Origin of the sequence: Pseudomonas sp. TJI-51, from assembly GCF_000190455.2 — a bacterium.
Taxonomy (GTDB): Bacteria; Pseudomonadota; Gammaproteobacteria; order Pseudomonadales; family Pseudomonadaceae; genus Aquipseudomonas; species Aquipseudomonas juntendi.
In genome coordinates this window covers 1-42754 of sequence record NZ_AEWE02000034.1, presented here as the reverse complement: position 1 = coordinate 42754, position 42754 = coordinate 1, and the positions used below count along the sequence as shown (strand labels likewise).

Here is a 42754-nt window from a genome sequence, read left to right as displayed (position 1 = left end):
CAAACACCTGTCAGCCCTAAGGCGATCCCTGTGGGAGCTGGCTTGCCAGCGATAGGGCCGGCGAGGAACAAAAAAGCCCCGGCATTTCTGCCAGGGCTTCTTCTTGTGGCTTGCAGCTTACAACTTGCCGCTCAGCTTACGCCTGTACCACCGGGATCTTGGCGTTGGCAGCCGCTTCGCGGAACTCGGCGATCTGGTCGAAGCTCAGGTAGCGGTAGACGTCGGCAGCCATGCTGTCGATGTCTTTGGCGTACTGCATGTACTCTTCGACGGTCGGCAGCTTGCCGATGATCGAAGCCACGGCAGCCAGCTCGGCCGACGCCAGGTACACGTTGGTGGCGTCGCCCAGGCGGTTCGGGAAGTTACGGGTCGAGGTGGAGACCACGGTCGAACCGGTCTGCACACGTGCCTGGTTACCCATGCACAGCGAGCAGCCTGGCATTTCCATGCGTGCACCGGCCTTGCCGTAGATGCCGTAGTAGCCTTCTTCGGTCAGCTGGTGTGCGTCCATCTTGGTTGGCGGGGCCAGCCACAGACGGGTCGGAATACCGCCCTTGACCTTCTCCAGCAGCTTGCCGGCAGCGCGGAAGTGGCCGATGTTGGTCATGCACGAACCGATGAACACTTCGTCGATTTTCTCGCCCTGAACCGAGGACAGCAGGCGCGCGTCGTCTGGGTCGTTCGGCGCGCAGAGCACAGGCTCTTTGACGTCGGCCAGGTCGATCTCGATGATTTCGGCGTACTCGGCATCGGCGTCGGCCGACAGCAGCTCAGGCTTGGCCAGCCAGGCTTCCATGGCCTGGGCGCGGCGCTCGAGGGTACGGGCGTCGCCGTAACCTTCGCCGATCATCCAGCGCAGCAGGGTGATGTTGGACTTCAGGTACTCGGCGATGGCCTTTTCTGGCAGCTTGATGGTGCAGCCGGCAGCAGAGCGCTCGGCCGAAGCGTCGGACAGCTCGAAGGCTTGTTCGACAGTCAGTTCGTCCAGGCCTTCGATTTCCAGGATGCGGCCGGAGAAGGCGTTTTTCTTGCCTTTTTTCTCGACGGTCAGCAGGCCTTGCTTGATGGCGTAGTAAGGGATGGCATGGACCAGGTCACGCAGGGTGATGCCAGGCTGCAGCTTGCCCTTGAAGCGCACCAGGATCGACTCTGGCATGTCCAGCGGCATGACGCCGGTGGCCGCAGCGAACGCAACCAGGCCGGAACCGGCCGGGAACGAGATGCCGATCGGGAAGCGGGTGTGCGAGTCGCCGCCAGTACCCACGGTGTCGGGCATCAGCATGCGGTTCAGCCAGCTGTGGATGATGCCGTCGCCTGGGCGCAGCGACACGCCGCCACGGGTGCGGATGAAGTCTGGCAGGGTGTGGTGGGTGGTGACGTCGATCGGCTTCGGATAAGCCGCGGTGTGGCAGAACGACTGCATCACCAGGTCAGCGGAGAAGCCCAGGCAAGCCAGGTCTTTCAGCTCGTCACGGGTCATCGGGCCGGTGGTGTCCTGGGAGCCGACGGTGGTCATCTTCGGTTCGCAGTAGGCACCTGGGCGCACGCCCTGGCCTTCAGGCAGGCCACACGCACGGCCGACCATTTTCTGCGCCAGGGTGAAGCCCTTGCCGCTGTCGGCTGGCTGCTCCGGCTTCTTGAACAGCCCGGATGGGCCTTGGCCCAGTTCGGCACGGGCTTTTTCGGTTAGGCCACGGCCGACGATCAGCGGGATACGGCCGCCAGCGCGCACTTCATCCAGCAGCACTTCGGTTTTCAGGGCGAAGGTGGTGACCAGCTCGTCGCTGCCATGGCGGCGCACTTCACCTTTGAACGGGTAGACGTCGATGACGTCGCCCATGGCCAGGTTGGTGCAGTCGAACTCGATCGGCAGGGCGCCGGCGTCTTCCATGGTGTTGTAGAAGATCGGGGCGATCTTGGTGCCGAAGCAGAAACCACCGGCGCGCTTGTTCGGCACGTACGGGATGTCGTCGCCGAAGAACCACAGCACCGAGTTGGTGGCGGATTTACGCGAGGAACCGGTACCGACCACGTCACCGACATAGGCAACCGGGTAGCCTTGGGCCTTGACCGCTTCGATCTGGGCCAGTGGGCCTACCGAGCCCGGCTGCTGCGGCTCGATGCCGTCACGGGCCATTTTCAGCATGGCCAGGGCGTGCAGCGGGATGTCAGGGCGCGACCAGGCATCGGGTGCAGGGGACAGGTCGTCGGTGTTGGTCTCGCCAGGCACCTTGAACACGCTCAGGGTGTACTTGTCGGCGATGGCCGGGCGCGAGGTGAACCACTCGCCGGCAGCCCAGGATTCCAGCACGGCCTTGGCATTGGCGTTGCCAGCCTTGGCTTTTTCGGCCACATCGTGGAAGGCATCGAACATCAGCAAGGTGTGCTTGAGCTGTTCGGCCGCGACGGCGCCCAGTTCGGCGTCGTCCAGCAGCGCGACCAGCGTTTCGATGTTGTAGCCGCCCTGCATGGTGCCCAGCAGTTCGGTGGCGTGCTTGCGGTCGATCAGTGGCGATTGGGTTTCGCCCTTGGCGACGGCAGAGAGGAAAGCAGCCTTGACATAGGCAGCTTCGTCGACCCCTGGCGGTACACGGTGGGTGATCAGTTCTACGAGGAAGGCTTCTTCGCCGGCCGGCGGGTTTTTCAGCAGCTCGACCAGGCCTGCGGTTTGTTCGGCGTTCAGCGGCTGGGGCACGATGCCCAGGGCGGCGCGCTCTTCGATGTGTTTGCGGTAGGCTTCAAGCACAGTTATTTCCCTCATCAGTGGTCCCTAAAGGGGGTCCGGGACGCTCATCCAGCATTCAATGCACCCATGCGCCGCCACGGCTTTTTGAGCCGCCCGGCCAGGGTCGCAAAGAATCCTTACGGAAGCTGCTTTCAAAGTTTTACGCCTGCAGAACGGGGTGCTGATGAGGGCTGGCGCGGGCATGCGAGGGATGCATGGCCCGGGCCAACGCCGTTCTACCGGATCAACTGTGCTCGTGACGCTTTGAAAACAGCTTCCTACGGACATTGTTGCCTGTGAAAAGGCCGGATGATTCTACGGCAAAAAAAGCCCGAAGGTAAGGCGCAGAACATCACTTTAACGAGTGACCCTGATTAGACAAAGGGCTAACATGGGCGCGTGTTCCACCGCCATGCTGTTGTTTTTCATGTCCAACAACTCCATCAAGACCCCTTGCGTCGGCCTGTGCTCCACGGTGTATGGGGACACGGTTTGCCGCGGCTGCAAGCGCTTCCACCACGAAGTGATCCACTGGAACGGCTACGATGACGCGCAAAAGCGCGCCGTGTGGCTGCGCCTTGAGCAGTTGCTGGTGCAGGTCATGATGGCCAAGCTCGAGGTGTTCGACAAAAGCCTGTTGCGCCAGCAACTGGAGCAGCGCTCCATCCGCTTCGTCGACCAGCAGTCGGAATATTGCTGGGCGTACCAGCTGATCGCCCGCGGTGCGCGGATGATCCGTGATCTGGAAGCCTACGGCATGGTACTGCTGCCGGAATTCCGCGATTGGGAACTGCCGCAGTTGCGCGATGCCATCGACCGCGAATTCTTCCTTTTGTCCGAAGCGCACTACCAGCGTTACATCGCTCCTGCGTTTCTCGACAGCTCGCTGGGCTAAGCGCTGGCATCAGCGCCTTCGCCGCGTTCACGCCTTGTTTGCATGGCCTGGGAGCGGGTTCCGGCTGCAAGCGGGCAACAGCACTCACTACTGTCTTCCTTTTCCGCCAGTGAAGAGGGCTCGACGGCATGTCCCACTACCAATTCCAACCTCAGAAAAGCTTCATTGCCAGGCTGTACTGGCAGCCACGCCTGAGTACGCAAGGGCAGGTTCAAGGCGTGCCCATCGGTGACACAGGTAATGGCGATTCGCCCTTTACCAGTGGTGGCTGGCTGCACGCCGGCGAAGACCATTACACCGACACGGTGGCACCGGCGTATGTGATCTCACGGCGCAAATTTCGCACGCTGTTCTGGTTCGGCTGCTACGAGACCGATGGTGAGTACGACTTCGAGATCCGCGCCGTGGGGGACGAAGACAGCCATCCGCACTGGCGGCGGCGCGGTCACCGCCTGGATGTCAGCCGCAACGGCTATCTGGCCCTGTACTCGGCCGCGCAGGCCGTTGGCCATGACGCCCTGGCCGCCGGTACCATGCTCTGGCGCCTCGATGGCCTGGCGCCAGAGCAGCTTGCCGAAGGCGATGCGGTCAGCGACGTGAGCCTGGTCAGCCTGCATGGCAAGACGGTCAGGCGGCTGGTCGAGGATGGCTTTCCCTACCTCAGCGAGGTGCAAGGTGAAGCAGGCTACCTGCACCTGCAGGTGCTGAGCATAGGGGCCGCCTGACCTTGGCGGTGTTTCAGTCGCCGTAGTATTCGCACCCGCTGGTGCAGGTCTCGTGGATGCGGACTTTGGACAGCTCCGGCAGCAGCGGCTTGACCTGATCCCAGATCCACTTGGCGATTACCTCGCTGGTGGGGTTTTCCAGGCCGGGAATGTCGTTCAGGTAATTGTGGTCGAGCTGCTCGTAGATCGGCTTGAAAATGGCCTTCACCTCGGCGAAGTCACGGATCCAGCCGGTGTGCGGGTCCAGCGGGCCGGTCAGGTGCAGGCCGACCTTGAACGAGTGGCCGTGCAGGCGGCCGCATTTGTGCCCGGCAGGCACGTGGGGCAGCCGGTGGGCCGATTCGAATGTAAATTCCTTGAAGATTTCCACGCTGTCAGAACTCTGAGTGAATCAATAATGCGCGCAGTTTAACAGCATGACCGCTACAAGGCTTGCAGGCGTTCATGCAGCCGCCCGGTGGCGACCAGTTCCAGCAATTCGTCGCCCAGCCGCTGGCTTTCGGCAATGGCCTTGTACCAATAGCGTTTGCGCCCCGCGGCATCGCCCATGAAACGCTTGAAGTCGTTGCGGTCTGGCAACTTGCCGAAGGGCAGGGCGGCCAGATAGTGCGGCGAGGGCGTCATCAGCAACACGTTCTGCAGCCGCCTGGCATCGCCCTTGCGCCAGGGCAGCGCCTTGTCGAACCAGCCGGGTATGACCTTGTCGGTGAAGTGCGGGTACAGCACCAGGTCGTCGCCGTGGTAAGGCAGGTCGAGGTGGTAATCGAGCAAGCCGCCGTCGCGGTAAGTACCGGCGCCCGCCCCAGGAATATCCTTCACTCCCTGCATGACCATCGGGATCGAGCCCGAGGCGAGCAGGGCCTGGCGCAGGTTGGCCAGGTCCAGCGGCAGGCAGCGCGAAGGGAAGTCGGTCAAGGCATCGAGCGGCGGCGCGCTACGCCCGTCATGCAGGATGATGCGCTCGAAGTGGCGCGCCAGGCGTGCCCGGCCCAATAGATTGCTGGCGACCACCGAGCCCAGGCCGAGGCCCAGGCGGGCACGCTGGTCGTGGGCGAGCTGACCATGGCTTTTCACCACCAGGATGTTCAGGCGATAGTGCGGGTTGGCCAGCAACTGGGCGTCGCGGCCCTGCAGCAGGTCATCGAGCATTGTTGCGCAACTGCGGCTGATTTCTGCCGGTGTAACCCCTTTGGCGAAGTCTTGCTCGGTATACAGTTCGCCAAGCCGGCGGATGCCGGCCACCGGGTCTTGCATGCAGGCACTGGCGAAGCGCCAGGCGCCGATCGAGGCGCCGATCAGTGCGCGTTGGCGGGGTGCCGACGGTAGCCACTCACCGAACAGGGCCAGGTCCAGGCCTTGGATGCCGAGTGGCTTCGGCCCGCCCGCTGCGCCTGGCAGCACACCTACATCGGCCGCCTGTAGCCCGCGCTCGCGGATGTGCTGCAGGGCACGTTGGCCCGCCTTGAACGTGAGCGCAGGGTATTTGATGTGGATGGCGCTCATGACGGATCTCCTGGGTATCGAGCCGGTGATTATAAGGTTCGGTGAAGCGAATACTGCGTGCTGATGCAACGGCTCGGTGGAACATCACACGGCCCCGCAGGCTGCGCTATCATGCCGCCCGTTGCTTTCAGGTTGAATTAAGGACCGCCGGGTAATCTTAACCCCGTAGACAACTTGTACAGCTCTCAGGAGAGAAGCACGATGAAAACCTTGACTGCCCTGTTCACCGCCGCCGCCCTTGCCCTGGGCGCCAATGCCGCTTTCGCCAAGGATGTGCAGCCCGACGAAGTGGTCAAACTGGTAAACGCCAAGACCATCAAGTCGCTGGATGAACTCAAGGCCACTGCCGTCGCCAAGCACCCCGGCGCCACCGTTACCGATTCCGAGCTGGAAGACGAGTACGGCCGTTACATCTACAAAGTCGAGCTGCGCGATACCCAGAACGTGGAATGGGACGTGGCACTGGACGCCAAGACCGGTGAAGTGGTGAAGGACGAGCGAGACAACTGATGCGTCGCTTACCACGGCCAGCGCGCTACCTGGCGCTGGCGCTGCTGGCCGTGTGCTCGCTGGCAGCCGCCCGCGACCTCGATCAGGATGAAGCCCTTAAGCTGCGGCAAAAGGGCGTCATCCTGCCACTCGAACAGTTGCTGGAAACCGCCCTGGGGCGTTACCCCGGGGCGCGTTTGCTGGAAGCCGAACTGGAAGAGGACGATGATCGCTACGAATATGAGGTCGAGCTGCTGACACCTGCTGGCGTGGTTCGCGAAATCAAGCTTGACGCCAGCACCGGCGCCCTGCTCAAAGATGAGGAAGACGACTGAATGCGCCTGTTGCTTGTCGAGGACAACGTACCGCTGGCCGATGAGCTGATTGCCGGCTTGCAACGCCAGGGCTATGCCGTGGACTGGCTGGCCGATGGCCGTGACGCGGTGTACCAGGGCCAGAGCGAGCCTTATGACCTGATCATCCTCGACCTCGGCTTGCCGGGCATGCCGGGCCTGGAGGTACTCGCCCAGTGGCGTGCCGCTGCGTTGGCCACGCCGGTGCTGATCCTGACCGCGCGCGGCTCCTGGGCCGAGCGTATCGAAGGGTTGAAGGCAGGGGCCGATGACTACCTGAGCAAGCCGTTTCACCCCGAGGAGTTGCAGTTGCGCATACAGGCGCTGTTGCGCCGTGCCCGCGGCCTGGCCAACCAGCCCAGGCTGGAAGCGGCCGGCTTGCACCTGGATGAAGGCCGCCAATGCGTGAGCCGCGACGGTGTAGATATCCAGCTGACCGCTGCCGAGTTTCGCTTGCTGCGCTACTTCATGCTGCACCCGCAGCAGATCCTGTCCAAAAGCCACTTGGCCGAACACCTGTACGACGGTGAAACAGAGCGTGACTCCAATGTATTGGAGGTGCACGTCAATCACTTGCGCCGCAAGCTGGGGCGCAGCGTGATCGAAACCCGCCGTGGGCAAGGTTACATCTACGCCGGGAGCGCCGAGTGAAGTCGATCCAGGCGCGCTTGAGCCTGGGCCTGGTCGCTGTGCTGGTGGTGGTGGGCGTGGTGCTGGCACAACTGACCCTGTGGTTGTTCGAAGCCGGCCTGCAACGCTACCTGGAAAACGGCCTGCGCAAGGAAAGCGAGAACCTGCTGGTGGCCCTGGTGCGGGGGCCGTCCGGCCTGCAGCTGGACGAGCGGCGTATCTCGGCGGCTTATCAGCGGCCGTTTTCCGGCTACTACTTCCGCATCGACTTCGACCAGGGCACCTGGCGTTCTCGCTCGTTGTGGGACCTGGATATGCCCAAACCGGCGGCCCCAGGGCTTTCCGACAGCCATGAGCTGCGGCCGGAAGGGCAGCACCTGTTGGCACTGCGTGCCGACTACCGGCGCCTGGGGCAGGATATTTCCATCAGCGTGGCCCAGGACTATTCCCCGGTACGCCAGGGGTTCCGGCGCCTGCAACAGATCGGCCTGGGCATGGGCCTGGTGGCGTTGATCCTGGTGCTGGTGCTGCAGCGCATCACCGTCACCCGCTCGTTGCGGCCGCTGGAGCGGGCACGCCAGCAGATCGCCCAGCTGCAGCAGGGGCAGCGTTCGCAACTGGATGCCGAAGTCCCCAGCGAGCTGGCCCCGTTGGTGGGGCAGATCAACCATTTGCTCAGCCACACCGAAGACAGCCTGCGCCGTTCACGCAATGCCCTGGGCAACCTTGGCCATGCGCTGAAAACACCGCTGGCGGTGCTGCTCAGCCTGGCGTCGAGCGAGCGCCTCAAGGATTTGCCGCAAGTCAGCGCGCAGATGCGTGAGCAACTGGAGCAGATCCAGCAACGCCTGGCCCGTGAGTTGAACCGGGCGCGCCTGGCCGGCGACGCCCTGCCAGGCGCGCAGTTCGATTGCGATGCCGAGTTGCCCGGCCTGCTCGAAACCCTGGGCATGATCCATGGCGAAGGTTTGCTGCTGGCCAGTGATGTGCCGCCTGGGCTGTCACTGCCATGGGACCGTGAAGACGTTCTGGAGCTGCTGGGCAACCTGCTGGACAACGCCTGCAAATGGGCTGACAGCGAAGTGCGCCTGGGGGCCGAGGCGGATGCCGAAGGGTATCGGCTGTGGGTCGATGATGATGGGCCAGGCATCCCCGAGGGGCAGCGCCAGCAGGTGCTGGGGCGCGGGTCGCGGCTGGACGAGCAGGTGGACGGGCACGGCCTGGGCTTGGGCATCGTGCGTGACATCGTGGAGGCCTGGGGAGGGCAGCTGGCGTTGCAGCAAAGCCCGTTGGGCGGGCTGCGGGTGAGCCTGAACCTGCCGCGCAAGGCCTAGTGGTCCCGAGGCGCGCCTGCGGCTGCGGCGGCCTGCTTTGCCGATAGGCACTGCAAAAAAATTGCAGTACAGGCGCATTTTTTTGAATTGGCCCATTCGCGCCGCGCTCGGCACAATGCCTTCACGAAACCGCGTGGTTTCCATCTCTCCACGGACGGAGCCCCTTGTGATATTGCCTGCGCAATACCAGGCCCAGGCAGCTGCCCTGGGCTTTCTTTTCAAACCGAAAAAAACACGACCCCGATAGTTCAAATGCCTGCCTCGCGTTCCGAAAGTCGTCTGCTGCGGCTATTGCCGCCCGCCCTGAATATCCCCCCCAAAGAATGGTTGCGTGCCGGTATTGGCGCACTGCTTGGCTTGTTCCTCGCCGGCTGGCTGACCAGCATGGCCTACGGCCCGGGCATTGCTCTGCACTTGCTCGGCCCGTTGGCCGCGTCGGCGGTGCTGGTGTTCGCGGTGCACTCCGGCCCGTTGGCTCAGCCTTGGCCAGTGCTGGGCAGTTACGCCCTGGCAGGCGCTGTTGGCCTGGCCATGCGCCAGGGCTTCGGCCCCGAGTTGTGGGTCGCCGCCGTGGCGCTGGGGATCTCGATCCTGGTCATGTGCCTGCTGCGCTGCCTGCACCCGCCGGGTGGCGGGGTGGCCGTGAGTGCGGTACTGGCCGACCCGGGCCTGACCGCCCTGGGCGACCACCTGTTGCAACCGGTGTTGCTCAATGCACTGATCCTGGTAACGGTGGCAGTGCTCTGCAACCGCCTGACGGGTGTGCGCTACCCCAAAGGCGCGGTAATCCGCAAGGACCTGCACCATACCCATGACCCGCTGCCTACCGAGCGCGTTGGCGTGCGCAGCGAAGACCTGGATCATGCCCTCGAAGAGCTGGGCGAGTTCGTGGACGTCACCCGGGACGAACTGGAGCGCATTATCCTGGCCACCGAGCAGCATGCCTTGCAGCGCAGCCTGGGCGGCATCACCGCGGCGTCAGTGATGTCTCGCGATGTGCAATTCGCCAGCCCCGACACGACGTTGGAGCAGGCCTGGGCCATGCTGGCCAGCCATCATCTGAAAACACTGCCGGTGCTGCAGCACGGCAAACTGGTGGGCATTGTCAGCCTCAGCGATCTGGTTGGCCCGGCCATGCAACGTGGCCGCTTCACCTGGCGCGGACTGTTCGGCCGCCCGCCCGTGCGCCTGGCCCAGGTGATGATGCAGCCAGTGGTCAGCGTCAGCAGCCAGCACCCGCTGGAGCGCCTGCTGCCGCTGCTGTGCGAACAAGGCCTGCATTGCCTGCCGGTGCTCGACGATGGGCGCCTGGTGGGGGTGATCACCCAGACCGACCTGATTGCCGGCCTCAAGCGACAGTTGCTCAGCAAGGCCCAACAGGTTTCAGAGAACAGGGTCCCAGCGTTGTGACCAGTCGCTTGCGCCGGCGGCCACCAGCCGGCGCAGCACGCTGAACGCCTGCTGCAGGGCTTCGCTGTCGCGTTTGCGCGGGTAGACCAGATAGGTTGGGTAGGTGAATTCAGGCGCGTGCGGGACTCGCTCGAAAACCCCGCTGTCGAGGTAGGCTTGAACCACCCGTGTGCGGAAGTAGCCGCTACCGCCTTGGTCGAGAATGAACTGCAGCGCCAGTGGTCCGAGGTTGAAGCTCAGCGCCGGGCGCGCGCAGTCGGGCAAGGCGGCGTCATGCTGGCGGCGGAAGGCCTGGCCCCAGTCGATGTAGATATACGGCTCGGGCCGATCGACCCGGCGCACGCGGATCAGCTTTTCTTCCATCAACTGCTCGACCTGCAAACCCGGGCCATAGGTTGGCTGGTAGACCAGCGCAGCGTCCAGCAGGCCCATCTCGACCTTGCGCAGCAGCGCCTCGCCGTCGCTGACCTCGCTGCGGATCGCGTGGCTGGGCAGTTCGCGATGCAGGGCGCTGACCCAATCGAGCATCATCGGGTTGCCCAGGCTCACTTCACCGCCTACATGCAGCACCTGCTGGCAGCCCTCGGGCAGCGGCAGGTCACGGCGCGCCGCCTCCCAGGTCTGCACCAACTGGTTGGCATAACTGACGAAAGCTTCGCCATCGCAGGTCAAGCTGGCGCCACTGCGGCTGCGCACGAACAACTGGCAACCCAGCTGCTGTTCAAGGCGCTGCACCCGGGCGGTGATCGCCGTTTGCGAAACGAACAGGCGCTCGGCGGCAGCGACCAGGCTGCCGCAACGCACGATCTCCAGAAAGGTACGGGCCTGTTCGATATCCATGGGCTGCTCGGTGGCTTGAGGGGGGCCTATTCTAGGGGTTTTGCACCGAAATAGGGCGCATTGGCGCGTTATGCAAATTTGCAGGTCGGTTGTGACTTTAGTCGCCTGGCGAGGCGGGCGGTGCAGGCCATACTTCAGGTTCGCCCTTCAATAACAACAAAATCGGGTTCCTTTCGATATGAGCTACCAGCACAGCTACGCCCAGTCCATCTCCGACCCTGCCGCTTTCTGGGCGGAACAGGCCGCTCACCTGGCCTGGTATCAAAAACCTGCCCAGGTCTTGCAAGAGAACGCCGATGGCACCCACCACTGGTTCGCCGATGGCCGGCTCAATAGCTGCTACCTGGCCCTCGATCACCAGATCGAGCAGGGCCGCGGCGAGCAATTGGCGCTGATCTACGATTCGCCGGTGACTGGCGTGCAGCAAACCTACACCTACCTGCAGTTACGCGACGAGGTGGCGCGCCTGGCCGGCTTGCTGCGCGAGCTGGGCGTTAACAAAGGCGACGGCGTGATCATCTACATGCCCATGGTGCCGCAGGCGGCCATGGCCATGCTGGCCTGTGCGCGGATTGGTGCGGTGCACTCGGTGGTGTTCGGTGGCTTCGCCGCCAACGAGCTGGCCCTGCGCATCGATGACGCGCGGCCGGCGCTGCTGCTGACGGCTTCCTGCGGGCTGGAGTTTGACAAGGTGATCCCCTACAAGCCACTGGTCGACCGTGCGCTGCAACTGGCCAGGCACCAGCCGCGCTCAGTGCTGGTGCTGCAGCGGCCGCAGGTGAAGGCCGATCTGCTGCCAGGGCGCGACCTGGATTGGCAGGTGGCGGTGCAGACTGCCAAGCCGGTTGAGCCGGTAGCGCTGGATGCCGGTGACCCGCTGTACATCATGTACACCTCGGGCACCACAGGCAAACCCAAGGGCATCGTCCGCGAAAACGGCGGCAACGCAGTGGCACTGTGTTACGCCATGCGCCATATCTACGGCATGCAAGCCGGTGATGTGTGGTGGGGCATTTCCGATGTGGGCTGGGTGGTGGGGCACTCGCTGATCGTCTACGGGCCGTTGATGAGCGGCTGCACCACGATATTCTACGAGGGCAAGCCGATTCGCACGCCAGACGCCGCTGCCTACTGGCGGGTGGTCGAGCAGTATCGGGTCAATGCGCTGTTCTGTGCGCCCACGGCCATGCGTGCCATTCGCAAGGAGGACCCGCAGGGCGAGCGGGTGCGCAACCATGACCTCAGCTCGCTGCGCCATGTGTTCCTGGCGGGTGAAAAGCTCGACTCGAGCACCCATCAATGGCTGGAGCAGGTGAGTGGCAAGCCTGTGCACGATCATTGGTGGCAGACCGAGACCGGCTGGCCAGTCACTGCGCCCTGCGTGGGGCTGGAGGGCAGCGCGGCACGGCCGGGTTCGAGCAACCGCGCCGTGCCCGGCTATCACGTGCGTGTGCTGGACGACGAAGGGCGCCTGCTGGGCCCCCACCAGCAGGGCTCGATCGTGATCGCCCTGCCATTGCCGCCCGGTTGCAGCCAGACGCTGTGGGGCGACCACGCACGTTACCTGCAGGCCTATCTGCACAGCTACCCTGGCTACTACCACACGGGCGATGGCGGCTACCTGGACGATGATGGCTTCGTTTACATCATGGGGCGCACCGATGATGTGATCAACGTATCCGGGCATCGGCTTTCCACGGGGGAAATGGAAGACCTGGTGGCGCGCCACCCGGCAGTGGCCGAGTGCGCGGTGATTGGCGTGCATGACGAAATAAAGGGCCAGGTGCCGTTGGCGCTGGTGGTGCTCAAGGACGGCGAGGGCATTACCGAGGCGCAGTTGCTGGTCGACCTGGTGCGCTGCGTGCGCGAGGAAATAGGCCCGTTGGCGTGCTTCAACCGAGTGCGACTGGTGAAGCGCCTGCCCAAGACCCGGTCCGGGAAGATCCTGCGGGCGGTGTTGCGCAAGATTGCAGATGGGCAGGACTACGTCCCGCCTTCGACCTTGGACGACCCGGCAGTGCTGGGAGAGATCGAGGCGCTGCTGGCTGACTTGCCCAGGGCGGTTTAGCCCTGCGGCCCGACCACCTGCAGCTGCCCCAGGCGGCTGCGGGTGCGCATCAGGTCGGCAAGCGGCCCACCCAGGCTTTCTTCCAGTGGTCGTTTGCCGATCACCGTCACCTGTCTGTCCTGGTCGTACAGCACATCCACCAGGTTGACGAAACGTTGTTGCGCCGCCAGTGAGCAGTCCGCCAGGTCATCCAGCCCATCGATGACCCATTCGTCGAACTGCTCGGCCAGCACCAGGTAGTCGATCACCGCCGTGGCTTTTTCGCACAGGTCGTCGAAGCCGAGCACCACGCGCCGGCCATCCACCGCCAGGGCCCGCAGTGGGCGCTTGTTCACGTTCAGCTGCACTGGCCGTGGCGCGGGTACCTGCAACGCCTGGCGCTGTGCCGCAGTGCCGGGCCATACATAATGCCCCTGGGTGAACCGCTGCTGCTCGCGGTTGGCCGGCAGGCTGCGAAAGTCGGTATCGCCACCGACTTCCAGGACCTCCATCGAGCTGTTGATCAGGCGGATCACCGGCAGGAAACGCTCATGGTACAGGGGGTTGGGCAGCAGCCCCTCAGGCGCGTAGTTGGACGTCACCAGCAAAAACACCCCGCGGCTGAACAAGGCATTGAACAGCCGGGTGAGCAGCATGGCATCGCCAATGTCATGTACATGGAATTCATCGAAACACAGCACCCGGCAATCGCCTATCAGCTCGTCCAGGGTCGCGCCCAGTGCGTCGTCCAGCGCCCGGTGGCGATGCATGCCTTGGTGCAGGCGGGCAAAAAAATCATGAAAGTGCAGGCGCTTCTTGGCTTCGACCGGTACGGCCTGATAGAAGCCGTCGAGCAGCCAGCTTTTGCCCCGGCCGACCGAGCCGTACAGGTACAGGCTACGCGGCTGGCCTTGCTCCAATTGTGCCAATTGCCTGGCCATGCAGTGGATCACCCGGCGCTGGCCATCGCTGAGCTGATAACCACGGCTGTGCGCCTTGTCTTCGAACCAGGCGAGCAGTTCGCTCTGATGCGCGGCAGCGCCGCGCAGGCGTTGGCCAAGTTGGCGCAGCGGGGTAGGGATCCAGGCAGGCAAAAGCACAGCTCCTTGGGCATTGACGGGGCAGTGTGCAGCTTGCCCGAGGGCGGCGATTTTGACCAATAGAGAAATTGCGCGGCAATCATCACTTCTCGCGATAGGTGTCGCCGCCACGGCTGCCCGCTGGGCTATGCCTTGCGTTCCAGCTGGCGCTCGATCATGTACTTCACCGCCAGGCGGCGCTCTTTCAGGTGGCGCAGGTCCTCGTCGACGAAATTGCCTGCCGAGATGGCCTCGGCGGCCAGTACCTGGTTGTCGATATCGACGTACTCATCCAGCAAGCGATCCAGTGCCTTGTCGGCCTGGCGACGTTGTTGAACGATCTCGCGTGGGTAGTGCAGGTCCTGGTAAAGGTCGTGAGAGACAGGCATGGGTTCCTCCTTGGTCAATGCAGATGGGTTATCTGATTTGAAGGGAGGAACGCGAATGTGTTGAAGCGAAGCGAGAAGAAAACGACGGATGGTAGGCGGCGGCGGCAGAAATGACTAAGCCGCTGTTTTTTGGCAATTTTTTTTCATCAGGGGGTTCACAGACCGAAACTTTGTTGTTAAAGTGCCGCGCATTCCAAGACAACACGCAGTTGTCACTCACTTGGAATTGTCAGAGCAGCTCACGCTGCATCCGATACAGGGGCGTCGCCAAGCGGTAAGGCAGCAGGTTTTGATCCTGCCATGCGTTGGTTCGAATCCAGCCGCCCCTGCCATTTCCCAGTTCCAAACGTAACTTGTCCGGTGCTTATTCTGATGAGCGTCGGGTTTTGTCGTTTCTGCGCGTGCGAAATGCCACACCCACTGTGGCCGCAGCGTTGCGTTGGCCCAGGGCCGCAAAGCGGCCCAGCCATTGGTCAGCCCTGGCGCACTGCCAGGCCGCCCAGCATCTCGTTGAGCACCCGCGCCAGTTCATCGGCTTGCACCGGTTTCTGCATCACCAGGCTGCCCGGCAATTCCAACCCTTGCAACTCCGCATAGCCAGTAAGAAACACCACCGGCAGGTGCGGGCGCCGCTCGCGGGCCGCCAATGCCAGTTGCCCACCGTTGAATTCCGGCATGGCGAAATCGGTCAGCAGCAAGTCGATCTCGTCATCCAGCAACGCCAGTGCCTGTTCGCCGCTGTGCGCCTGGCGCACCTGGTAGCCGTACTGGCGCAGTACATCGCCGAGCATGTCACGTACCAGGTGGTCATCGTCCACCAGCAGTACGGTCCGGTTACGGCCGCTATCGTTGATCGAAAGGCTGAGCACGGCAGCTGCCGGTTCACTGACCGCGCGGTCTTTCACTGCTGGCAGGTATACCGCCACCTCGGTACCACGCCCTGGCTTGGTGTCGATGCGCACACCACCACCGGACTGTTTGGCGAAACCAAAGACCTGGGCCAGCCCAAGCCCTGAACCCTTGCCGATATCCTTGGTGGTAAAGAACGGCTCGAACACCTTGGCCACCACCTCTTCGCTCATGCCGCACCCGGTGTCGCGAATGCTCAGCATCACGTATTCGCCCCGCTCTGGGTCTTCCGGGCGCTGTGGGGCGGTGTCGATGCAGGTGTTGTGGGTCGCCAGGATCAACTGGCCGCCATCGGGCATGGCATCGCGGGCATTGATGGCCAGGTTGAGGATGATCATTTCAGTCTGGGTCGGATCGGTCAGCGCCTGCCACAAGCTTGGGTCCAGGTCCAGGCGCACCGAGATGTTGCCGCCCAAGGTGCGGCGTAACAGTTCCTCAAGGCCCGCCAGGGTGCGGTTGAGGTTCAGCGGTACCGGTTCCAGGCGCTGGCGACGGGAGAAGGCGAGCAATTGCGAGGTCAACTTGGCACCGCGCTCACCCGCTTCGCGAACATGCTTGAGGCGCGACCGGGCTTTGTCCAGGTCGCCCCGGGTCAGGTCGCGCTCAAGGAAACTGGCACCGGTGAGGATCACGGTCAGCAGGTTGTTGAAGTCGTGCGCCACGCCGGCAGTCAGCTGGCCGACCGCTTCCAGGCGCTGCATCTGCTGCAAGGCGGCCTCGATGCGCTCGCGCTCATCGATCTGCTCGCGCAGGCGAGCATTGGCTTCGGCCAGGCCCAACGCGGTTTCGCGCTCGCTGGTGATGTCCCGGGCGACCACGTAAAGCAGGGTGTCTTCGGGCACCACGACCCACGACAGCCAGCGTTGCTGGCCACTGGCGTGAAGGATGCGGCCAACGAAACGCACGCTGGTACGGCCGTGCGCGAGCGCGGCCAGTTCGGTCAACAGCAGTTCCTGATCGCTGTCGGGCAACAGGTGCAACAGCGACGACTGGCTCAGGCGCTCGCGGGAAAAGCCCAGGCTGGCTTCCCAGGCGGGGTTCAGCGCCACCGGGGTCAGGTCCTTGTTCAGCACTGCCAGCAGATCCTGTGACAGCTCCCAGGCGCGGTCGCGTTCACGGGTGCGGCGCTCGACCCGCTCGCCCAGCATTTCGTTGAGCTGGCGCAGTGCCTGGGTGGCCAAGCGCTGGGTGTTGATGTCTTGCAGCACGCCGGAAAAGCGCACGCACTGACCGTTCACGAACTGGCTCTGGCCACTGCTGAGCAACCAGCGCGGCTCCTGGCCACTGGGTTGGGCAGTGCGAAATTCCACCCGGTACTGGCCACCACTTTCGGGCAGCATGGCGTATTCGACGGCATCGCGAACCAGCGCCAGGTCGTCTGGGTAGATGCCGTCGTAGAATACCTGCATGGTCATGTCGGCGCTGGCGGGCAGACCGAACAGGGTCTTGCAGCGCTCGTCGCATATCAACAGGCCATCTTGCGGGCGCAGGTCCCAGGTGCCCATGCCCGCGGCGTCGATGGCGATGCGCGCCCGCGCCTCGACATCGACCAGCGCCTCCTCGGCGCGGCGCCGGCGCTGGCGCTCCTGCACTTCGGTCATTGCCCGGCGTACCGCCTTGGGCAGTAGCTGCAGGTTCTTCTTCAGCACATAGTCGGTAGCACCCAGGCGGATCATTTCCACGGCGTGCTCTTCGCCGTAGATCCCGGATAGAAATATGAACGGGGTGTCGGCAGCCAGGCGCTGGGCGATGGCCAGCACCTCGGTGCCGGACGAGCCCGGCAGCACGCAGTCGCAAAGGATCAGGTCGTAGTGGTCCTGCTTCAGGGCATGCTCGACCCCCGTATGGTCGAATACCAGATGCGATTGCACATGCAGCCCGCTGCGCTCCAGGCGCATCAAGGTCAGCTCGGCGTCCATCGAGCTGTCTTCGACCATCAGTAGTTTCAACGGCGTTTGCGGCATCGTTGCGGCGGCCTCAATTGCTACCGCGACGGTTCAGCCGCAGCGAGCCAGGTGGTGGTTCATTCAGTACGGCCCAGAAGATTCCCAGGTCGGAAATGGCGGCGACGAATTCCTTGAATTCCACGGGTTTGACCACATACGCGTTGACCCCTAGCTCGTAGGCGCGCAGCAGGTCGGGCTCTTCGCGGGACGAGGTCAGCATGACCGTGGGGATGCTACGTAGCTCGGCAGTGGCGCGCACTTCCTTGAGCACCTCCAGGCCGTCGACTTTGGGTAGCTTCAGGTCCAGCAGCATTACAGCAGGGTTGCCGTCATCACGATCGGCATAGGCGTTGCGGCGCAACAGGTAGTCCAGCGCCTCGGCACCGTCGCGCAGGACGATGACCTCGTTGGCCAACTGGCTACGCTCCAGAGCCAAAAGCGTCAGCTCCAGGTCTCGTGGATTGTCTTCGACCAGCAGGATGGGTTTGAGCATGATTGTTCAGGTGCCTCGGGTAGTCGCGGGTTGGCGCGGTAGAGAAAAGTGGAAACTGGCGCCATGGTCGATCTGGCCCTCGGCCCAGACACGGCCATCATGGCGCTCGATGATACGGCGCACGCTTGCCAGGCCAATCCCTGTGCCTTCGAACTCTTCCATGCGGTGCAGGCGCTGGAATACCCCGAAAAGCTTGTTGGCGTAGGCCATGTCGAAGCCCACGCCGTTATCGCGGATACAGATTTCGGTTTCTTCCGGGTGTTGCTCGGCGCTGATCGAAATGCGCGCGGGCTCACGACCGCGGGTGTACTTGATGGCATTGGCGATCAGGTTGTGCAATGCCAGGTTGATGAATGCCGGGTCCCCGATCACCTTCGGCAGTGGCGCAATGTCCCAGATGATCTCGCGGCCTTGGTAATCGGGCGCCAGTTCGCTGCGGATAGCCTCGACCAGGGCGTTCAGGTCGACATCGGACATGCGCAGGGCAGAGCGGCCCATTTGCGAGAAGTTGAGCAAGTTGTCCACCAGGCTGCCGGCGAAATTGGCGGCTTCACCGATGTGCTGCAGGAAGCGCTGGCCACGCTCGCTCAACCCTGCGCCCTCGATTTCGCCGAGCAGCTCGGTATAGCCGGCAATGTGCCGCAGCGGCGCGCGCAGATCGTGGGAAACGCTGTACGAAAACGCCTCGAGTTCCTTGTTCGAGCGGCGCAGTTCACCGGCCAGCTGTGCCAACTCCTCGGCCTTGCGCAGCACAATGCCCAGCACCGCCGTGCGCAGATCCTGCACGCCCTCGACCACCAGTGGCTCCCAAGGTGCGCAGTAGCCATGCAGTCGCTCCTGCCAGCGCTCGAAACTGTGCCGCGGGTCGAGGTTGCCCTGTGGCCCCACCTGCTTGGTCGGCTGGCCTGCCCAATTCACCGTGCGTACCTGTTCGGGGCGGAACCACAGTAGGTAGTGCGAATGGATCTGCGAAATCGCAACGGCCAGCACGCCACCGGCATGGTCTGCCAGCTCGGGCAACTCGTCGATGTCGCGGCGCACGTTGTCGGTGCAAAATACATGTTCGTCGCCACGCTGGCTCAGCCAGTGCACCAGCGCCGTGACCTGGGCGGTGGGTGGCGTCTGGCCGAACAGGTCGCAGCGCTCTGCCGAGATCACCGCGGCGCCCTGGGCGTCGGCAAAGGTCAACAGGACGTCGGGCACGTCGCGCAGGCCATCGCTGACGCTGTCATGGTCGGCCATGGACGAAATCATGCGGACAATGTGCTGGCGCAACTCCAGTACCTTGCTGGTGCTGGCGTGCGACTCGCGGGACTCGACCTGCAACGACAGCACGCTGGCCAGCAGCTCGCAGGCGGTGCGCGTACGCAGGTCTACAGGCCTGGGCTGCTGATGGTGGCAAGAGATCAGCCCCCACAACTTGCCATCGGCCACGATCGACAATGACATCGACGCCAGGGTGCCCATGTTGCGCATGTACTGCAGGTGCACCGGTGAAACGCTGCGCAGTGTCGCAAAGCTCATGTCCAGCGCCTTGCCGGTACGCGGGTTGGCTGCCGGCAGCAGCGGCGAAGGCTGGTAGTTGGCGTCCTCGATCACGCGGATACGGTTGACCCGGTAGAGTTCGCGCGCCTGGCGCGGGATGTCCGAGGCCGGAAAGCACAACCCCAGGTAGCTGGGGTAGCCCGGGTAGGCGACCTCTGCCAGAACCTGGCCATTGCCTTCTGCATCGAAGCGGTAAGCCTTGACCCGGCCAAAACCGGTGATGCGCTTGAGTTGAGCCACCGTTTGCTGCAGCAGCTCTTCAAGGCTGCCGGCCAGGTGCAGGGTGCTGACGAAGTTGCGCACCAGCGGGTAGTAATCGCCTTGCCCGATGAGGTCGGACGGCAGCCGCGGTGGTTCGAATTCGGCGATCAGCACCTGATCGTGACGGTGGGCCAGCAGGTGCAAGGCGGCGGTGTGCGGTGCCCCTTCGCACAGGTGCACATCACCAATGTGAAAGGGGAATACTTCGTCTTCGGGTAACCGCGAAAGGTGCATGCGCAAGTCGAACCCGCCACTGACCAGCTCGGCGAAATGGCAACCGATAAGCTCCCTGGCCGGCTTGCCCAGCCACTGTTCGACGTTTTCACTGGCCTGGAGTACCCGCAAGTCGGCTTCGTCGACGACCACCAGGAAACCGTGGGGCTGGACGCTGCCGGGCACCTGGATCGGTTCCTGAGCGCAACGCTCCACGGCTTGGGCGAGCGTGCTATCTGCAGTCATCAATTGAAAGCTCCTGTCTTGTCGGTCCATGCTTGCCGCACGAGTTTGAGGCAGGATGATGGAGGTACACCTTATCAGAATATCGGCCCATTCGCCGGCTTCTGGCCATTTGAGGTCTGTGAGTCACGATGGGTTCTGCCCCTTGCAGGTTTTTTTTCATCGAACGCTATCGCTTTGTTGCTAATACCAAAAAACGGTCGGTTGCAGCTTTTGGCGCCGTGCCTCGCTGCTAGGCTCAACTGAGCATAGAGCGATAAGGACAACAAGGTGAAGGAGCGCTTACTGGCCGGGTTGTTTGGCCTGTTACTGAGCAACGCTGGGGCAGCGGCAGAATTCCTGGTGGAGGTGCGGGTGCTGGTGCAGCGCGGCTGCATGCTGGTTACCCAGGCCCGCGACGCGGGCGCGCAGGCTGCTGGGCGAATCGACCTGGGTGCTGCGCCGCGGCTGGATGGCCCGGCGGCACCGCTGGCCGGGGTGTTGCTGAGCCAGCGCCCGCCGCGCCTAGAGTGCAACCCCGACACGCCTTATCAAGTACAGGTCGACGGCGGCCAGCACGGCGGCACTGGCGACGTGCGTTTCCTGGCCAGCGACGACGCCCCGGGCCGGCCTATTCCTTATCGGCTCTATCGCGACGCGGCCTGGCGCGAGCCACTGCCAGTGAACGTTGCGCAGGCGGCCCGGGTGCCCGATAGCGGCTCGGCCGAATTGCCGCTGTATGCGCGAATCGACACGCTGGCCTGGGTGCCGAAAGCCGGCCTGTACGCCGACCTGTTGAAAGTCACGGTCACTTGGTGAGGATGCTGCCATGCACAAGGACGCGCAGCCATGAACCGCACCTCGATCCTGCTGTTGACCCTGGGGCCTTTACTGGTACCAGGCGGTGCAGCGCATGGCAGCGCCACTGGCTTCATTCAGGCGCGGCTGGTGATCAGCGCCGCCTGCCAGATCAGCAGCAACAAAGCGCAACCGGCGACCCTGGCCAACCCGGGCTTGCTGGACTTCGGCGAGCGGGGCCCGAACTGGGACCAGCCGCTGCGTAGCCGGGTGGATGAAGCGGGCGGCGAGGGCAGCCTGCAAATCAGTTGCACCCCCGAAGTGCGTGCATTCAACGTGCGCATCAATGGTGGCATGCATGGCGACGACGGCATTCGTCGCCTCAGCAACGGCAGCCAGCTGATTCCCTATCAGCTGGCAGTGGACCCGGGCGGTAACAGCCGTTACGGCATCGGCCAGGCACGGGCCTTCGTCATCAGCAGCACGCAACAGATACCGATCCCCATCTACGGCGTGGTGGTGGCGCAACCGCGTGCGCTGCCAGCCGGGCTGTACCGCGACACCCTCCGGGTGACCCTGGACTGGTAACCACGCAAGGAGACTCCGATGCGAACGAACCTTTCATGCTGCATCCTCGCCGGCCTGGGTTTGGCCCTGGCCACGCAGGCCCAGGCCGCCACGGTGACCGGGACCATCAACTCGACGCTGACCTTGACGGCGGCCTGCCAGGTGAATGGCAGTTCAGGCACCTCGGGGTTGAACTTCGGCTCGCTGGATTTCGGCACCCAGGATGCCTTGTTCACCACGGCCAACGCACAGGTGCTGGGTAGCGGTGGCGCGCTGAGCATTCTGTGCTCAGCGGGCACGGTGCCGGCGATTCGCGTGCGTGCAGGGTCGCATGATGGTCAATCGACCGGCGGCACCCGTGCACTGGCTGATGGCGCGGGGAATTTCGTGCCCTACGACTTCTATACCGACTCCGGGCGCACCACCGTGTTGGCCATCGATGGCACCATCACCCTGCCAACCAGTACCGGTGTGGCGCAAACCGTCAACCTGTACGGCCAGGCGCGTGGCAAGGCCGGGTTGCCAGCTGGGGTGTACACCGACACGGTAGCCGTCGAGTTGTCGTTCTGAGCCATGCGCCATTGGCTGACGGTGGGCCTGGCTGGCCTTGGTGCGCTACTGGCGGCGCCACTGGATGCGGCCACTACCAGCACCTTCACGGTCGCGGCGCAGGTCGCTGCCGGTTGCCTGGTGGTGGGCGGTGTCAGCCAGTATGGGGTGCTGAACTATGGCACCCAGTCGGCGTTGTCCACCAGCGTGCTCAGTACCTCGCTGGGCGGCACCACGGTGACCTTCCAGTGCACCCCGGGTGTGGCGGTGAGCATGAGCCTGGGCGGTGGCCAGAACAGTACCAGCGGCACGCGCTATCTGAAGAACACCAGCGGCAGCCAGGTCCTGGCCTACCAGTTGTACCGGGATGCCGCCTACAGCCAGCCGTTGGGCATAGGGCAGAGCGCCACCGTGAGCTACAGCGACGCCACGGCGATCAAGCTGCCGGTGTATGGGCGGGTTCAGCTGACCGGCAAGCTGCCGGCAGGGACTTATACCGATGTTGTGCAAGTGATGGTGACCTGGTGAACGCCAGCGGCGCCAATGACCAGTGCTAAGGAGAGCTTGATGGCAGTAGGCGCGAAGTGGGCGCAAGGGCTGATCGGGTTGTGGTGGTTGGCAAGCCTGCCGGCTGGTGCAGCCACCTCGGTGTTGATCTGGCCGATCGACCCGGTGCTGGAGGCCGACCAGAAGGCCGGCGCACTGTGGCTGGAGAACCGCGGTACCGAGGCTGCCAACTTGCAGGTGCGGGTGTTTGCCTGGCACCAAGGGCGTTACCAGGAGCAGTTCCAGGCCCAGCGCGAGATCATCGGCAGCCCCCCGGTGGCCAATATTCCTCCTGGGCAGAAGCAATTGATCCGCCTGACCCGCACAGGCCCTTCACCTGCCGGCCAGGAAAAGGCCTATCGCATCATCATCGACGAAATTCCGCCGGCCATCCCGCTCGACAAGGCCGGCCCCGGCACCACGGCCGCCATTCGGCTGCAGATGCGCTATTCCGTACCGCTGTTCGTCTACGGCGAAGGGCTGTGGGGCAAGGCGGACCCCGAGGGCGGGCGCACCGGCGCCAGCGTGGGCAAGCCCCAGTTGAGCTGGCGGCCTGTCACGGTGCAGGGCAAGCCTTATGTGGAACTGCGCAATACCGGCCCGGTGCATGCACGGCTGACCGACGTGGTGCTGCAGCAGGGCGGCCAGCGCAAGGCGCTGGCCGAAGGTTTGCTGGGCTATGTGCTGCCGGGCGCGAGTATGCGTTGGCCGGCACCCGTGGCGCTCAATACAGGCAGTGTGCTGCAAGGCCGGGTCAACGGCCAGGCCACGGCCGGCACCCTACCCCAGGGGCAGTGAACCAGCACCAGAATGCAGCGCAGGGGCCAAGGAGGACCCGGCAATGGTTGGATACCGTGTGTGAAATGGCTAGCGCTGAGGTTGCGCCGCGGGTGCCTGCAGTTGGCCGTGCTTGGCCCAGCGCTGGCGCTGGCCGACGACCTGCCGCCGCCGCCCTCGGAGCTGTCCGCCATTGCCGACGCCACGCTGTTCCTCGACCTGATGGTGAACCGCATGCCCAAGGCTGAGCTGGTGCCGGTGCAGCAGCGGGCCGGCCAGTTGTACCTGGACAGCGCCGTGTTGCGTGCGGCGGGTGTGACACTGCCCGGCGACCCCCAGGGCGAGGTCGCCCTCGACGCGGTGAGCGGGCTGCACGCCGATTACGACAGCCGGAACCTGCGGCTGTTGCTGCAAGTGCCGCCGGCCTGGTTGCCCGAGCAGCAGGTCGGCGATCGTAACCTGTACCCGCCCAGCGATGCGCGGAGCAGCTTCGGCGCGTTGTTCAACTACGACCTGTACCTGAACGACACCGATGACGGCGGCACCTACCTGGCGGCCTGGAACGAACTGCGCGTGTTCGACGGCTGGGGCACCTTCGCCAGCACCGGGCAATGGCGCCAATCGTTCAATGGCGCGCAGGCCGACCCGGCAAGGCGGGGCTTTCTGCGCTACGACACCACCTGGCGCTTCACCGACGAGCAGCGCCTGTTGACCTACGAGGCCGGCGATTTCGTTACCGGGGCACTGCCCTGGACCCGTTCGGTACGGGTGGGCGGCGTGCAACTGTCGCGCGACTTCGCCGCGCGGCCGGACCTGGTCACTTACCCCTTGCCGGCGTTTGCCGGCGAAGCCGCGGTACCGACCTCGCTCGACCTGTTCATCAACGGCTACAAGGCCAGTTCCAACGAATTGCAGCCAGGCCCCTACACGCTGACCAATGTGCCGTTCATCAACGGTGCCGGCGAAGCGGTGGTGGTCACCACCGACGCCCTGGGCCGGCAGGTTTCCACCACCTTGCCGTTCTACGTCACCAGCAGCCTGTTGCAAAAAGGCCTGTCAGACTATTCGATAGCGGCCGGGAGCCTGAGGCGTGACTACGGTGTGCGGGACTTTGCCTACGGCGCGGGGGCGGCCAGCGCCAGCCTGCGCCATGGGGTAAGCGACACGTTCACCGTGGAAACCCACCTTGAAACCGCTGCCTCGCTGATGCTGGGTGGCCTGGGTGGCAACCTGCGGCTGGGCAACTTCGGTGTGCTCAATGCCGCGCTCGCGCAGAGCCGTTTCGACGGCGATCAGGGGCAGCAGGTCGCGCTGGGTTACCAATACAACAGCCAGCGCTTCGGTTTCAGCTACCAGCGCCTGCAACGCCGTGCCGACTATGCCGACCTGAGCCGGGTCGACACCCCGGACATACAGGCAAGCACACGCAGCGAGCAGGTCAGCCTCAGCCTCAGCCTTGACAGGTACGGCAACGTCGGTGCCGGCTACTTCGACGTGCGCGCTGCAGACGGCACGCGTACCCGGCTGATCAACCTGAGCTACAGCAGGCCGTTGTCAGGCAGCAGCAGTGTGTACCTGTCGGCCAACCGCGAAATCGCTGGCGGGCAGTGGGCCGTGCAGGCGCAACTGGTGATTCCGTTCGACACCCATGGCACGCTGGCGCTAGGCCTGGAACGCAGCAACACCGGTGAAACCCTGCAGCGGGTCAATTACGGGCGCGCCGTGCCGGTAGGCAGCGGCGTGGGCTATAACCTCGGCTATGCCCAGGGTAGCGACCGCGATGCCTATCGCCAGGCCGATGTGACCTGGCGCTTGCAGTCGGTACAGCTACAGGCCGGCGTATATGGCAGCAGCGGCGCAACGACCCGCTGGGCCGATGCCAGTGGTTCGCTGGTATGGATGGATGGGCTGTTCGCCGCCAACCGGATCGACGACGCTTTCGTCGTGGTCAGTACCGACGGCTATGCCGATGTACCGGTGCGCTATGAAAACCAGGAGGTCGGCCGTACCGACGCCGGCGGCCACCTGCTGGTGCCGTACAGCAGTGGTTACTACCGCGGCAAGTACGAGATCGACCCCATGGACCTGCCGCCCGATGTGCTGGCGCCGAATGTGGAGCAGCGTGTGGCCGTGCGCCGCGGCAGTGGCTACCTGCTGGAGTTCCCGCTGAAACGGGTACTGGCGGCGAGCATCGAGCTGGTTGATGCCAGCCAGCAGCCGCTGAAACTGGGCAGCCGGGTGACCCACGAGCAATCGGGCAGCCAGGCTGTGGTCGGTTGGGACGGGCTGGTGTACCTGGAGAACCTGTCGCCACGCAACCGCCTGCAGGTCGCGCTGGAGGGGGGCGGGCGCTGCCAGGTCGAGTTCGACTTCCCCGAAGCGCGAGGTTCGATCCCGTTGCTTGGGCCGTTGGTGTGCCGATGACGGCCTGGCAGCGGGGCCTGCTGGCAAGCTTGCTGTGGTTGCCCATGGGGGCCGCCTGGGGGTTGTGCTCATCGGTGGCGACCCTGCCGGCCGCGTTCGGCAGCCTCAATTCCACGCAGGTGCGCACCACGGCACAGAACGCCTCGACCCTGAACTCGGGGTTGCAGTGCACAGGGTCGCTGCTGAGCGTGCTGAGCAACAGCGACCATTTCTATCTCACTATCACGTCGCCCAGCAGCGGCCTGGTAGGCCCGACGGGGGATGTGATTCCTTACACGGTGTACGGCGACAACACCACCAATTACCCGATTGCCCGCGGCGTGGCCTATGACTTCGCCCGTACCGGCATTCTCGACCTGTTGGGTTTGCTCGGCGGCACCACCCCCAAATCGGTGCCGCTGTACATGCGCACCCAGGTGGGCAGCAATGTCGCCGCTGGCCTGTACCAGGAAACCCTGACCATTGCCTGGAGCTGGGACTACTGTTCGGGCATTGGCTTGCTCGGCGCCTGCCTTGGGCGCGACATCGGTTCAGGCAGCAAAACCCTGACCGTGAGCCTGACAGTGACCAACGATTGCCAGATCACCACGCCCAACATCAACTTCGGCAGTGCCCCGGTGGTGGCAGGGTTCGCCACGGTCAGCCAGAGCCTGAGTGTGTCGTGCACCAAGGGCAGCAACTACACGGTTGGCCTGGACGACGGGCAGAACGTGGCCAATGGCAGGCGGCGCATGAAATCTACCACCAGCAATTACCTGGCATACGACATTTTCAAGGGGGCCGGTACGGTGCGGTGGGGCGCAGTTGGTGCGGCACGCCGCGCGAGCACTGATGCGGATGTGAACCCCGGTGCCGGTACCGGCACCGGCAGCCAGGTGTTCAACTACAACGCCAAGGTCTACACCGATCAGGCCACGCCGCCCGCGGCCAGCTATACCGACAGTGTGATCCTGGATGTGCAGTTTTGAAGGCATGCGCCAGCCGCGGGGTCAGCGCAAGTCGCCAAGCATGCCTGCCAGCGTCTCCAGCACGGCGCCGGCCAGTGCCTTGGAGCGCGCGCCCGACCAGCCGGTGGCGGCGTTGGGCGCATCATCATGGTCCTTGAATGGCATTTCCAGGGTCAGCGACAGGCAGTCGTACGCCATGCCCACCGCATTGCAGGCCAGGGTGGTGTTCGCCTGGCCAGGCTCGTCGCGGGTGTAGCCATGTACCGTCTGGAAGTCGGGGGTAAGGCTGCACAGGGTGCTGCGGAACTGCGCCTCAAGCTTTGCCAGCCGGGGTGTGTAGCCTGGGTTGCCCTCGCACGCCGCCGTGAATACATGGGGGATTTCTTCATCACCGTGCACGTCGATGAAGGCGTCCACACCATATTGCTTCATCTGCGCCTGGGCGAAGAACACTTCCGGGGTGAGTTCGACACTGGCGTCCTGCCAGGCACGGTTGAGGTCCTTGCCTTTGAAGTTGGTGCGCAGATGGCCAAGGAAGGCGCCGTCGGGGTTCATGTTGGGGATCAGGTACAGATCGGCTTTGCCCAGCAGTTGCTGAATCACCGTGTCGTTAGCCTGCAGGCGGTCTATCACGCCCTCCATGAACCATTCGGCCATGTGCTCGCCGGGGTGTTGCTGGGCGATCAGCCATAGCTTGCGCTTGCCCTCGGCACCATCACCCGCCCGTAGCAGGGGAATGTCCCGGCCTTGCACGCTGCGGCCGCTGGCCAGCAATTCGACACCGGGCAGTTGCCGGGCCCGCTCGATCAACTGGTTGTGGCGAGCGCGCGGGTAAGGTTCGAAGTAGGCGAACCAGACCTGTGGCTGCTCAGCCTTGAGCTCGAACGAAAGCGCGCTGCCATCGAACTGGCTGGGTACCCGGAACCAGCGTTGCTGGTCGTAACTGGCAACGGCGTTGTAGCCGCTCCAGGCATGCTTGTACGAAGCGCCAGAGGCGTTGTCGAGGCTGAAGCGGTGGACCTGGCCCGGCGTCAGCCCGCTGACCCTGAAGTGGAACCACTGGTAATGGTCGCTGTGGGTGTCCGGGCGGATGGCCAGGCGCACCTGCGCCGGGTTGCTGGCATCCAGTACTTGGATATTGCCAGAATCGAAATCGCAGTCGATGTGCAGGGGGGACAGCGTTACGCTCATGGGCCGGGCTCCTTTGTGGGCATTGTTGTAGGCGTACTGTACACGGCTTGGCCGTGCAAAGTGGCGCTCGGTCCCATGCCCCCCTGCAGAGTGTCTCAGTCCCAATCAGGGGCAAGGCCCGGCGGGCTGACTTCACGGCCATTGCGTTCCAGCGTGGCGATGCGTGCCATGTCCTGGTCATCCAGCTTCAGGCTACGGGCCAACAGGTTGCTGGCCAGGTTCTCGCGCTTGGTCGACGAGGGGATCACCGCGTAGCCCAGTTGCAGTGCCCAGGCCAGGGCAACCTGGGCCACGGTGGCCTTGTGCTTGGTGGCGATCTCGGTCAGCACCGGGTCCTTCAGCACCTTGCCGTAGGCCAAGGTCATGTAGGACGTGACAGTGATGCCTTGCGCCTCGAGATAGGCAGCCAGCTTGCTGTTCTGCAAGTACGGGCTGAGCTCGATCTGGTTGGTGGCGATTTCGCCTTTGCCCACCACCTCGATGGCTTGCTCGGTCAACGCGATATTGAAGTTCGACACCCCGATCTGGCGGGTCAGGCCCGCTTTCTTGACCTCGGCCAAGGCGGCCATGTAGGCGGGCAGGTCAACGCCGTTGCCCGGGGCTGGCCAGTGGATGAGCAACAGGTCCACGTAGTCGGTGCGCAGTTTTTTCAGGCTTTCCTTCAAGCTGTCTTGCAGCTTGTCATGGGCATAGTTGTCGACCCAGATCTTGGTGGTAATGAACAACTCACCGCGTGGTACACCGCTCTCGGCGATGGCCTGGCCGACCTCTGCTTCGTTCTTGTAGACCTGCGCGGTGTCGATGGCCCGGTAGCCCAGCTTGAGGGCGGCCTTGACCGAGTCGATGACCGTCTGGCCTGTGAGGCGAAAAGTACCGAGACCAAAAGATGGAATGCTCATGAGGTGGCTCCTGCTAGGTGAGGGAAGGGGCTGGAATTCAGCCAGGGGGGCAGCCCCGTCCGTTGTTTGAGTGTGGAGCAGTGTGCAAGTTTGATGCGGTTTGATTAAGGCGGGGTTCGACCAAGGACATTTGATCCCCAGGCAAAAAAGGGCGCAGGCGTGGGTGGGCTGGGAGGAAGCTGGGGCAGGGTTGAGCGGTACCGGCGGGTACAAATGAAACGGCCCGCCATTGCGGCGGGCCGTGGTGTTGCAGGTGGCAATCAGCGGCGACGGAACAGCGGCAGCGGCTCGTCGGTAGCGGCCTGGTAGGTCACCGAGAAGTCCTTGAGGCCCTGCAATGCGTCTTCCGGGTCCTTGTCGGCACGGATGGCGAATGCATCGAAACCGCAACGGGCCATGTAGAACAATTGGTCGCGCAGTACGTCACCAATGGCACGCAGCTCGCCCTTGAAGCCGTAGCGGTCACGCAGCAGGCGCGCGTTGGAGTAGCTGCGCCCGTCGGTGAAGGCGGGGAAGTTCAAGGCGATGACCTGGAAGTACTGCACGTCTTCACCGATTTCTTCGGCTTCCTGGTCGCTGTCCAGCCACACGCCAAGGCCGCCGTCGCGGGCCTTGAGCACATGGGCATGGTCACGCCACATCTGCAGCGGAACGATGTAGTCGTCGCAGTTGGTCAGCTCGTCGAAAGACGTTTCCTTGGGCAGCAGGTGCCAGGTTTCGTCGACGATCTGATTGTTCTTAATGATTCGCTGCATAGACGCGTTCCTTGAAGGGGTCGATACCGATACGCTGGTAGGTGTCGATGAAACGCTCTTCCTCGGTACGTTGCTCGACGTACACCGCGATCAGCTTTTCGATCACATCGGCCATGTCATCCTGGGCGAAGGACGGGCCGAGGATCTTGCCCAGGCTTGCGCCGCGTGCAGCGTTGCCGCCCAGCGACACCTGGTAGAACTCCTCACCTTTCTTGTCCACGCCGAGGATGCCGATGTGGCCCACGTGGTGGTGGCCGCAGGCGTTCATGCAGCCGGAAATGTTCAGGTCGATTTCGCCGATGTCGAACAGGTAGTCCAGGTCGTCGAAGCGGCGCTGGATGGACTCGGCAATCGGGATCGACTTGGCATTGGCCAGCGAGCAGTAATCACCGCCCGGGCAGCAGATGATGTCGGTCAGCAGGCCGATGTTCGGGGTGGCGAAGCCGCTTTCGCGCAATTCCAGCCACAGCGCGTGCAGTTGGCGCTGCTCGACATCGGCCAGGATGATGTTCTGCTCGTGCGAAGTACGCAGGAAGCCGAAGCTGTAGCGCTCGGCCAGGTCGGCCACCGCGTCCAGCTGCTTGTCGGTCAGGTCACCCGGGGCCACGCCGGTGGGTTTGAGCGACAGGGTAACGGCCACGTAACCCGGCCGCTTGTGAGCGCGGGTGTTGCGCGAGCGCCAGCGGGCGAAGCCAGGGTACTCGGCGTCCTGGGCGGCGAAGTCGACGTTGTCCAGGGCCAGGTATTCGGGGTCGACGAAGTGGCGCGATACCCGCTGCACTTCGGCTTCGGTCAGGGTAGTGCTGCCGCCACGCAGGTGGACCATTTCGGCCTCGACCTTTTCGGCGAACACTTCCGGGGTCAGGGCCTTGACCAGGATCTTGATCCGCGCCTTGTACTTGTTGTCACGGCGACCGTAACGGTTGTACACGCGCAGGATGGCGTCGAGGTAGCTGATCAGGTCTTGCCACGGCAGGAATTCGTTGATGAACGAGCCGACCACCGGGGTACGCCCCAGGCCGCCGCCTACCAATACGCGGAAGCCCAGCTCACCGGCCGCATTGCGCACCGGCTCCAGGCCGATATCGTGCACTTCGATGGCGGCACGGTCTTCCTGCGAGCCATTGATGGCAATTTTGAACTTGCGCGGCAGGAAGGCGAATTCCGGGTGGAAGGTGGTCCACTGGCGCACAATTTCGCACCATGGCCGTGGGTCGATGACCTCGTCTGCAGCAACCCCGGCGAACTGGTCGGTGGTGGTGTTGCGCAGGCAGTTGCCGCTGGTCTGGATCGCGTGCATCTGCACTTTGGCCAGCTCGGCAAGGATGTCTGGAACATCTTCCAGCGCCGGCCAGTTGTACTGCACGTTCTGCCGGGTGGAAATGTGGGCGTAGCCCTTGTCGTAGTCGCGGGCGATCTTGGCCAGGGTGCGAACCTGGGTGGCGTTCAGCTGGCCGTACGGCACGGCGACACGCAGCATCGGCGCGAAACGTTGGATGTATAGGCCGTTCTGCAGGCGCAGAGGGCGGAATTCTTCTTCGCTCAGCTCACCGGCCAGGTAGCGGCGGGTCTGATCACGGAACTGCTTGACGCGGTCCTCGATGATCCGCTGATCGTACTCGTCGTATACGTACATAAAAGTCCTGTCTCAGGCATGCAGCTATTCGCGCGCACGGCCGCGCACTCCGGTACGGAGCCGGGGAACGATAGCAGGTTGCGTTTATGCGCTAAAGTGATGTTTTTGCATATGAAAAGAACCAAATGGACTATGTGAGACTGACTGCCATTTGTGCCCAGTATACCGGCGCGGCGGGTATAATCCGCGGTTTGCGTTACAGGGATGCCAGCCCATGTTGAAGGCGTTGTGCCAAAGCATTTGTCTTGCCTTGCCGCTGGCGGCGAGCGCACAACCGGCTTCGGTGGTGTTCCTCAACCCGGGGCTGTCCAGTGAGACGTTCTGGAACAGCTACAGCCGGTTCATGCAGGCCGCCGCCCAGGAGCTGGGCATGACCCTGCGCGTGCAATACACCGAGCGCAGTGCCGACCAGGCGTTGACCCAGGCAAGGGCGATACTCACCGCGCCGCAGCGGCCCGATTACCTGATAGTGGTCAACGAGCAATACGTGGCGCCGGAAATCCTGCGCCTTTCGCGCGGCACTGGGGTGAAGCTGCTGCTGGTGAACAATGGCCTCACGGCCAGCCAGGAGCGCAGCATCCTGGCCCAGCCCGACAAGTTTGCCGCGCCACTGGGCACACTGACCAGCAATGACGAACAGGCGGGTTTCGAGATGTTGCATCAGATGGTCGCGCGATTGCCACGTGGCCATGGCCCGGTAGAGTTGCTGGCGTTTGTCGGCGTCAAGACCACGCCGGCCTCGCAACTGCGCGAGCAGGGTATGCGCAGGGCGCTGGCCGATTTCCCCCAGGTGCGCCTGCGTCAGGTGGTGTATGGCGGCTGGAGCCGACAGCGGGCCTACGAGCAGGCGCAGCTGCTGCTGCAGCGTTACCCGAACATCGGCCTGGTGTGGTCGGCCAATGACGAAATGGCCTTCGGCGCCATGCAAGCTTTCCAGGAAGCCGGCCATACGCCGGGGCGTGACGTGCTGTTCGGTGCTGTGAACAGCTCGCCCGAGGCGCTGCGTGCGCGCATCGACGGCCGCCTGAGCGTGCTGTTGGGTGGGCATTTCACCCTCGGTGGCTGGGCCATGGTGATGCTGCACGATGATGCCCAGGGGCTGGCGCTGAACCGTGATGGCTTGCGTGTACACACGGCGCCGGTCATGCAGGTGATTGACCCGGCCAAGGCCAGGCGTTGGCTGAAACTGCTGGAGCGGGACGACTATGGCGTGGATTTTCAGCGTTACAGCGCCGAAGGGCGGCCTGCCAGTTACCAATACCCGTTTTTGACGTCGCCGGTCGAATATTGAAAGACCCTGCTTGAGAGAAGGGCATTGCTCGTCTTAACTGCTGGTTGTGAAGTGCATTCCCATAACCACTACAAGAGGCAATGCAATGGGAAACTCAACCAAGGTCCGCAAAGCTGACAGCAGTGTCGATGCCTGGGCGATCCTCTGCCTGATCGTGCTGGTGGTCGTCACCGCCGTTTACTGGGTCAGCCACCAGTGACTTGAACCTTCCGACCGTGATGCAGCCACGGCGCCTGCGGCAGCCATTGCGCAGGTGTTGTGCTTTGCGGCCCCGTGATTAACGCGCGGTAAGGTGTAGCGCCAGTTGCACCAGGCCAATCAGCACGGCAATGAACACCAAGGTGAACAGTGTGCCCATGACGATGAAATGGCTTGCCTTGCCATGGGTGAAGTCGCGGGCGCGGTTCTTGCCGCTTTGCACGCCGAAGGCGGCGGCGAGGATGCTGTGCAGCATCTGCCAGAAGGTCGGCGGTTTGCCTTGGCTGGAATCGTCCATGGTGGCTCCTGAATAATCAGAGGCAATCAGGGACAGTGTAGGTGGGGTTTGCCGCTACCGTGCAACCCGTTCGCGACCCGAGCCCGCGCCTGCCGAAGCAACCGGGCCCGGGCAGCCGCAACCGGGTGTCGCGAAGGGCCGCAAGGCGGCCCCGGCAGACTCAGCTGTCGTAACCCAGGTTAGGGGCCAGCCAGCGCTCGCTGACGCTGACATCCTGGCCTTTACGCGCGCTGTAACACTCGATCTGGTCCTTGTCGACCTTGCCCACGGCAAAGTACTGCGCCTGCGGGTGGGCGAAGTACCAGCCACTGACCGCCGCGGCCGGGAACATCGCGAAGTGCTCGGTGAGGAACACGCCGCTAGGCCCGGTTTCGCCAATGGCCGTGCCATCGAGCAGGCGGAACAGGGTCTCTTTTTCGGTATGGTCCGGGCAGGCCGGGTAGCCCGGTGCCGGGCGGATGCCGCGGTACTGCTCCTTGATCAGCGCTTCGTTGTCCAGTTGCTCGTCGCGGGCATAACCCCAGTGTTCCTTGCGCACCTGTTCGTGCAGCCATTCGGCACAGGCTTCGGCCAGGCGGTCGGCCAGGGCCTTGACCATGATCGAGCTGTAGTCGTCGCCTTTGTCCTGATACGCCTTGGCCACTTCCTCGGCACCAATGCCGGCCGTGGTGATGAAGCCCCCCACGTAATCGGTCACGCCGCTGCCTTTGGGCGCGACGAAGTCGGCCAGCGACCAGTTGGCCTTGCCGTCCGGCTTGATGGTTTGCTGGCGCAGGTGGTGCAGGGTGGCCAGGGTCTGGCCATCTGCACCGTAGACTTCGATATCGTCATCGGCGACCTGGTTGGCCGGCCAGAAGCCGAACACCGCCCGGGCACTGATCAGCTTTTCGTCGATCAGCTTGTCGAGCATTTCGCGGGCATCGTTGTACAGCGCCGTGGCCGCTTCGCCGACCACCTCGTCGGTGAGGATGCGCGGGAACTTGCCGGCCAGGTCCCAGGAAATGAAGAACGGTGTCCAGTCGATGTATTCGGCCAAGGTGCGCAGATCGATGTCTTCCAGCACCTTCACGCCGGTGAAGGAGGGTACCGCTGGCTGGTAGCCGGCCCAATCGTATTGCGGCTTGGCGGCGATGGCCTGGGCGTAGCTCAGGCGCTCGGTACGGGCACTGCGGTTGGCGGTGCGTTCGCGTACTTCCACGTACTCCTGGCGGGTCCGCTCGATGAAACCTGGCTTGAGCTCCCTGGACAGCAGCTGGGTAGCCACGCCAACCGCGCGCGAGGCGTCGGTGACGTAGACCACGGCATCGTTGCTGTACTTCGGTTCGATCTTGACGGCGGTATGCGCCTTGGACGTCGTGGCGCCCCCGATCATCAGCGGCAGCGTGAAGCCCTGGCGCTGCATTTCGCGGGCAACGTGGACCATCTCGTCCAGCGACGGCGTGATCAGGCCGGAGAGGCCGATGATGTCGCACTTTTCGTCGCGAGCGGTTTGCAGAATTTTCTCGGCCGGCACCATCACGCCAAGGTCGACGATATCGTAACCGTTGCAGCCCAGCACCACGCCAACGATGTTCTTGCCGATGTCGTGCACGTCGCCTTTCACCGTGGCCATCAGGATCTTGCCTTTGGCTTCGGGCTTGTCACCTTTCTCGGCCTCGATGAAGGGGATCAGGTGCGCCACTGCCTGCTTCATCACCCGGGCCGACTTGACCACCTGGGGCAGGAACATCTTGCCCGCCCCGAACAGGTCCCCGACCACGTTCATGCCGTTCATCAGCGGGCCTTCGATCACTTCGATCGGGCGTGCGCACTGCTGGCGGCACGCTTCGGTGTCCTCGACGATGAATGCGGTAATGCCCTTGACCAGCGCGTGCTCCAGGCGTTTTTCCACCGGCAGCGAGCGCCACTCTTCGTTTTCCACCTCCTTGGTGGCGCCGCCGCCGCGGTAGTCTTCGGCGATTGCCAGCAGGGCGTCGGTACCGTGCGGGGTGCGGTTGAGCACCACGTCCTCGACCTTTTCGCGCAGCGCAGCGGGAATTTCGTCGTAGATTTCCAGCTGGCCGGCGTTGACGATACCCATGGTCAGGCCGTTCTGGATCGCGTGGTAGAGGAACACCGAGTGGATCGCCTCACGCACCGGGTTGTTGCCACGGAACGAGAACGACACGTTGGACACACCGCCCGAGCTCAGCGCATGCGGCAGGTGGTCGCGAATGTAGGCACAGGCTTCGATGAAATCGACGGCGTAGTTGTTGTGCTCTTCGATACCGGTGGCGACGGCGAAGATATTCGGGTCGAAGATGATGTCTTCCGGCGGGAAGCCCACTTCGTTGACCAGGATGTCGTAACTGCGCTGGCAGATTTCCTTCTTGCGCGCAGCCGTGTCGGCCTGGCCCACTTCGTCGAAGGCCATGACCACCACGGCGGCGCCGTAGCGTTTGCACAGGCGGGCATGGTGCTTGAACTGCTCCACGCCTTCTTTCATGGAAATGGAGTTGACGATGCCCTTGCCCTGGATGCACTTCAGGCCCGCCTCGATCACTTCCCACTTCGACGAGTCGATCATGATCGGCACGCGCGAGATGTCCGGTTCGCCAGCGATCAGGTTGAGGAAGCGGACCATGGCGGCCTGGGAGTCGAGCATCCCTTCGTCCATGTTGATGTCGATCACCTGGGCGCCGGCTTCGACCTGCTGCAGGGCGACTTCCAGGGCTTCGGTGTAGTTCTCTTCACGGATAAGCCGGGCGAACTTGGCGGAGCCGGTGATGTTGGTACGCTCGCCAACGTTCACGAACAGCGACTGGCGGTCGATGGTGAACGGCTCCAGGCCCGACAGGCGGCAGGCCTTGGCGATTTCCGGAATCTCGCGTGGCGGGTATTTGGCGACCGCTTCGGCAATCGCCTGGATGTGGCCTGGGGTGGTACCGCAGCAACCGCCGATGATGTTGAGGAACCCGCTGGCGGCGAACTCCTCGACCACCGCGGCCATTTCGGCAGGGCTTTCGTCGTATTCACCGAAGGCGTTGGGCAGGCCGGCGTTGGGGTGTGCCGAGACATGGGTGTCGGCCTTGGTCGACAGTTCTTCCAGGTACGGGCGCAGGTCCTTGGCGCCCAGGGCGCAGTTCAGGCCCACGGAAATCGGCTTGGCGTGGCGTACCGAGTTCCAGAACGCTTCGGTGGTCTGGCCCGACAGGGTGCGCCCGGAGGCATCGGTAATGGTGCCGGAGATCATGATCGGCAGTTCGATGCTGTCTTCCTCGAACACCTGTTGCACGGCGAAGATCGCCGCCTTGGCGTTGAGGGTGTCGAAGATGGTCTCGATCAGGATCAGGTCGGCGCCGCCTTCGATCAGGCCACGGGTGGCCTCCACATAGTTGACCACCAGCTCGTCGAAGGTGACGTTGCGGTAGCCAGGGTCGTTGACGTCCGGTGAAATCGAGCAGGTGCGGCTGGTAGGGCCGAGCACGCCAGCAACGAAGCGCGGCTTGTCGGGGGTTTCCAGCGTCTTGGCATCGGCCACCTGGCGGGCAATGCGCGCACCTTCGACGTTCAGCTCGTAAACCAGCGATTCCATGCCGTAGTCGGCCTGGGAGATTTGCGTGGCATTGAAGGTGTTGGTTTCGAGAATATCCGCGCCCGCATCCAGGTAGGCTTTCTCGATGGCAGCGATCACGTCTGGGCGGCTGAGCAGCAACAAATCGTTGTTACCCTTGACATCGCTTGGCCAATCGGCGAAACGCGTGCCACGATAGTCGTGTTCCTCGAGCCGGTAGCTTTGGATCATAGTGCCCATGCCGCCGTCGAGGATCAGGATGCGCTCTTTGAGGGCGTTCTGGAGTGCTTGGAGACGAGCGCTGCGGTCGGACATAGGAACTACCTGGTCGGGCGAATATCAGAAGGGGCCGAATCATAACAAAGCTGCGCGGTTTTTAGGTGCATCGCCCATTTCCATGAATTCTGCTCATGTTGGCCTAGCCGGTGAAAAACGGTGGCCAAGGACGACCAGGCAACAAATCGTGATGGCTTCAAGAACCAGGACTTTCCGCACATGGTGCAACGTATCCTTGCCGGCGCTTTCGCCCTGCTCCTCAGTGGCGCGGTGCTTGGGCAAGCTCCCCAGTCGAGCCCGGCCATATCCTACACCCGGGACATTCAACCCATTTTCACCGAGAAATGCGTGGCCTGCCACGCCTGCAACGATGCCGCCTGCCAACTGAAGCTGGAAAGCCCCGAAGGCGCAGTACGCGGGGCCAGCAAGGTTCCGGTGTACCAGGGCGAACGCAGCCAGGCAGTGCCCACCACGCGGCTGTTCTACGACGCCCACAGCGAGAGCGAGTGGCGCAAGAAAGGCTTCTACTCGGTGCTCGACAACCAGGGCAGCCAGGCCGCGCTGATGGCGCGCATGCTCGAACTGGGGCACAAGACGCCACTCACGCCCAATGCCAAGGTGCCTGACGAGATCGTCCTGGGCCTGAACCGCAACAACATGTGCCCCTTGCCCCATGAGTTCGATGCCTACGCCGGCGCCCATCCCAGGGAAGGCATGCCGCTGGCCGTGACCGGGTTGACGGACCAGGAATACGACACCATGCGCCGTTGGCTGGCCGCCGGCGCGCCGGTCGAATACCAGCCGATCCAACCCAGCGCTGCCGAAGCCCGGCAAATCGCCGAATGGGAGGAACTGCTCAACCGCCCGGGCTCCACCGAAGCACTGGTTGGCCGCTGGCTGTACGAGCACCTTTTCCTGGCGCATATCTATTTTACAGGGGGTGAGCAGGGCCATTTCTTCCAGTGGGTGCGCTCGCGTACGCCAAGCGGCCAGCCAGCAGACATCATCGCCACGCGGCGGCCCAACGACCCGCCCGGTACCGACTTCTACTACCGGTTGATCCCGGTGCAGGGCGTGATCGTGCACAAGACGCACATCACCTACCCAATGGGGCCGCAAAAGCTCAAGCGGGTGAAGCAGCTGTTCTATGCCGGTGACTGGCATGCCAGCGCGCTGCCCGGCTATGGCCCACGCCACCGCGCCAACCCGTTCGAAACCTTCGAGGCCATCCCGGCGGTGGCGCGCTACCAGTTCATGCTGGATAACGCCGAGTACTTCGTGCGCACCTTCATCCGCGGGCCTGTCTGCCGGGGGCAGATCGCCACCGACGTGATTCGCGACAACTTCTGGGCGTTGTTCCAGGAGCCCGCGCACGACCGCTACATCACCGATGCGCACTACCGCGGCGAAGCCACGCCGTTGCTGGCCATGCCAGGCCAGAACGACGACGTGGGCAGTGTGCTGAGCCTGTGGCACGCGTACCGCGACAAGCGCAACGCGTATGAAAAGCTGCGCCGGGAAGCCTATGCCGAGCTGCCGGCCCCAGGCTGGGCGACGCTGTGGGCCGGTAACGACAATGCCTTGCTGAGCATATTCCGTCATTTCGACAGCGCCTCGGTCACCAAGGGCCTGGTCGGCGACGTGCCCCTTACCGTCTGGCTGTTCGACTACCCGCTGCTCGAACGCACCTATTACCAGCTGGCAGTCAATTTCGATGTGTATGGCAACGTGTCCCACCAGTTGCAGACGCGCCTGTACTTCGACCTGATCCGCAACGGTGCCGAGGTCAATTTCCTGCGCCTGATGCCGGCAGACCAGCGCAAGGCGATTCTTGGCGACTGGTACCAGAACAGCGGCAAGGTCAAGATGTGGCTGGACTACGAGGACATCGACAGTGACACGCCGAGCGGTATCAAGCTTGACCCGCGCAACCCCACGCGCGACTTCGGCCTCAAGCTGTTGCAGCGCACCGGCAGCCTGAATGCCGCGCCCGACCCGATCAACCGCTGCCAGGGCGCCTTCTGCTCGCGGCCGCAAATGAGCGAAGAGTTCCGCAATGCCGAGCAGTCGCTAAGCCGCCTGGTCTCGCGCCCGGCGGCCGGGCTGAAGGTGATCAACCAGCTGCCCGAGGCGACGATGTTGCGCATCGAAGGGCAGGGCGGCCAGCGCCAGGTGTACAGCCTGCTACGCAACCGCGCGCACAGCAACGTGGCCTTCCTGCTTGGCGAGGCCTATCGCTACCAGCCTGGCCTGGACACCCTGACCCTGTACCCCGGTGTGCTCAGCAGTTACCCCAACTTCATGTTCAACATCCCGACCAAGGATGTCCCGGAATTCGTCGAGGACATGGAGTACGCGAAGGACGATGCGGCGAAGTTCGAACGCATTGTCATGCGCTGGGGCGTGCGCCGCAGCCACCCAGAGTTCTGGCGCTACTTCCATGACCTGAACAGCTTCATCAAGGAAACCGAGCCGCTCGAGGCCGGGGTGCTGGACATGAACCGCTACGAAAACCTCTGATCGGTTTGGCTGACCTTTCCGATACACCTGCGGTCGGAAAGGGTTAGGTGGCCTGTATCGGTGCTCACGCAGCCGATACGGGCCTCAATGCACCGAAAAGCGCAGGTTCTTTCATGTTGTATTCGCTTCAGGCATTGCGGGCGTTCGCCGCTTGGGTGGTGGTCTGCCACCATTTCATGCAGATCTTCTTCGATTTCCATGCCACGGGCCCCGTCGGCCAATTGCTCACTGACCGGGGCGCCGTGGGCGTGGACATCTTCTTCGTGATCAGTGGGCTGGTCATCTACCTGTCGACCTGCGACAAGCCGGTCGAGCCGCGCCAGTTTCTGCTCAACCGGGTGCTGCGCATCGTTCCCGCCTACTGGTTCTATACGGCCCTGATGGCCTTGCTGTTGCTGGCGTTTAGCCAATGGATGCCGCACCAGGTGTTCAGTTGGCATCACCTGCTGCTGTCGCTGCTGTTCATCCCGGCGGAGAACCCCGGCGGTTATGGCCTGTATCCCACCTTGAACGTGGGCTGGACGCTGAACTTCGAAATGTTCTTCTACCTACTGTTCGGCCTGGCTTTCCTTGTGCGCAAACGGCACCACCTGTTGCTGGTGGCTGGCGCCTTGCTGCTGGTCAGCGAGGTGCTGGGGCGGTTTGGCTTGCTCAGCCGCTTTTACAACAACGACATCATCTATGAGTTCCTGCTCGGCATCGGCCTTGGGGTCTTGTACCGCCATGGGCTGATCCGCCAGGGCCGGGTGCTGGCGTTGCTGTTGCTGGGGGCGGCAGGCCTGGCCATCTATCACCTCGATGCATCGCAGCGTTTGCTGCATTGGGGCGTGCCGAGCGCAATGATCGTGCTGGCCTTCATCGCCCTGGAACCGATGTTCAAGGGCAACCGGCTGCTCAAGGCGCTGGGCGACTGCTCGTATTCCGTGTACCTGATCCATGTGCTGGTGCTGTATGCCGGCTGGTTCGCCAGCCAGCGGCTGCAGTTGAATCCTTACTGGGTATTCGCCGTGTGCGTGCCGTCCATTGGACTAATGTCGTGGTTCAGCTATTGCTGGCTGGAACGTGGCCTGTACCGGCGCATGCAGGCGTGGCTGGCGGCGCCGCGAGGGGGCGAGCCGGCCTATGCGCTTTCCCGAGTCAAATACTAGGACTTTGTTCGATGCGCCGGTTGGCGTACACTTGGCGGCAAGTCTGTGAGGAACCTACATGAGCGCTATAACCATTACCGACGCCGCCCATGACTACCTGGCCGATCTGCTCTCCAAGCAGAACACGCCTGGCATCGGCATTCGTATTTTCATCACCCAGCCGGGCACCCAGTACGCCGAAACCTGCATCGCCTACTGCAAGCCGGGCGAAGAGAAGCCTGACGACACCGCCGTTGGCCTCAAGAGCTTTACCGCTTACCTGGATGCGGTCAGCGTGCCGTTCCTGGAAGATGCCCTGGTCGATTACGCCACCGACCGCATGGGTGGCCAGCTGACCATCAAGGCGCCGAACGCCAAGGTGCCGATGGTCAATGAAGACAGCCCGATCAACGAGCGTATCAACTACTACCTGCAGACCGAGATCAACCCTGGTCTGGCCAGCCATGGCGGCCAGGTCAGCCTGGTAGATGTAGTGGACGACGGCATTGCTGTGCTGCAGTTTGGCGGTGGTTGCCAAGGGTGCGGCCAGGCTGACGTAACTTTGAAAGAAGGCATCGAGCGCACCCTGCTCGAGCGTATCCCGGAGCTGAAGGGCGTGCGTGACGTGACTGACCACAGCCAGAAAGAAAACGCCTACTACTAAGCCTTCCGGCAGCTGCTGGGCTGCAGCAGCACCGTTGCCTTGGCTCATGCTTGCTCTGGCTGCGTTGCAGCCCGATCGCGACACGAGGCCGCGCCTGAACAGGCCGCTAAAGTCCGCACACTTAGCAATAAAGTGTTACGTTTTCAAGCCCTGCGACAACAGGCCGCAGCCCGTATTTCAAGGGCTGCAGGCCTTACCTGCCCAAGTCGGGTAGAACCCCTCTGGGTGTCATGCCAGAATGCCCCGGTTTTTTCGACCGGCCCGTCCCGAGGGCCGGCACCTTCCCTGTAAAGGATGGTTTCATGAATGATCTATATAGCCGGCGGGCAGTCGTCGCCGGCATGGGCGTTCTCGGGCTCGGCCTGCTGGCGGGCTGCAGCCCGGCGCGGGGGCTCGAGTTCAAGTACGGCAAGAACATGAGCAACGAGATCCTCGGGCGCAAGTTCAGCCTCAAGGACCCGCAAGGCAACGTGCGTACCCTGTCGAGCTTCTACGGCAGCATGCCCATGATTTTCTTCGGTTTCACCCAGTGCCCGGCGATCTGCCCGACCACGCTGGCGCGTGCGGCGCAGATACGCAAGACGCTGCGCGGCCGCGACCGCGACCTGTTCCAGGTGGTGTTCATCACCCTGGACCCGGAGCGCGACACCCCCGAGGTGCTCGATGCCTACGTCAAGGCCTTTGACCCCACGTTCATCGCACTGACCGGCACCCCCGAAGAAATTGCCGCAGTAGCCAAGGAATTCAAGGTGTTCTACGAGAAAGTCCCGGCCGGGGACACCTACACCATTTCTCATTCGTCCACCAGCTACGTCTACGATACACGTGGCACCCTGCGCCTGAGCCTGGGCCATTCCCTGACAGCCAAGGAATGCGCCGAAGACCTGGTCACCCTGATGGAGATCTGCTGAATGTTGATGCAACCGATCAAACGCGGCTTGGCTGCCCTGGCCCTTGCCGGGCTGGCACTGCCGGCCCTGGCCCAGACCACCGTGAGTGAAGCCTGGGTGCGTGCCAGCGTGCCGCACCAGCAGTCCACCGGCGCATTCATGACCCTGACCGCCAGCAGCGACAGCAAGCTGGTGAGCGTGGCGTCGCCAGTTGCCAAGACCGTTCAGGTACACGAAATGACCATGAACGGCGATGTGATGGGCATGCGTGAGGTGAAGGCTGTCGAGCTACCCGCGGGCAAAGCCGTTACGCTGGACCCGAATGGGCTGCATGTGATGCTGATGGGCCTGAACGGCCAGGTCAAGGAAGGCGAAAAAGTACCGCTGAGCCTGACCATCGAAGACGCCACAGGCGCCAAGGAAACCTTGGAAGTGCAGGCTGAAGTGCGCGCGCTCACCGCCGAGGCGGGCGGCGGCCACGACCACATGCACATGCAGCACTGACAGGTTCCAGCAAGGCAGCCTTGGCGCGCCGGTCAACTGCGAAACTTGGGCAGTGGCCGGTCGAGGGTCAGCGAGGTCAAGGTCTTGCGGACTTGCGCCTCGTCGGCTTCCAGCGCCCGTAAACTCGCGCGAATCTTGCCTGCGGCGGGCACATCGCCCTGCCGGTCGATCCAGTCGGCAATCTCCTTGCACGCGCTACTCAGGCAGGCCTGGCGCTGGTTCATCAGCGACAGTAGGGTGGTGAGCTCTCTTTGGGACATGGCAGGATCCTCCGTTCAGCCCTGTTAGTGTAGCAGTGGCTAAGGGGGCCGCCCGTGGGGGGGGGGCCCAACCCAG

37 protein-coding genes and 1 tRNA gene are annotated in these 42754 nt (G+C 63.4%); 22 read left to right on the top strand and 16 right to left on the bottom strand.

Annotated elements, in window-relative coordinates; translation table 11 throughout:
- Positions 1 to 136: 136 nt before the first annotated feature.
- On the bottom strand, positions 137 to 2746 hold the full coding sequence (acnB, locus tag G1E_RS07790) for a bifunctional aconitate hydratase 2/2-methylisocitrate dehydratase (protein WP_047149740.1): 2610 nt from the start codon (positions 2744 to 2746) through the stop codon (positions 137 to 139).
- A gap of 406 nt (positions 2747 to 3152) precedes the next feature.
- Here acnB and G1E_RS07785 point away from each other — a divergent pair, with 406 nt between their 5' ends.
- Together G1E_RS07785 and G1E_RS07780 are read left to right on the top strand one after the other, a co-directional pair.
- Entirely contained in the window at positions 3153 to 3620 is a 468-nt protein-coding gene (locus G1E_RS07785; RefSeq protein WP_009685942.1) for a DUF1289 domain-containing protein, read from the top strand.
- A gap of 128 nt (positions 3621 to 3748) precedes the next feature.
- Positions 3749 to 4345, top strand: a complete 597-nt coding sequence (locus G1E_RS07780) for a hypothetical protein (protein ID WP_009685941.1) — start codon at positions 3749 to 3751, stop codon at positions 4343 to 4345.
- A 13-nt stretch (positions 4346 to 4358) separates the two neighbouring features.
- Here G1E_RS07780 and queD read toward each other — a convergent pair whose 3' ends face one another.
- Together queD and G1E_RS07770 are read right to left on the bottom strand one after the other, a co-directional pair.
- Positions 4359 to 4715, bottom strand: coding sequence for a 6-carboxytetrahydropterin synthase QueD (gene queD, locus G1E_RS07775; RefSeq protein ID WP_009685940.1), 357 nt, complete (start codon positions 4713 to 4715; stop codon positions 4359 to 4361).
- A gap of 53 nt (positions 4716 to 4768) precedes the next feature.
- The gene (locus tag G1E_RS07770; RefSeq protein WP_009685939.1) at positions 4769 to 5848 is read right to left on the bottom strand and encodes a patatin-like phospholipase family protein; all 1080 of its coding nucleotides are present in this window, start codon (positions 5846 to 5848) and stop codon (positions 4769 to 4771) included.
- A 201-nt stretch (positions 5849 to 6049) separates the two neighbouring features.
- Between G1E_RS07770 and G1E_RS07765 the strand changes: the two genes are divergently transcribed.
- From G1E_RS07765 to G1E_RS07745, 5 genes are all read left to right on the top strand, one after another.
- Positions 6050 to 6358 (top strand): PepSY domain-containing protein, encoded by a 309-nt coding sequence (locus G1E_RS07765; RefSeq protein ID WP_009685938.1) that lies wholly within the window; start codon positions 6050 to 6052, stop codon positions 6356 to 6358.
- Positions 6358 to 6672: a PepSY domain-containing protein gene (locus G1E_RS07760; protein ID WP_009685937.1), complete on the top strand. Its 315-nt coding sequence runs from the start codon at positions 6358 to 6360 to the stop codon at positions 6670 to 6672. Before G1E_RS07765 ends, G1E_RS07760 begins: the two co-directional genes overlap by 1 nt.
- Positions 6673 to 7341 (top strand): response regulator transcription factor, encoded by a 669-nt coding sequence (locus G1E_RS07755; RefSeq protein ID WP_009685936.1) that lies wholly within the window; start codon positions 6673 to 6675, stop codon positions 7339 to 7341.
- On the top strand, positions 7338 to 8654 hold the full coding sequence (locus G1E_RS07750; RefSeq protein ID WP_009685935.1) for a sensor histidine kinase: 1317 nt from the start codon (positions 7338 to 7340) through the stop codon (positions 8652 to 8654). Before G1E_RS07755 ends, G1E_RS07750 begins: the two co-directional genes overlap by 4 nt.
- 252 nt (positions 8655 to 8906) lie before the next feature.
- Positions 8907 to 10064 (top strand): HPP family protein, encoded by a 1158-nt coding sequence (locus G1E_RS07745; RefSeq protein WP_047149739.1) that lies wholly within the window; start codon positions 8907 to 8909, stop codon positions 10062 to 10064.
- On the opposite strand, the gene G1E_RS07740 is transcribed toward G1E_RS07745, so the two are convergent.
- On the bottom strand, positions 10038 to 10904 hold the full coding sequence (locus G1E_RS07740) for a LysR family transcriptional regulator (RefSeq protein ID WP_009685932.1): 867 nt from the start codon (positions 10902 to 10904) through the stop codon (positions 10038 to 10040). The genes G1E_RS07745 and G1E_RS07740 overlap by 27 nt on opposite strands.
- A 178-nt stretch (positions 10905 to 11082) precedes the next feature.
- Between G1E_RS07740 and G1E_RS07735 the strand changes: the two genes are divergently transcribed.
- Entirely contained in the window at positions 11083 to 12972 is a 1890-nt protein-coding gene (locus G1E_RS07735; protein ID WP_047149738.1) for a propionyl-CoA synthetase, read from the top strand.
- On the opposite strand, the gene zapE is transcribed toward G1E_RS07735, so the two are convergent.
- Positions 12969 to 14045, bottom strand: a complete 1077-nt coding sequence (zapE, locus tag G1E_RS07730; protein ID WP_009685929.1) for a cell division protein ZapE — start codon at positions 14043 to 14045, stop codon at positions 12969 to 12971. The two genes, G1E_RS07735 and zapE, sit on opposite strands and share 4 nt — an antisense overlap.
- Positions 14046 to 14176: 131 nt before the next feature.
- A complete protein-coding gene (locus G1E_RS07725) occupies positions 14177 to 14419 on the bottom strand; it encodes a DUF465 domain-containing protein (RefSeq protein ID WP_009685928.1) in 243 nt (80 codons plus the stop codon).
- A 257-nt stretch (positions 14420 to 14676) separates the two neighbouring features.
- On the opposite strand from G1E_RS07725, the gene G1E_RS07720 reads away from it, so the two are divergent.
- Positions 14677 to 14751: transfer RNA gene (locus G1E_RS07720), tRNA-Gln, on the top strand.
- A gap of 141 nt (positions 14752 to 14892) precedes the next feature.
- Here G1E_RS07720 and G1E_RS07715 read toward each other — a convergent pair.
- From G1E_RS07715 to G1E_RS07705, 3 genes are read right to left on the bottom strand one after another with little or no spacing between them, the layout of a single operon-like run.
- Positions 14893 to 17292: a response regulator gene (locus G1E_RS07715; protein ID WP_047149737.1), complete on the bottom strand. Its 2400-nt coding sequence runs from the start codon at positions 17290 to 17292 to the stop codon at positions 14893 to 14895.
- A gap of 13 nt (positions 17293 to 17305) precedes the next feature.
- A complete protein-coding gene (locus tag G1E_RS07710) occupies positions 17306 to 17767 on the bottom strand; it encodes a response regulator (protein WP_009685925.1) in 462 nt (153 codons plus the stop codon).
- A 6-nt stretch (positions 17768 to 17773) separates the two neighbouring features.
- Positions 17774 to 20032: an ATP-binding protein gene (locus G1E_RS07705; protein ID WP_009685924.1), complete on the bottom strand. Its 2259-nt coding sequence runs from the start codon at positions 20030 to 20032 to the stop codon at positions 17774 to 17776.
- Between the two features lie 267 nt (positions 20033 to 20299).
- Between G1E_RS07705 and G1E_RS07700 the strand changes: the two genes are divergently transcribed.
- Genes G1E_RS07700 through G1E_RS07670 form a run of 7 tightly spaced genes read left to right on the top strand, consistent with a single transcriptional unit; the run spans position 20300 to position 26637 of the window.
- Complete coding sequence (locus G1E_RS07700; RefSeq protein WP_009685923.1) at positions 20300 to 20827, top strand: spore coat U domain-containing protein; 528 nt, start codon at positions 20300 to 20302, stop codon at positions 20825 to 20827.
- Positions 20828 to 20857: 30 nt separating this feature from the next.
- Positions 20858 to 21394, top strand: coding sequence for a spore coat U domain-containing protein (locus G1E_RS07695; protein WP_047149736.1), 537 nt, complete (start codon positions 20858 to 20860; stop codon positions 21392 to 21394).
- Between the two features lie 18 nt (positions 21395 to 21412).
- Complete coding sequence (locus G1E_RS07690) at positions 21413 to 21943, top strand: spore coat U domain-containing protein (protein ID WP_009685920.1); 531 nt, start codon at positions 21413 to 21415, stop codon at positions 21941 to 21943.
- A gap of 3 nt (positions 21944 to 21946) precedes the next feature.
- Positions 21947 to 22450, top strand: a complete 504-nt coding sequence (locus G1E_RS07685) for a spore coat U domain-containing protein (RefSeq protein WP_009685919.1) — start codon at positions 21947 to 21949, stop codon at positions 22448 to 22450.
- Positions 22451 to 22489: 39 nt separating this feature from the next.
- A complete protein-coding gene (locus tag G1E_RS07680; RefSeq protein WP_009685918.1) occupies positions 22490 to 23266 on the top strand; it encodes a molecular chaperone in 777 nt (258 codons plus the stop codon).
- A 12-nt stretch (positions 23267 to 23278) separates the two neighbouring features.
- The gene (locus G1E_RS07675) at positions 23279 to 25669 is read left to right on the top strand and encodes a fimbria/pilus outer membrane usher protein (RefSeq protein ID WP_082437895.1); all 2391 of its coding nucleotides are present in this window, start codon (positions 23279 to 23281) and stop codon (positions 25667 to 25669) included.
- Positions 25666 to 26637, top strand: a complete 972-nt coding sequence (locus G1E_RS07670) for a spore coat U domain-containing protein (RefSeq protein WP_009685916.1) — start codon at positions 25666 to 25668, stop codon at positions 26635 to 26637. The genes G1E_RS07675 and G1E_RS07670 overlap by 4 nt, the downstream gene beginning before the upstream one ends.
- 21 nt (positions 26638 to 26658) lie before the next feature.
- Here the strand turns inward: G1E_RS07670 and G1E_RS07665 are convergent, their stop codons facing one another.
- The 4 genes from G1E_RS07665 to G1E_RS07650 form a co-directional block, all read right to left on the bottom strand.
- Positions 26659 to 27807: a M14-type cytosolic carboxypeptidase gene (locus tag G1E_RS07665; RefSeq protein WP_009685915.1), complete on the bottom strand. Its 1149-nt coding sequence runs from the start codon at positions 27805 to 27807 to the stop codon at positions 26659 to 26661.
- A gap of 95 nt (positions 27808 to 27902) precedes the next feature.
- Complete coding sequence (dkgB, locus tag G1E_RS07660; protein ID WP_009685914.1) at positions 27903 to 28706, bottom strand: 2,5-didehydrogluconate reductase DkgB; 804 nt, start codon at positions 28704 to 28706, stop codon at positions 27903 to 27905.
- A gap of 260 nt (positions 28707 to 28966) precedes the next feature.
- Positions 28967 to 29461: a DUF934 domain-containing protein gene (locus G1E_RS07655; protein WP_009685913.1), complete on the bottom strand. Its 495-nt coding sequence runs from the start codon at positions 29459 to 29461 to the stop codon at positions 28967 to 28969.
- On the bottom strand, positions 29445 to 31097 hold the full coding sequence (locus G1E_RS07650; protein WP_009685912.1) for a nitrite/sulfite reductase: 1653 nt from the start codon (positions 31095 to 31097) through the stop codon (positions 29445 to 29447). Before G1E_RS07650 ends, G1E_RS07655 begins: the two co-directional genes overlap by 17 nt.
- A 214-nt stretch (positions 31098 to 31311) precedes the next feature.
- Here G1E_RS07650 and G1E_RS07645 point away from each other — a divergent pair, with 214 nt between their 5' ends.
- Positions 31312 to 32388 (top strand): ABC transporter substrate-binding protein, encoded by a 1077-nt coding sequence (locus G1E_RS07645; RefSeq protein ID WP_009685911.1) that lies wholly within the window; start codon positions 31312 to 31314, stop codon positions 32386 to 32388.
- A gap of 277 nt (positions 32389 to 32665) precedes the next feature.
- Here G1E_RS07645 and G1E_RS07640 read toward each other — a convergent pair whose 3' ends face one another.
- Together G1E_RS07640 and metH are read right to left on the bottom strand one after the other, a co-directional pair.
- Complete coding sequence (locus tag G1E_RS07640) at positions 32666 to 32884, bottom strand: DUF2970 domain-containing protein (protein WP_009685910.1); 219 nt, start codon at positions 32882 to 32884, stop codon at positions 32666 to 32668.
- A gap of 160 nt (positions 32885 to 33044) precedes the next feature.
- The gene (gene metH / locus G1E_RS07635; RefSeq protein ID WP_009685909.1) at positions 33045 to 36752 is read right to left on the bottom strand and encodes a methionine synthase; all 3708 of its coding nucleotides are present in this window, start codon (positions 36750 to 36752) and stop codon (positions 33045 to 33047) included.
- A 180-nt stretch (positions 36753 to 36932) separates the two neighbouring features.
- On the opposite strand from metH, the gene G1E_RS07630 reads away from it, so the two are divergent.
- From G1E_RS07630 to G1E_RS07610, 5 genes are all read left to right on the top strand, one after another.
- Positions 36933 to 39233, top strand: coding sequence for a fatty acid cis/trans isomerase (locus G1E_RS07630; protein ID WP_033691013.1), 2301 nt, complete (start codon positions 36933 to 36935; stop codon positions 39231 to 39233).
- 113 nt (positions 39234 to 39346) lie between these two features.
- Positions 39347 to 40381 carry an acyltransferase gene (locus tag G1E_RS07625; protein ID WP_009685907.1) on the top strand — a complete coding sequence of 345 codons (1035 nt, stop codon included), beginning with the start codon at positions 39347 to 39349 and terminating at the stop codon, positions 40379 to 40381.
- 58 nt (positions 40382 to 40439) lie between these two features.
- Positions 40440 to 41024, top strand: coding sequence for a Fe-S biogenesis protein NfuA (gene nfuA, locus G1E_RS07620; RefSeq protein WP_003250416.1), 585 nt, complete (start codon positions 40440 to 40442; stop codon positions 41022 to 41024).
- Between the two features lie 302 nt (positions 41025 to 41326).
- Positions 41327 to 41935 (top strand): SCO family protein, encoded by a 609-nt coding sequence (locus G1E_RS07615; RefSeq protein WP_009685906.1) that lies wholly within the window; start codon positions 41327 to 41329, stop codon positions 41933 to 41935.
- The gene (locus tag G1E_RS07610) at positions 41936 to 42418 is read left to right on the top strand and encodes a copper chaperone PCu(A)C (RefSeq protein WP_009685905.1); all 483 of its coding nucleotides are present in this window, start codon (positions 41936 to 41938) and stop codon (positions 42416 to 42418) included.
- A gap of 32 nt (positions 42419 to 42450) precedes the next feature.
- Here G1E_RS07610 and G1E_RS07605 read toward each other — a convergent pair whose 3' ends face one another.
- Positions 42451 to 42678 carry a hypothetical protein gene (locus G1E_RS07605; protein ID WP_029884913.1) on the bottom strand — a complete coding sequence of 76 codons (228 nt, stop codon included), beginning with the start codon at positions 42676 to 42678 and terminating at the stop codon, positions 42451 to 42453.
- Positions 42679 to 42754: the final 76 nt, after the last annotated feature.

Excerpts from the sequence above, each read along its gene's own strand:
- G1E_RS07785 (WP_009685942.1), top strand. The coding sequence starts at position 3,153 with ATGTCCAACAACTCCATCAAGACCCCTTGCGTCGGCCTGTGCTCCACG.
- G1E_RS07780 (WP_009685941.1), top strand. The coding sequence starts at position 3,749 with ATGTCCCACTACCAATTCCAACCTCAGAAAAGCTTCATTGCCAGGCTG.
- G1E_RS07770 (WP_009685939.1), bottom strand. The coding sequence starts at position 5,848 with ATGAGCGCCATCCACATCAAATACCCTGCGCTCACGTTCAAGGCGGGC.
- G1E_RS07765 (WP_009685938.1), top strand. The coding sequence starts at position 6,050 with ATGAAAACCTTGACTGCCCTGTTCACCGCCGCCGCCCTTGCCCTGGGC.
- G1E_RS07760 (WP_009685937.1), top strand. The coding sequence starts at position 6,358 with ATGCGTCGCTTACCACGGCCAGCGCGCTACCTGGCGCTGGCGCTGCTG.
- G1E_RS07755 (WP_009685936.1), top strand. The coding sequence starts at position 6,673 with ATGCGCCTGTTGCTTGTCGAGGACAACGTACCGCTGGCCGATGAGCTG.
- G1E_RS07745 (WP_047149739.1), top strand. The coding sequence starts at position 8,907 with ATGCCTGCCTCGCGTTCCGAAAGTCGTCTGCTGCGGCTATTGCCGCCC.
- G1E_RS07740 (WP_009685932.1), bottom strand. The coding sequence starts at position 10,904 with ATGGATATCGAACAGGCCCGTACCTTTCTGGAGATCGTGCGTTGCGGC.
- G1E_RS07735 (WP_047149738.1), top strand. The coding sequence starts at position 11,083 with ATGAGCTACCAGCACAGCTACGCCCAGTCCATCTCCGACCCTGCCGCT.
- G1E_RS07725 (WP_009685928.1), bottom strand. The coding sequence starts at position 14,419 with ATGCCTGTCTCTCACGACCTTTACCAGGACCTGCACTACCCACGCGAG.
- G1E_RS07715 (WP_047149737.1), bottom strand. The coding sequence starts at position 17,292 with ATGCCGCAAACGCCGTTGAAACTACTGATGGTCGAAGACAGCTCGATG.
- G1E_RS07710 (WP_009685925.1), bottom strand. The coding sequence starts at position 17,767 with ATGCTCAAACCCATCCTGCTGGTCGAAGACAATCCACGAGACCTGGAG.
- G1E_RS07705 (WP_009685924.1), bottom strand. The coding sequence starts at position 20,032 with ATGACTGCAGATAGCACGCTCGCCCAAGCCGTGGAGCGTTGCGCTCAG.
- G1E_RS07695 (WP_047149736.1), top strand. The coding sequence starts at position 20,858 with ATGAACCGCACCTCGATCCTGCTGTTGACCCTGGGGCCTTTACTGGTA.
- G1E_RS07690 (WP_009685920.1), top strand. The coding sequence starts at position 21,413 with ATGCGAACGAACCTTTCATGCTGCATCCTCGCCGGCCTGGGTTTGGCC.
- G1E_RS07685 (WP_009685919.1), top strand. The coding sequence starts at position 21,947 with ATGCGCCATTGGCTGACGGTGGGCCTGGCTGGCCTTGGTGCGCTACTG.
- G1E_RS07680 (WP_009685918.1), top strand. The coding sequence starts at position 22,490 with ATGGCAGTAGGCGCGAAGTGGGCGCAAGGGCTGATCGGGTTGTGGTGG.
- G1E_RS07675 (WP_082437895.1), top strand. The coding sequence starts at position 23,279 with ATGCAGCGCAGGGGCCAAGGAGGACCCGGCAATGGTTGGATACCGTGT.
- G1E_RS07670 (WP_009685916.1), top strand. The coding sequence starts at position 25,666 with ATGACGGCCTGGCAGCGGGGCCTGCTGGCAAGCTTGCTGTGGTTGCCC.
- G1E_RS07665 (WP_009685915.1), bottom strand. The coding sequence starts at position 27,807 with ATGAGCGTAACGCTGTCCCCCCTGCACATCGACTGCGATTTCGATTCT.
- dkgB (WP_009685914.1), bottom strand. The coding sequence starts at position 28,706 with ATGAGCATTCCATCTTTTGGTCTCGGTACTTTTCGCCTCACAGGCCAG.
- G1E_RS07655 (WP_009685913.1), bottom strand. The coding sequence starts at position 29,461 with ATGCAGCGAATCATTAAGAACAATCAGATCGTCGACGAAACCTGGCAC.
- G1E_RS07650 (WP_009685912.1), bottom strand. The coding sequence starts at position 31,097 with ATGTACGTATACGACGAGTACGATCAGCGGATCATCGAGGACCGCGTC.
- G1E_RS07645 (WP_009685911.1), top strand. The coding sequence starts at position 31,312 with ATGTTGAAGGCGTTGTGCCAAAGCATTTGTCTTGCCTTGCCGCTGGCG.
- G1E_RS07640 (WP_009685910.1), bottom strand. The coding sequence starts at position 32,884 with ATGGACGATTCCAGCCAAGGCAAACCGCCGACCTTCTGGCAGATGCTG.
- metH (WP_009685909.1), bottom strand. The coding sequence starts at position 36,752 with ATGTCCGACCGCAGCGCTCGTCTCCAAGCACTCCAGAACGCCCTCAAA.
- G1E_RS07630 (WP_033691013.1), top strand. The coding sequence starts at position 36,933 with ATGGTGCAACGTATCCTTGCCGGCGCTTTCGCCCTGCTCCTCAGTGGC.
- G1E_RS07625 (WP_009685907.1), top strand. The coding sequence starts at position 39,347 with ATGTTGTATTCGCTTCAGGCATTGCGGGCGTTCGCCGCTTGGGTGGTG.
- nfuA (WP_003250416.1), top strand. The coding sequence starts at position 40,440 with ATGAGCGCTATAACCATTACCGACGCCGCCCATGACTACCTGGCCGAT.
- G1E_RS07615 (WP_009685906.1), top strand. The coding sequence starts at position 41,327 with ATGAATGATCTATATAGCCGGCGGGCAGTCGTCGCCGGCATGGGCGTT.
- G1E_RS07610 (WP_009685905.1), top strand. The coding sequence starts at position 41,936 with ATGTTGATGCAACCGATCAAACGCGGCTTGGCTGCCCTGGCCCTTGCC.
- G1E_RS07605 (WP_029884913.1), bottom strand. The coding sequence starts at position 42,678 with ATGTCCCAAAGAGAGCTCACCACCCTACTGTCGCTGATGAACCAGCGC.